Here is a 57,671-nt window from a genome sequence, read left to right as displayed (position 1 = left end):
ACGCCGGCGGCGTCGACCGCTACGCCACCGCGGACTCGGGCATCGTCGGCCTGGGCGGGGTCTATCGGAACCCCGCCGACGTCACGGGACGCTCGGCACCGCTGGTGACCGCCGTGACCGCGACCGCCACCCCGTCGAGCGCGCCCGCCGACGGCGAGACGGTGCGGGTGTTGGCACGGGTGACCGCGATGACCGCGCAGTACGCGCCCGTGCACATGGTGTACCCGCTCACCCTGCGCGGCGTCGGAGGGCACTGGTCGGTCGCCGCGATCGACCGCGCCCCGGTCCTGTCCGACCGGGACGCCCCCACTCCGGTCGTCCCGACCGCCCCCACGCCCACGAGATGACCCACCCACCGAGGAGATCCGCCATGATCACATCCACCCTGGCCGCCGCCGACATCGTCACCGCCATCCCCTCGCTGTGGGAGGCGATCAAGGTCCCCGTCTGCATCCTGATGATCATGGCCGGCACCGGCAGCGCGATCTTCAGCCTGCACCGGGGATTCGGTTCGGCCGCTGGCAAGATGATCGGCGGTATCGCCCTGGCCGCCCTCGCGCTCGGCGCGGTCGGCCTGACCGTGTCGGCGAAGGAGACCCTGGACCGTCACTCCGGCGGGATCCTGGTCGGCCAGTACGGCAACTGAGCACCACCCGCCCGGCACGGATTCGACGATGACGAGCACCGACGACGACACCACGGCGAAGGTCTTCGCCGACGTCCTCGACTTCCCGATCTACCTGTCGCAACTCGACGACCGCACCCGGATGTGGCTGGGGCCCTGGCGCGGCTGGGATCTCGCCACCGCGGTCGTCGGCACCGGGATCACCGTCGCGGGAGTGCACTACGGCTTCGACAGCGGCTACGCCGCCTGGATCGGCGTGTTCGGCCTCGGGCTGACCGGGCTGGCGACGCACCTGGCACGCCGGATGCCGATCAGCCGGCCGTCACCGTGGTTCCGGATGCTGTGGCTGCTCAACTGCGTCGTCGGCACCCGGCGCCGGGCCGCGGTGCACGGCCGCCGGGACCCGTGGCTGTCCCCGCCGACCGCGGTGGTGGACAACCTGGTGTTCACCCGCGGCGGCGTGTACGCGGAGTTCCTGCTGACCGGCCAGCTCTCCGGGATGATCCCCTACGAGGTCAAACGCACCGTCGCCCGCGCGCACCGCCCGCTGGTGCGACAGCTGCCGTCGGGACTGGTGTTCTGGGGCATGTCGGCGCGCATCGACCCGGTGCGGATGCTGCAGCGGATGCTCGCCGGGTTCGGCCACCAGCCCGACTGGGTGCGCGAGGTGCGCGGCTGGGAGGACCACCTGCACCGAATCCCGTTCCACGAGCAGGTCTTCGGAGTCCGCATTCCGGTCGACGCCGGCACCGCCGGCCGCACCGCGACCGGCGCGCTGAGCCGCACCGCCCGCGCCGTGATCGGGCGCGACCACGACGCCCCCGCCACCCTCGAGGCCTACAGGGCGGTCGTCGAGGAGATCCTCGGCCGGATCCCCGAGCAGTTCGCCGCCGCCCCCGCCACCCCTCGGCAGATCCACTGGCTCTACGAGCGGCACTGGACCCGCGGCGCACTCGACCGCCCGTTCCCGCACGGCCCCGGCGGCCCCAGCCGACTCGACGCCGACGACTTCGCCTGCGTACCGGCCGATTTCGACGAGGGCGACCGAACCGGCCGTCGGTCGAGGCACCCCCGGTGGCGACGCCTGCCGCCGACGTTCGCGCCGATCCTGCGGATCGGCACGGCCGCGGGGGACGGCTTCCAGGCGGGCCTGGCGGTGGCGCAGCTGCCGCGTCACGGGCTGGCCTTCCCGCGCGCCGAGATCCTGCTGGCGCCCTACGACGTCGACGTCGACGCCACCGTCGACTGGTATCAGCACGTCGCGGTCCGGCCCCGCGAGAGCGAGCTGCTGCGCGTCGACCGCGCGCAGCGCAACCTCGAGGACCAGGCCCACCACCTGGCGGGCCGCCGGGCCAGCGACACCGACCTGACCCGGCGGTTCGCCGCCGCCGAGGACTACCTGGCCGGCCTGAACGCCAGCCAGCTGGAACGGGCCGTCGAGTCGACCACGGTGATCGCCGTCGGTGCTGCGACCGCGGAGGCGACCACGCGGGCGGTGCGGCAGCTGCGCACCCACTTCGCCGAGGAGCTCGACACCGTGCTGGCGTGCCGCCGCGGCACCCAGATCGCGTTGTGGCAGTTGGGACATCCGGGCAGCGAGGCCCGCGCCCCGCGCAGCCAGTTCACCCAGCCCACCACCACCGAGCAGTGGGCGCGCTTCGCACCGCTGGTGTCCGGCGAGCTCGGCCACCCCACCGGGATCCTGCTGGCCGAGAACCTCGCCACCCGCCGGCGGGCGCCGGTGTTCGTCGACCTGGAGGGCTCCACCGACCGCCGCGGCGCGCCGGGGATGCTGTTCATCGGCGCACCCGGCGGCGGGAAGTCGCAGTCCTGCAAGCGGATCGTCGACGCCCTGCTCAAACGCGGCCACCAGGCCTCGATCATCGACCCCGGCACCATGCGCGAGTGGGAACCGGCACTGGCGCACCACGGCGACCGGGTCGCCGTGGTCGAACCGACCGGCGGCCGCTGGTCGCTCGACGGGCTGCGCCTCTTCCCCCCGGAGAAGGCGGTGGAGCACACCCTCGACCACCTGCTGCCGATGATGGGACTGGAGGCCACCGCCCCCGCGGCGCGTCAGCTGCGCCGGCTGCTGCGCCCCGACGACCGCGTCGCCGACAGCCTCGGCGGGCTGGTGCGGTACTTGAGGAACCTGGGCCGCACCGAGTACGCGGAGTACGCCGAACTCGCCGACGCGCTGACCTACTGGTCGGAGTTCGACTACCTGCGCGCGATGTTCGACGACTCGCTGCCGGTCCCGCCGATCGCCGAGAAGGACGCGGTCGTCTGGCTGACCGCCGACCTGGAGCTGCCCGACACCGGCGAGGTGGAGCAGCTGCACCTGTACCGGCGCCAATCCGCGCGCGCCCGAGCCGGTCTGGCGATCTACGGGATGATCGCCGCGCTGACCCGCTCGACCTACACCGACCCGCGGACGCGCCGCCCCGGCGCGTTCGGCTGGTTCGTCGCCGAGGAGGCCCGCACCTACTTCTCCTCCCCGGTCGGCCGCAAGGACGCCCTGCGCATCGCCACCCAGGGCCGCAAGGAGAAGTACGGACTGCTCGGCGTCTCGCAGCACGCCGAGGAGTTCGACGCCATCGGCGCCCAGAACCTGCCGATGCGCGTCATCACCCCCTTCAAACCCACCGACCGCGGCTACGCGCGAGACTCGTTCCGCCGGTTGGGCATCGACCCCGCCGAGTACCCCGAGGTGCTCGACCTGCGGACCGCCGACGGGCACGGCTACGCCTACTTCCTCGACGACCTGGGTCGCGCCGGACTGGTCGACCTGCTGCCGCCGGTGCAACCGGAGCTGGCGGCGGCCTTCGACACCCGCGCCCTGGACCACCGGCCCGCCGGGGTCGCGCCGTGACCGACGCCGTCGCCGCCTGGCTATACACCCGGCCCCGGACCCGCCGGTGCTGGCGGCTGCTCCGGATGATCTGGGGTGCAGCGGTTCTCGCCGTGGTCACCGCGCCACGGGCGGTCGCCGAGACCACCGCCACCGGCCTGTCCTTCACCGGCCTGCACGACAGCCGCGGAGTGCCCATCGGCGCCATGTTCGTCTCCGTGCTGCCGCTCGACGAGGTGCTCGGCGCGCAGGGCCCGCGGTTCGGCGTCGACCCCGACACCTGGCTGCCGGCCCTCACCTCGGCGATGCAGACCACCCTGACCTACACCCAGCTCGCCGGGTGGTTGGGACTGGAGTGCGCGTTCTTCCTGTGCATGTGCGCGGTGGGCATCTGGCTGATCAAGTTCGCCCTCGGCGCGGTCTGGCTGGGCTGGCTCGCCGCCATCGCCCAGCCGATCGTGGCCAACCTGCAGGCCGTCGTCGGCGGCATGCAACTCCTCGCCGGCGGCGTGCTGATCTCCGTGCTGGTCGGCGGGATCCTGTGCTTCACCGTCGGGTACGGCACCGGCATCGGCGTGATCGCCGGCGGCCTGCTGATCGCGCTGCTGGTCGGGCTGGTGCTGCGCGACCCGGTCGACGAACTCGTCGGCGACGACGGAGTGCTCGGCATCGGCCGCACACTCGGGTTCACCCTGTCGCAGGGCGTGGCGCACAACGGCCCGCTCGCACCCGGCGGCACCGCCGCACAGCTGGACACCCTGACCAGCTGGCTGTGCGACGTACTGGTGCGCAACGTCGTTCAGCTCGTCTCGTTCGGTCAGGTGATCGACGACGTGCCGGGCTGCGCGGCGCGATTCGACGCCGCCGTCCTGTCGGGGGTGACCGCCGCCCCCGCGCAGGCGATGCGGACGTGCGCGCCCGCGGCGTACGCGCACGCCCAGCAGCTGTCCGCGGTCACCGTCGGCCTGTTCGCCGTCGTCATCGCCCTGACCGGGGCGATCCTGCTCGCCGTCGACTACATCGCGTGCGAGGCGTTCCGCATCGGGTTCACCGCCTTCTGGACGGTGCTCATCATCGTGCCGGTCGCCGCGGTGGCGGTGATCCCCGGACCCACCCGCGCGTTCGGGAAGCGCACCGCGGTGCGGATGCTCAAACACGGCGCCGAGATGATCGCCGCCACAGCCGGTCTGGCGGTGCTGGTCATCCTGATGGCGCAGGCCACCCGCGGCACGCTGCCGGGTGCGATCGGGATGACCCACCCGCTGGCCAAGCTGCTGGTGATGCTGCTGATCGCCGTGTTCGGCGCCATCGGGTTCCGGCACCTGATGCGCGCCTTCGGCGACCGCGGCATCCCCGGACCGCTGCGGATGGGGGCGGGCGGGCTGGCCCTCGGGTTCCGCGCCGGGCGCACCCTGGAAGGCGTCGACTACACCCGCCGCCGGCTCGGCGACGTGCGATCGCGGCTGTCGGGCGGAACCCAGCCGGGCGGGAGTCCTCGGCTCGACGACGGGACCGCGGGCCGCGCAGCGCCGGGCCGGCGCGCGCATCCACCCACCGGGAACCGGTCACCCTCGGGGGCGGCCGGGACGCGGCCCGGCGGCCCGACCGCACCGGGTACCGGAAACGTGCCGGGTCGCGGCCGCACACCGAACACCCCGGTCCCGCAGGCGAAGCCGCCCGCCGGGGCCGCCGCAGGCCGGACGACAGCCGGAGCGGACGGCGCCGGCGGCCGGGCGGCCGCCACGTCGGGGGCGGCACGGGCGGGCGCCACCGTCCTCGCGCCGGAGGTGGCCATCCCCGTGGCCGCGGCGGCCGCCGCCGCGGGTCGGACGTCCGGACGGTCCGGGCACCGTGAGAGCGGCGCGGCCCCCGGTCGTGCCGGATCGCCTGCGCCGTCGCCCGCCGCGCCGACGCCCAACCGGCCCGACCCACAACCGAAGCCGCCGGACACCCCCGCCGACGCCGTGACCACACCGGTGCCCCCGGCGCCGAGCAGCGCGCCGGGGCGCACTCCGCCACGACCCACCGACCCGTGATCCGACAACCCGCACCGAGGAGGTTCCGACGATGACGACACCCGCGCTCCCGCGCAGCGCCCGCTGGGCCCCGGTCGAACCGACCGATCTCGACGCCCGACCACGGCTGCAGATCCGCGGCGAGGACACCCCGCGCGGTGCGGTCAACGTCACGGCGGGCACCCCGTACGCGAACCCGTTCGAGGCGATCGACTGCACGCCGGAGCAGCGGGCGGCCGCGCTGGTCCGGTTCGCGGTGTGGCTACCGCATCGGGCCGAGTTGCGTGAGCACTCGCGGGTGCTGGCGGGCCGCGACCTGGCCTGCACGTGCGCGCTCGACGATCCCGGCTGCCACCGCGACGTGTGGCTGGACGTCGCCAACCCGCCCGTCGCGCCGGACGGGCCGGGCCGGGCGATGGGCCTCACGGTGCGCCGTCCGTGGGCCTCGATGCTGCTCACCCCGGCCGCTCACGGCGGCAAGACCGTCGAGAACCGGTCCTGGAGCACCGATTACCGCGGCCCGCTGCTGGTGTTCGCGGGTACCCGCGTCGACGACGTCGGCATCGAGGCGGCGCGCCGCGCCGGGCTGGACGCCGACTGGCACGTGAAGCAGCGCGGCTGGCTGGGCGCGGCCGTGCTCGTCGACGTGCACCCCGCCCGCCACGGCTGCTGTCGACCGTGGGGCCGGCCGCGGACCGGCCGCGGCGTCCCCGTGCACCACTGGGTGTTCGCGGATCCGCACCGGTTGGCGCACCAGACCTTCGGACGCGGCTTCACCGGTCTGCGCCCGGTGTCCTGGTCGGTGCTGGTCGGCCGCACGACGCGCGTGGCCGATGCGAGAGGAGAACACCGCGCGTGACCGCGAAGGACGAAGCCGAACGGCTGCAGGAGATCCGCCGGCTGGCCCGCCAGCGGGCACGGAAGCGACGCGACGTGCTGACCCGGCGCATCGACGTGCTCGACGACGTCACCGCCGGGCACGGGGCGACACTGCCGCCGCGACCGTCTCTCCAGGACGTCGCGGGGTTCCTCGGCGTCGACCGGGGGCCGCTGACGACGCTGGTGCGGCACTACTCCGAGGAACTGCGCCGCGACGGCTGGATTCCGGACGATCCCCGCCGACCCGGTGTCGACCGCTGGACGGAGGCCGCGGTCGTGCGCGCCGCGCTGCTGCTCGACGTCGCGGTGGGCTGCGACTCCGAGGTAGCGGCGTGCATCCGCTACCACCTCGGCGTCGAGCGGCTGCCGCTGATCTACGAGGCCACCGGACGGCGGTTGGCGCAGTGCGCCCGGCTGTGGGAGCGGGCCATGACGACCGTCGGGGACGTGCACGGCGACGAGGGCCGCGACGAGATCTGGCGCACGCTGCAGGAGACGCCGCGCTACGAGTTGCAGGCGCTGGTGGTGACGTTGGCGGCGATGGTGCCCGACGACGCACCGGACCGCGGCCGCTTCCTCGTCGACACCGCGGGCGACCGGGAGCGCGGGCTGGCGCTGCTGGTGCCGCGGCCGTCGAAGTTCCTGCAGCGTCGTCGACGCGCCGGACGCCGGGCGGGCCCCGTCGACCTGCCGGGCGGCCTCGCCGTCACCGCCGAACGATGACCGTCACCACAGCGGCTCGCCCGCCATCGAGTCCACACCGGGAGATCGAGGGGAGAACGGTGAGCGCGAGCACCGGATCGTGGACGACCGCCGCCACCCGCGTGGTCGCGGTGGGCATCACGGCGGGTGTCGGGGCGGCGGGGTTCGCGCTGTCGTTCACCGCGTTACGCGATCTCGCCACCCGCGGGCACGTCCCCGCGGGTCAGGCGTGGCTGTGGCCGCTGATGGTGGACGGCGCGATCGTGCTCGCCACCCTCGGGGTGGTCGTGATGGCCGGCGACCCGCGGTGCCGTGGCGACCGGCGGTTCTTCTGGGCGGTGCTGATCGGGGGAGCGGCGGTCAGCATCGCCTGCAACGCCCTGCACGCCGTCCTGGAACCCGAGGCTCCGCTGGAGGCCTGGCTAAGAGGGTGTCTGGCGGCGGTCGCTCCGACGGCACTGCTGGTGACCACGCACGGGCTGACGTTGCTCAGCCGACTGCACCGCCGCAGCGTGGGACCGTTGCACGCCGTGGCGGGGGAGCGGACGCCACCCGTCCCCGAGTCGATCGACATCGTCGACGATGCGGATACCGAGGTGGCAGCGGGCTCTCGGGCGGCCGACCGCGACCCGGTTCGGGCCGATACGACGCCGTCGGGTCCGCAGGTCGCGCCGGACAGCCGGTGGCACGCCGTCGCCGAACGGGTGCTGCGGCGAATCGCGTTGAAGGGCGCAGACATCGGGGACGTCGCGGAGGTGCTCTACCTGAGCTTCGAGCAGGCGATGGCCGACCGGGAGGTCGGCCGGCGGCTCGGGGTGTCGCACCACACGGTGTCGAAAGTCGTGACCGCGGGCGCCTCGGTGCTGCGGGAGGACGAGGACGCCGTCGCCGTGGCGGCGCCGTGAGCGCGGTGATTTCAGTGCGTCGAGGGCCCCTCGAGGGTCCTTAGAATCGATCGTCGAGGGGGTTTCGCAGATGACGACGCACGTGCGTTCGGTCAGAGTCGGAGGTGACGGTCCGTGGCGGCGGTGACGCGGTTGGATTCCCACGGGCTGATCTCGGCGGGACAGGACCTGGCCGGAACCGGCAGCCACACCTATTCACCGGCCACCGCCAGCGGCCCCGGTGTCGATGAGACCTCCACCGCCGCCGCCGCGCACCTGAACGCCGTCTCCGCAGGCCTCGCGGCCCGGTTGAACCACGGCAGCGCACTGCGCGCGGCCGGCGGCCGGGCCGTGATGGCCACCGCCGCCGCCCTGGTCGGCCTCGACGAGGACAACGCCAGATCCATCGCCACCCTGTCCACCAGCCCCGGATCGATCAGCGGGCTGCTGCCCACCCCCACGATCCCGGCACCCACGATCCCGGAACCGCCTGCGATTGCCGCGGTTCCGAGCCCGCTGCCCGGTGAGGCGCAGTCCCGTGCGCTGTACGGCGGCCCCGGATCGAGCGGCCTGCACGCCTTCGCCGACCAGTGGACCCGCTACGCCGCCCAGTTGGACGAGCTCAGCGGCACCCTGCACGGCGCCGCCGGCGGGATCGACGCGTCGTGGGATCGGGGTGAGCAGAACGCCGGCAACAACGTCCGCCGCCACGGCGACTGGGCCACCCACATGAGCCGGCAGGCTCGCGGCCTGGCCCGGACCGCGCGAACCATCGCCGGCCACTTCGAGACCGCGAAGGCGAACACCCCCAGCCCGCAGGAGTTTCAGCAGGTCCGCACCGATCTGAACAACGCCATCCAGCGGTTCACCGCGAGCGGGGGCCTAAATCCGGTCGCGGCCTCCGACGTGCAGACCCTGACGGCGAAGTGGCAGACCATGCAGACCGAAACCGCCGCCGCCGCAGGCGGTTACGCGGGCAACGTCCAGACCGCCTCCCTCGACACGATCACCGGCGGCGCCGGAGAGGCGCCGCCGATCACCCACGACGGCGACGCCGTCCCATTGGACGCCACGTGGAAGCCCGGCGACCCGCGCCACAAGCCCTACATCAGCCCGGACGGCAAGCCGCCGAAGACGGGCTGGTGGGAGGGGCCGAAGTGGACCGAGATCGGCCCCGGCTCGGGGATCTTCGTACGGTCCGACGAGATACCCGGTGCCATCGTCAAGGATCCCGGCGAGCTGGGGCCGCCGGGGTTCTACGACGGAAGTGGCAACGCGCACGAGTACATCGAGCTGATGCCGGGCTCCGGCGTCTGGGTGTCCGATACCGAGTTCCCGGACGCGCAGTTCAGGTCGCCGGGGGAGTTGGGGCCGTGGAACGGCAGCGAGTACATCCCCGGTTCGGGGATCTGGCTGCCGAGCGACGACCTGACCCGCGAACCGCTGGCGCCGCCGCCGACGGGGCCGCCGCCGACGGGGCCGCCGGCCACCCTGCCGCAATCGGCGATGCTACCCACAGGAGGCGGTGCGAATCCCGCCCACTTCGCCGACGTGCGGAATCTGGCCGCACCGCCGGGCGCCTCGACGACGCAAGCCGCCTCGTTCGGGTCTGAGCGCCTCTCCGCGAGCAGCGATCCGTACTGGGACTGGCTGCACGACTTCCGCGACGGCAGCGAGGTCGAGGTGCCCGTCGATCTCGGCGGCGCCGCCGCGGGACCCGGTGCGGGACCGCGGATCCCGGATTCACTGATCTAAAAGAGGTGATGGCGCCGATGACGTGCGGTGGGCACGCGTCAAAACGCTCGATCGTGTCGGAAGCGGCCGCTCGGGTGATCGCCGCCGGTGGCTCAACGGGTCCGCCCGCCTAGACTGGCCGGTGCTGATGACACTCTCCGATGTTCGGCCGATGCTCGCGACGCTAGGCGCACCTCCCGTCCGCTTCGCGGACTACGCGGTGGAGGCGAACTACGTCGGACAGCGTGGGATGGCCGTCGTGGACGGCGGCCGTGTCACGCTGTTCAGCCGCAACGGCGCCGACGTGTCTTCTCTAGGGGTCAGCAGGATCGTGTGAGGAAAGTCTTAGCATCTGCGGTGGTAGTTGGCTTGATGTGTTGGTCGGACTGCTGCGACACGTGTAGTGCACGGTGCCAAGTGGACAGTCCGCCGGACATGTCGGGCTGCCAAGGGCTGCGTGGCCTTGGCCAATGAGAAAGGGCTGAAGCCCCGCCGGTGTCAGCTCCGATTGAAAGTGAGCTGTTAGTTCCGAAACAGGCTGCTCAGGATTCAAACGGAGCCAACAGCCGGGTCGCCGAAAGCAGACGTCAGCGGGGCGGGCTCTTGACGGTCGCCGCGCCGCAGGGTCTTGACGAGTTGCAAGGGGGTCTATTTAGTTCTTCGTCGCTGCGTCGCCGTGACAAGGCTTGGGTCGCGTCAAGTAGCTTGAGGACCGACTCTAGGAGGATCGGGCGGCGAGGTCGACGGAGCTGGTGTAGAAGCCTGCGTTGGCTCGCCGCTCTCGCCGCTACATGGCCACACTTTGTGGTCGCACGTGCCGTATTAAGCCGTGCTGTCAGCCTTTTGAGATCAAGCCGTGTTGTCAGCTTTTTGAGCCCCGGCCTCGTCTGCGCGTCCGGCGGCTGGCACTTCCAGGCTTAGGCGCACGCTGAACAAATCGCGCACGCCGTCGACGGTGAACTGCGAGAAGATGGCACCTTCTCGCGGCACGACGCCGACCAGGCTGACCTGCTGCAGCCGTTGCATCGCTTCGCGTGTGCCATGTGTTGCGCGCGGTTTACGTCTGTCGCAACGGGGGGCGCCGACGAGCGCCCACGATCGGTTGTTTCGTTCACGACGTCCGATCATTCGCGTCAGGACGTCGGCATGTCACGGCCCCAGGGTGTCGACCAAACGACCGCGGGTAAGCACGCTGGCATGAGTGACACGGCTGTACTCGTCATCGACATGCTCAACTCGTATCGACATGACGACGCGGAGGCGCTGGCCGCCAGCGCGGCCCGCATCGTCGAGCCCCTCGCCGAACTCATCGGGGAGGCGCGCGACCGCGACGACGTCGACCTCGTCTACGTCAACGACAACTACGGCGACTTCACCGCCACCCGTGAGGGCATCGTCCGTCAGGCGCTGAACGGCGCGCATCCCGAGCTCGTCGAACCCCTCGTGCCGGACGGGCGCTGCCTGTTCCTGGAGAAGGTCCGCCATAGCGCCTTCTACGCCACCCCGTTGTCGTATCTGCTCACCCGGCTGGAAACCAAACGGGTGATTCTCACGGGTCAGGTGACCGAGCAGTGCATCCTCTACAGCGCGCTCGATGCCTACGTCCGCCACTTCGACGTGGTGGTCCCGACCGACGGCGTCGCACACATCGACGCCGAACTGGGCAGTGCCGCATTGCGGATGATGGAGCAGAACATGCGGGCCGCATTGATCGGGTCAGGCGACTGCCTTCCGTGACCCGCGAACTGCGCGACACGAGAAGCCATCCGGCAGCGTTTGACCCGAGACAGCGCAGGAGTTGCTGGTCACCGTGATGAGGGCGACATCGCGGTGGGGCGCGGGAGCCGGCGATCGGCGTTCAGAGCACCGGGCCGCCGCCGGCGACGGCCAGTCGCGCCCCGGAGATGTAAGTCGCCGCCCGTGACGGATCTCGATACCCCCTGGCTCGGCCTAGAAGACCGATCCTGCGAGTGGCGATTCTCAAAGGCGCTCGGCGCGGTGGCCGAGCCGGAAACGGCGTGAGCTCGCGGTATCGAGGTCGGTCCGTCCGAGCGTTTCGACGATCGCCTCCTGCGCGCCGCCCGGCCGAGGTGGGTAGCAACGAGTAGTCGTGAGCGAGGCGCCGCCGCGGCAATCGACGTCCAGCCGAAAGTTGCCCGGCACTGACGGTACGAAAGGCATCGACGTCGCGGCCAGATCATCTAATCGCAGCTCGCCCTTTAACTTTCAGAACGGGTAGGGAGGGTACTGGTCAGACGTCAACTGACGTGCCAAGTGCGCTGCGTTGCGCGCCGCGTTGGCTGTCGCGGATGCCGTCGCCTCGGGCACCTCGTCGAGGTCGTTGTAGTCGGTCTTGCCCATCGCCGGGCCGTTCCAGTAGGTGCAGCCCTGAGCGGGGATGGTGTAACCGACGTCGTTGAGGGCCTGGAACGCCTCGGCGACGATGTGGTGCGCGCCGTCCTCGTTTCCCACCACCGCGACGAGGGCAACCTTCCCGAGGAGGATGGGGCGGTTCTCGTCGTCGGTTTCGGCGACCTCGGCGTCGAGGCGCTCCAAGACCCGCTGCCCGACGCTTGAGGTATGCCCCATCCAGGTCGGGGTAGAGAAGATCAGGATGTCGGCGGCCAGGATCCTGTCCCTGATGGCAGGCCATTCATCGCCCTCGCCCATGTCCTTCTCGACACCGGGGCTGATGTCGTGATCCACGCAGCGGACCGTATCGCCGGTCACGCCGTACTTCTGCAGTTCGGACTGAATATGCGCGGCGATCAGCTCACTGCTCGACGGCGCCGGCGACGGTTTGAGGCTACACACCAGCGACAGCGCGGTCAGTTTCTGTTCGGACATGATTGTCGAGCTTTCTGTTCGGACATGATTGTCGAGCTCCTTGTCTTCCTCATGTGAACATGTCTCCGTATCAACGTGCCGAAGCACCGCGACCCGGTCGCAGAACGCCGACGTGTCGGCCTCGGTGGCGGCGTGGTCCTGCTCGCCGTCCGAGCCGGCCCACCGTCTGGTTGTCGAAGGACCAAGCGGTGGAAGCCTCGTTGTTGATGCTGATCTCGACGCTGCCGCGCCACGCGCCGGCCGACCCTCTCGCGCTCGAAGTCTCAGTCGGCTCCGCCGCGGATCAACTGTTGCGAATCTTCGCGATCAGCTTGCTCTTCGTGAGACCGGAATAGCCCGACAAACCCAGTTCCTTGGCGCGCTTCTTCAGTTCCGCCACGGTCCAGTCGTCGTAGGAGCCCGATTTGCCGCCTTTCCGACCGACTGCGGACTTGCCGCGGGCAGCGGCGGCGTTGGAGATGCGCGCCGCCTTCTGCTTGGAGTCGCCCTCCCTGCGGAGATCCTCGTACATCTTCTCGTTCTTCAGCGATGCGTTCGGCATGATCGATCCTCTTTCCGAATCACGGTGAGCAAGCGAAGGTTGAATTGCCCGCGCCCCGACCCCGTAAACCGGCGCTACTTCGTCGGGTCGTGGCCCCAGTTCATCAGCGAGTACCGCCACGGAGTGTCGCTCACGTCGCCCGACGGTCGTTGCGCCAGATGGCGTTTGACGTAGCCGTTGACCTTCCGCATATGGCTCACGTCGTCATCGGACAGATCGTCCTTCTTCGTTCGCAGGATCGTCACGATGCGACGCCCGCTGGCGTGCCCCGCCGACTCGCCGTCACCCGACTTCTGCCCGACGGATTTCGAATCGTCGGTGTCCAGCCAGTCCTCGAGTTGTTTCGGGGTCATGTTGACCGCGTCCTGAAACTCGGCGTATACCGCTTGATCGTCTTCGTCGCTCACAGGGGACTACTGCCCGCGGCACCGCGGACCAAACAGCGTCGGGCAACGCCGGATCAGCGCGGCGTCCGTTCATGGACGGTCATCACCAGACGGTCGCACACCGCACGCGACGGCGGCCCGTTCTCGGCGTCGAGAGACTGAAAGTCGGCGACCAGTTGCACGGCGAGCGCGCGAAGAGTCGTGTTCGTCTGCTGTGAACGCCAACGCAGGATCTCGAAGGCCGCCTCCGGGGCGATGCCATAGATCACCGTCAGCGCACCCTTGGCTTGTTCGATCGCGGCGCGGCGACTGGAGATCTCGGCAACCTTCTCGGTGATGCGTTCCTCCTCGCCGAGAACCATCGGCGACAGATCGACGTAGAAACCGTGCGTCCCGATGAGCGTTCCGGCGTCGTCGCGCAACTCGTCGCCGACGATCACCACGTGGTGGACGCGCCCCCGGGTGTCGACGATGCGGTGCCGGGTGCTCAACGGCGCCCGGTCGCGCCGTATCCGGGCCAACGTCGTCGCCACCGCCTGTTGGTCGTCGCGGTGCTTGTGCGCGAGCACTCGGTCGGTACTCGGGGACATCGCCTCGGGGGGATACCCGTGCATCTCGGCGACTTCGGGCGACCACTCCCACCGGTCGTCATCGAAGAGGAACCGGAACGACCCCACCCTCGGTGCCTGTCCCGATAGCGGAGTCGGACCGGCCGACGCGCCGCCGTCGAGTGAGGCAGTCGCAAACCCCTCGGACATGACAGCAGAAATTCCAAACAATCGGACGCCTGTCATGGGGTTAACCGGCAAGAACACGAATGGTGACCATTCATTTCGCCGACGGCTCGGGACGCGGCGTGGACCGCATCATGAGCGCAAGGGCCCACCAAAAGGCGGCGAACAGCGTCAGCGCGCAAACACCGGCGATCAACGCCGCCGTCCGTCCCGACACCGCATCGAAGACGATCGCGGCAGCGCCGGTGAGCGCGAGTCCGAGCAGAAGCAGGCCCGCATACGCGCAGCGATGGGCCGCCGATACGAGCACCGCGATCCGGTGCCGGCGAAAGAGCATGCGGTGCATCCCGACAAGTGGCACCAGCAGTACGGTCGACGCGATCGACGCCGCCACGGTAGCCAGGTATACGACCCGCATGTCGTCGTCAAGGACGTCGAAACGCTGCTGAAACGGGAGCGTCAGCAGCAGGCCGGTGAGAAGTTGAACGCCGGTCTGCACGACCCGCAGCTCCTGAAGCAGACTCGCCCAGTTGCGATCCAGCCGTTCGGTTCCGGTCTCCCGCCGAGCGCGCCGATCCCAGCCCTAATCTTCGCCGGGATCATCGACGTCCACGGAGTCATCATGTCACCGGCGGAGAAAGGCCACGCTGGGTTTGGCCCGCCGGCCATTAGGAGTGACGACGTGCAGAGTCCCGTGTTCGAACTGCCGGACAATTTCTGCACCGGTCAGTCAGGAGCCGTTCATGGCAATGAAGCCGTCTTCAGCTTGGGAAGTTGAAGCAATACGTTCGAACGCGTCCTTGGGCGTCCGTGGAAGTCGCTGATCTGCGGTGACGCGTGCGCCGGCGTACGTGGTCGTCTGCCTGGATGTGCGGGACTTGTGACACGCTCGTGACACCGAGGTGCGGGTTGCGCCGCCACTAGGCGTGTTGTCCTTTACGCGGGTCCGGCACCTTCGAGCAAGTGGCGCGCCGCCCCGTGGATGGCGGCGGCGAGCAGTTCGAAGCCGGAGAACGCATCGGATTCGTCGATCTCGTTGGCGATGAAGAGCCCGTCGGCGGCGGCCATCGTGAAGGAGCCGAGTTGATGAAGCGAATGGTCATCGAGGCCGGGGAAGAGTCGGGCGAAACTCGCAACAGTGCGTTCGAGTGCTTCCTCGCGGACGGCGAGGAAGCGACGGCGAGCGGTGGGCTCCCGCTCGCGGCGTTCGAGGGTGAGCATCAGTCCGAGTCGTAGAAAGTCCGATGATTCCTCGAGTGCTTTCGCGGTGCTTTGCATCATCGCGCTGAGTTGGTCGTCGACGGAACCTTCCGCCTTGCCCTCGGTCGCCTGGCCGCCCGCCTTGGCCAGCCAGGATTGGAAGCTGTGGTCGATCACTGCGGCGATCAGCGCGTCTTTGTCCTTGAAGTGCCAGTAGATGGAGCTTGCAGGTAGTCCGGAGCGCTCGCTGACGAGATTGATCGACGTTCCTTCGTACCCGCGTTCGGCGGCGATCTCGGTGGCGGCCTGGAGGATCCTCTGCTGCGAGGCCTCACCGTCGACGCGTCGCCGGCGAGACTTGCTCTCCGCCGTCGGCATCGCGACCTCCTCCATTCCGAGTACGGTATCGCGTCCTCACCCCACCAACGGCTTGCGGCCCGTGGTCACTCCGTGAGTGCACGCTGCATGGCGATCTCCACGCGTGCGGCGAACTCCAGCGCGTCCTCGTCTTCGGTCGCCGTCATCGCCGTCAGCACACGGGTCTTCAGCTTGGTGGGCAGCGGAAGGTAGGGAAGGATGCCGACGGCGCCCACGTTCAACCCCCACGGCAACGACACGGTGACGGGTGCTGCCTTGAGTCGCAGTAGTTTGTCCAATCGTGTTGCCCTGGCCAATCTTTCCCCGCTGGACAACACCAGGAGCGACTCACCTGCACCTGCGGTCACAATCGGAACGATCGGAACCTTGTTCTCGATGGCCAGGCGGGCGAACCCGCTGCGGCCACCGAAGATAATCCGATTTCGGTCTTCCCAGGATTTCATCGCATCCACGTCGCCGCCGGGAAACACGACCACGTGGTGCCCCTGGTTGAAGGCTTCCTCGGCGCTAGCCTGGGAGGCGGGCCTCGCTCCGAGGGCCTCGACGAATCGGCCTACCCCCAGGGTCCAGGCCAGCTGGTGAGTCAGGACGGTGATCGGACGATCGAGTTCGAGCTGGTCGAGCGCTGCTCCGACGGCGAACACGTTCAGGTCGAAAATTCCGCCGAAGCCGTGGTTGGCGACGAACAGCACCGGGCCGTCGAAGGCGTGAGCATCGGTGTCCACTTCGAGCCGGTTGTACCGGCGGACGAAGTCGATGCTGAGCCGACGGAAAACCATTGCCGCGGTGCTGAACGCGTCGGGCGGGGCGTTCTCGTCCGGGCGCGTGTCGGCGCCGCGCTCGGCGGCGTCGAGGATCGCATCGGCCAGGGGCTCGACGTCATCCCGGTCGGCCGCCGAAGGGGATTCGGTCACGGCCGGGCTCCCGTCATCGAGGTGGTGAGGTCGAGCGCGATGTCGACGAGCATGTCCTCTTGACCTCCGACCATGCCGCGGCGGCCCGCCTCCTCCAGCAGGCTGCGCGCGTCGACGTCGTAGCGTTCGGCGGTGGCTTCCGCATGTCGGAGGAAACTGGAGTACACCCCGGCGTATCCGAGGGTCAGCGTCTCGCGGTCGACGCGCACGGGGCGGTCCTGCAGCGGGCGTACCAGGTCGTCGGCGGCGTCTTCTAGAGCGTGCAGGTCGCAGTCGTGGCGCCAGCCGAGTTTGGTCGCGGCTGCGATGAACACCTCCAGCGGCGCGTTGCCGGCACCCGCGCCCATGCCGGTGAGTGAGGCGTCGACGCGGTTGGCGCCGTGCTCGACCGCGGCGATGGAGTTAGCTACTCCGAGCGACAGGTTGTGGTGTGCGTGGATGCCGACTTCGGTTGCCGCGTCCAGGGTCTGGTGTAGCGCATCGACTCGCTGTGCGATGTCGCGCATCGTCATCGCGCCACCGGAATCTACGACGTAGACGCACGTCGCGCCGTAGCCCTCCATGAGCTTGGCCTGTTCGGCCAGCGACATCGGGTCTGTCATGTGGCTCATCATCAGGAAGCCCACGGTGTCCATACCGAGCCCGCGGGCTGCCTCGATGTGCTGAGCGGAGATGTCGGCCTCGGTGCAGTGGGTGGCGACCCGAACCACACTCGCGCCGGCGCGGTGTGCGTCGGTGAGGTTGCGCACGCTCCCGATTCCGGGCAGCAGAAGGGTGGCGACCTTCGCGCGATGTACGGCGGTGGCGACGGCCTCGATCCACTCCAGGTCGGTGTGGGCGCCGAAGCCGTAGATGCTGCTGGAGCCGGCCAGGCCGTCACCGTGTGCGACCTCGATGGAGTCCACTCCCGCGGCGTCGAGGGCGGCGGCGATGGTCACCGCCTGCGCGACGGTGTACTGGTGTTTGATGGCGTGCATACCGTCACGCAGGGTGACGTCGCTGATGTACAGGTCCTGACTCATGCTGTCGCTCCGGCGGTTTCGATCGAGTGTGCGGCGATCCGCTCGGCGGTGGCCTTGGCCGCCGAGGTCATGATGTCGAGGTTGCCGGCGTAGCTTGGGAGGTAGTGCGCGGCTCCGGTGACTTCGAGCATGGCCGTCACACGGGTGCCGGTGAACTTGCCGGTTTCGGGGATGTAGAGCGGGTTGCCGACGCTGAACGTCTCGAATTGGACGCGCTGTTTGAGGCGGTAGCCCGGTACGTAGGCGTTGACCCGGTCGACCATCTCGGTGACCGCCCGCTCGATCGCCGAGTGGTCGGGGTCGCCGTCGACCAGGCAGTAGACGGTGTTGCGCATCAGGATGGGCGGGTCGGCGGGGTTGAGGATCATGACCGCTTTTCCGCGCAGGGCGCCGCCGACGGTTTCCAGTGCAGCGGAGGTGGTCTCGGTGAACTCGTCGATGTTGGCGCGGGTGCCGGGCCCCGCCGACTTGGAGGAGATCGACGAGACGATCTCGGCGTAGGACACGATCCCGCACTGCGACACCGCCGACACGATCGGCACCGTCGCCTGTCCGCCGCAGGTCACCATGTTCAGGTTGGGCGCGTCGAGATGCTCGTCGAGATTGACGACCGGCACACAGTACGGCCCGACGGAGGCGGGCGTCAGGTCGAGCATCCGGACCCCGGTGGGTTGGAGCGTTGCCCAGTTGGCGTGGTGCGCACCGGCGGAGGTCGCGTCGAACACCAGCCGGATGTCGCCGAAGTGCGGCAGTCCCATCAGTCCTTCGACACCGTCGGCGGTCGTGGGCACCCCCATTCGGCTGGCGCGCGCCAGCCCGTCGGAGTTCGGGTCGATGCCCACCATCGCGGCGACCCGAAGCGGGCCGTCGCTGCGCAGGATCTTGATCACCAGGTCGGTGCCGATGTTCCCCGAACCGATGATCGCCACCGGGAAAGTCTGTGTGGTCATTGAGGTTTCCTTCTAAGTGAGGGTCAGGGACACGACGCCCAGGCCGCTGATCGTGGTGGTGGCGACGTCGCCGGCGTGGACGAAGGCCGCCGATGTGAAGGAACCGGACATGACGAACTGTCCGGCGGTGAGTTCCACGCCGTACGCGGCGAGGGCGTTGGCCAGCCACGCCACGGCCGCGGCCGGGTCTCCCATGACCGCCGTGCCCCGGCCGGAGTCGATCCGCACTCCGTTGAGGTGGAGATCGGCGACGGTCTGGGGGAGTGCGAGTGCGTCGTCGTACCGCACCCACTCGCCGAGCACCACCGCGCCGGAACTGGCGTTGTCGGCGACGGTGTCGGCCAGGGTCAGCTTCCAGTCGGCGATGCGGCTGTCGACCAGTTCCAGTGCCACGGCAACGGATTCGGTGGCGGCTCTGACGTCGGCGACGCTCACGTCGGGTCCGCGAAGAGTGCGGCCGAGCAGGAACGCGATCTCGGGTTCGACACGCGGCGCGCAGAAGCGGGCCGCCTCGACTGCTCCGTCGGTGATGACCATGTCGTCGAGGATGAAGCCGTAGTCGGGCTCGTCCACTCCGAGCAGGGTCTGCATCGGTTCGGACGTCAGCCCGATCTTGCGGCCCACCACGACGTTGCCGGCCGCCAACCGACGCTGCAGGTTGACCTGTTGGACGGCGTACGCACCCGCGACGTCGAGCATCGGATAGCGCTGAGTGAGCGGTTGAATCGGCTCCCGATCGCGTTCGGCCGCCCACAGATCGGCGGCGGCGGTGACGATGACGTCGCTACCCACAGCGGTCATGACCGGTACTCCTCGTCGACCAGACGGGAGGCGGCGTCGACGATGGCGCGGGCGTGGAGTTGAAACATCCGGACCAGATCCACGGTGTCGCCGCCGATCTCCTTGGCGATGAACAGCCCGTCGGCACCCGCCATCGCGTAGGTGACCAGTTCGTGGACGTGGGCGTCGCTCAACTGCGGGAGCACCTCGCCGATGGCTCGGCTCAGCGCGTCATGGGCCTCGGCGCGCACGCCGGTGAACATCGTCCGCGCCCGTGGCTCCTCGGGTCGACGCTCGAGGGCCAGCATCAGGCCGAGGCGGATGAACACGGGCGAGTTGAGTAGCGCTTTGGCGATCTGCACGGCCATGGCCTCGGCGCGCTCGAGTGGTGTGCCCTTGGCGGGCAGTTCCCAGGCGCTCAACCAGTCGCCGAAGCTACGTTCGATGACCGCGCCCAGCAGGTCGTCCTTGTCCTTGAAGTGCCAGTAGATGGAGCTGGCGGGGAGTCCGCAGTTGGCACTGACGGCGCCGATGCTGGTGCCCTCGTATCCCCGCTCGGCGGCGATCTCCGTCGCCGCGTCGAGGATTCGCTCGCGTGACAGCTCTCCGTCGACGCGGGTGCGCCGTCGCTTGGGCTTCCGATGGTCGCTCATCCGAACTCCTTCGATGTCTTGACTCCGTAGTGATCGCTACAGTAACGTAGCGATCACTACGGAAGCAAGACCCCGAGTGCGGGTCGACAGAATCGAGGGCGGCAGTGACGACGGTGTCGAGCTACGACGTGGCGGTGATCGGATACGGACCGACCGGCGCCACCGCCGCCAACCTCTTGGGGCGGATGGGCATGAAAGTGGTTGTCATCGAGCGTGATTCGGATGTCTACAACCGTGCTCGGGCGATCTCCACCGACGAGGAGGTGCTGCGGGTGTGGCAGTCCGTCGGGCTGGCCGATCGGCTGCAGGCGGACATGCTGCCCGACCGTCCGGTCGCCTTCGTCGACTCCAACGGGGTGCCGTTCATCGAGACCACCATCACCGGCCGCGGCTGTGGACACCCGCCGCAGCAGTTCATCTACCAACCGGCCATCGATCTCGTCCTGCGCGAGGGGGTGAGCCGATATCCGAACGTCGAGGTCCTGCTGGAACGCGAATGCCTGCGAGCGCTCAACAAGGGCGACCACGTGGAACTGCTCGTCGGCGATCTCACCACCGACACCATCACCCGCATCCAAGCCTCCTACGTCATCGCCGCGGACGGCGGCTCCTCACCCACACGTGGGCTGCTGGGCGTGGGGTATTCGGGCCGCACCTACGGCGAACGCTGGGTCGTCATCGACACCAAGGTGCTCCAGGAGTGGGACGGTCACGACCGGCTGCGGTTCCACTGCGATCCCGACCGCCCGACCGTGGACTGCCCGACGCCGCTGGGCCACCACCGTTGGGAGTACCCGGCCCGCGCCGGTGAGGACGAGAGGCAACTCGTCACCGATGAGGCGGTCTGGAAGGTGCTCAACGACCAGGGCATCACCTCCGAGCACGTCGAGATCCTGCGCGCAGTGGTCTACAGCCACCACGTCCGCGTCGCGGACCGCTGGCGGATCGGCCGGGTGTTCCTGGCGGGCGACGCCGCGCACGCCATGCCGCCGTGGATCGGCCAGGGCATGTCGGCCGGAGTCCGCGACGTCGCCAACCTGTGCTGGAAGCTCACCGCCGTGCTCGAAGGCCGGGCGCCCGACTCGCTGCTCGATTCGTACGAGGTGGAACGCAAGCCCCACGTCACCGAGGTCACGCGACGCGCCGTCTTCGTCGGCCGAGTGATCACCGAACGCCGCGGTGCCGTCGTCGCGCTCCGTAACCACGTCGTGCGGGCAGTCACCAGACTTCCCGGCGCCCTGGCCGGGGGACAGAAGCTGTGGTGGATCCCCGACGCCCACAACGACGCGGGCTTCTTCTCCTCGACCGGATCGCGCGCCGTGGGGTGGCAGATTCCTCAACCCCGGGTCATCGACCCCCGGGGCACCGCCGTCCGCCTCGACGACGTGCTCGACGGACGGTGGACGCTGCTGCACACCGGGGCGCAACCCTCAGGATCCCACGCGTGGACAGCCTTGGGAGTAGCCACGATCCGGCTCGCCGGCGCGCACGACGCCGACCTCGCAGACGGCGTGCGGGACAGCGAGTCCACGCTGATCGACTGGATGTCGAGAATGAAAGCCACCGCACTGATCGTGCGACCCGACGGCTTCGTCTACGCCGCCACGCGATCCGGGCAGTCGCTGCCCGCGCCGCCAGCCGGGCTGAGCACGACGCCCGCGCCCACGCATCCCACCCCGAGCCGAAACGGAGTCACCGCATGACCACCACTCTGACCGAGAACACCGTCACCATCGGCGGCAAGCAGATCTTCTACACCGAAACCGGAACCGGCCCAGCCGTTCTACTCCTGCACGGCGGCGGACCCGGCGCCTCCGGAATCTCCAACTACTCCCGCAACATCGACGCCCTCGCCGAGCACTTCAGGGTCATCGTGCCCGACCTACCCGGCTACGGCCGCTCCACCAAGGGCGTCGACGGATCCGACCCGTTCGGCTACCTCGCCAACGGCATCCGCGGACTGATGAACCATCTCGACGTCGACGCGGCCCATCTGGTCGGGAACTCCTACGGCGGAGCGTGCGCGCTGCGACTGGCGCTCGACACCCCCGAACGAGTCCGCAAGATGGTGCTGATGGGACCCGGCGGAATCGGAACCACCCGCGCCCTGCCGACCGCCGGCCTGCAGAGCCTGCTGTCCTACTACGGCGGCGGCGGCCCCTCGCGGGACAAGCTGGAGACGTTCATCCGCCAATACCTCGTCTACGACGGAGCGTCCGTCCCCGCCGAGGTCATCGACACCCGGTACGCGTCGAGCATCGACCCCGACGTCGTCGCCAACCCACCGCTGCGCAGGCCGTCGGGCCCGTTCGCGCTGCGAACACTGTCGCGGATGGACTTCACCCGCGACAATCGGCTCGCACACCTTCAGACCCCGACGCTGGTCGTCTGGGGCAGCGCCGACAAGGTCAACCGCCCCAGTGGCGGACAGGTGCTCGCCGACACGATGCCCAACTGCGACCTGCTGCTGGCCGCCAACGCCGGCCACTGGGTGCAGTGGGAACGCGCCGACTTCTTCAACGACGTCACTCGAGCCTTCCTCAGCGCATGAACGTCTTCGGCAAAGCCCACCTCGGCTACCTGGTGATCGACACCGAGAAGTTCGCCGACTGGCGACGCTTCGGCGAAGACGCCATCGGCATGCACTGCGACGAACTGTCCGCTGAGCACATGCGGTTCCGACTCGACGACCACGAGTGCCGCTTCCTACTGCGACGCGGCGACGCCGAAGACGTGAGCGCGATCGGCTGGCACCTCGACGACCACGCCACGTTCGACGAGATCATCCGCCGGGTGACCACCGCCGGCGTGCCCATTGCCGAGGGCACCGACGAGGAGGCCGCTCTCCGCGGGGTGCAACGTCTGGTGCGGTTCCCGGGCCCGAAGGGCTTGACGCAGGAGGTCTTCACCACCGCCAACACCGTGCCCTCCCCGCCGCGCATCCGGCACGGCGGGTTCGTCACCGGTGCCGCCGGCATGGGACACGTCGCCGTCACATCCACCAAACCCGAACAGCTGCACGGCTATTACGACACCGTCTTCGATGCGCGTCTATCGGACTACATCGACGAGACGATCAGCGGCGTCAAGCTCAAGATCCGGTTTCTACGGGTCAACGAGCGACACCACTCCGTCGCCATCGCCGCGGTCCGCGGGCTACCCGTCAATCCGATTCGCACCCGCGTGCAGCACCTCAACATCCAGGCCGTCGAACTCGACGATATGGTGGACTCCTACCAGCGCGTCAACGCCCTCGGTTTCGGCATGGCCCTCACGATCGGGCAGCACACCAACGACCGCGAGCTGTCGTACTACGCCGTGACCCCGTCGGGCTTCGAATGGGAGGTCGGCTGGAACCCCATCGTCGTCGACGAAACGACCTGGGAAACCACCACCCATCAAGGCATCAGCATCTGGGGGCACACTCCGGTCGGACAGACCGTCATCGACAAACTGGCTCAATTCAAAACCGGCGTCGAGTCCCTCCTGCATCGTGAAGACACCGTTCCCGCGCTGGCCGGCACCGGCATCCGCAACTGACGACGAGGAAGTCCCGTGCGCATCGACACCCACCACCACATGATCCCCCCCGAGTACCGGAAAGCGTTGCAGAGAGCGGGGATCGACGACGCCGGTGGACGCGCTCTGCCGGAGTGGAGCCCGGAGGCGTCCCTGCACACTATGGCCGAGCTGGACGTCAACACCGCGATCCTGTCCGTGTCCACGCCGGGCACCACGTTCCTGCCAGCCGCCGCCGACGCGGCGGCGCTCGCCCGAGACCTCAACGAATACGCCACGGATCTCGTCTCCGCTCACCCCGATCGGTTCGGTTTCTTCGCGACGGTACCGATGCCCCACACCGAGCAGGCGGTTGCCGAGTCCGTACGAGCTCTGGACGAGTTGAAGGCCGACGGCATCGTGCTGCTGGCCAACAACGCGGGCACCTACCTCGGCGAGGACGGGCAGGACGACCTGTTCGCCGCATTGAACGCGAGATCGGCCGTGGTCTTCATCCACCCCGCTGATCTCCCCGGACCCGTTGTACCGGGGGTGCTTCCGTTCGCCACCGACTTCCTCCTCGACACGACGCGGGCGGCGTATCTCCTCGTGCGCAACGGGATTCGCCGCAAGTACCCGAACATCAAGTTCATCCTCAGCCACGCGGGCGGTTTCGTGCCCTACGCCAGCCACCGCATGGCCGTCGCCATCATGGGCGACACCGGTCGCAGCCCCGCCGACAGCCTCGACGACTTCTCGAGCTTCTACTTCGACACCGCGTTGTCGTCGAGTGCCGCCGCCCTACCCACACTGCTGACGTTCGCCCATACCGGTCACGTCACATTCGGCTCCGACTGGCCCTTCGCGCCGATCGCCGCATCAAAACTGTTCGCAGCCGGGCTGGAAACCTACGGCGGGCTGGACACACAGACCCGAACCGCCATCGAACGCACCAACGCCCTGGCCCTGTTCCCACGACTCGGCACAGCGAACGCGGCGCCGCGCCCTTCGCCGCTCGACCGAATCAAGCACCTCACCAGCCGCGCCGTCATGCGGGGTATCGTCAGAGCGATCTCCACGACGTAGCCACTGCCGCGCTCCTCTTCTTTCACGCGCAGCTGTCGTCGACCGGACCGCCAGCCAGGTCGGTCACACTCGTGCGAACTCGAATATTCCGGGGACGTCCCACTTTCCGGTGTCGACGCGCAGCAGCTCCGGACCGTGGCCCGTCGATCGCACTTCGAAGGGTGTTCCGCGTCGCGTGAGATCGTCGGCTTTGCCTTCGACGTCGTTCACGCCGATCCGAATTGCCCATGACCCCGGTCCCCAGGTGTCGAGTGAATCCCGTATCTCACCGTGTGCAATCGGCTCCAGAACCTGAAGCTCGGCGCTACGCGGATGGCGGAATCGGTAGATCACCTGGCGCGCCGCAAGGGATTCGTCGAGCACCGGCCCTATCGCGGGCATGAGGCCGAAGTTTTGTTCGAGGGCTTGCACGGTCGCCCAGAGATCTTCGGTGATCCAGCTGCGCCGCAGCACCCGGATCATTCCTCCGGGAGGGAGATCGGGATCCGGTCGCGGTTCCCACAACTTATCGCCCTTACCCAGCGCTGAAGTCTCGATGAATTCAAAGAACAGCCCGCCGTCAACCGAAGGTTCGTATGCCCCCGGATCGTCCTCCGTCCACCCGATCCAGAGCCGCGTGAAGATCCCCGGCATCTCGTAGAACGAGCATCCCGTGTCGCGCAAGCGCAGGGCGAGGCGCCGGATGTCTGATGTTGCGATCTCATTGGCGTGCGTCTTCCACGGTCGATCACCCTGAGCGGCAAGCAGTTTCGGTAGGAAGGGTAGCGTGGTCAGCGGGTCTCGCTCTGCGTCGAGGGAAGCCACAGCCATCGCCTCAATCCGTGTGGGAGACACCAGTAGCGACGGATGAACCCTTGCGAACAAGTAGGTGAACCCGCTGCCTGGTTCATTGTTTCCCCATGCGGCGTGTGGTTCGGGGAAGCCGAGCGCGTCGACGAACACCTTTTCAGCGACCGCGACGTCGTCGACGAAAACCTCGGCATTGCAGAGTAGGTCGTACATCTGACATCTCCTTCATAGTCCAGGGAGCTGAGTGATCAGTGATCGATCCGAATCAGTCGCTTGCCCAGACCGGCACCGGCGAGCATGTCGAGGAAGGCCCGCGGTGCGTTTTCGAATCCGTCGATGATGGCTTCGTCGAATCTGATCGATTCTGTTGCGATGCCCTCATGAATTGCCCGGCGAGCCTCCGGTAAGAGGCGTCGGTGCTCGCTGACCGTGAAGGGGATGATTGAGATCTGCTTGTAAAGCAAAGTGAGGAAATTATGCAGTGTGGCTGGCAGCGAAGTGTTGTAATGGGCCGCCAGTCCGCACATCATGATCCGGCCGTGTTGAACCATCGACGGTAGAGCCGCGTCAATACTAGGGGCGCCGACGTTCTCGAAGACGACGTCGATGCCGTCGCCGGCCACATCGGCGATCTGCCCTGCGAGGTCGGTTTCGCGGTGGTCGACACAGGCATCGAAGCCCAGGACGTCGACTGCGTGCGTTCGCTTCTGCGCGCCTCCCGCCATCCCGATCACCCGGCAGCCGCGGTGGATCGCCAGCTGACCCGCGATGCTCCCCACTGTGCCCGTCGCAGCCGATACGAACACGGTGTGTCCCGGCTGCAGGTCGGCGAGATGAAGCCCGATCCAGGCCGTCCATCCGGATGCGCCGAGCGCGCCGAGGACGAGGCTCGGCGGCGTGATGTCGGTGGGGACGGGCCGCACAGATTCTGCGTTGAAGACCTGACATTCCTGCCACCGACCGAGCCCGGTGATCAGATCGCCGGCCTTCAGGGCGTCGGTACGGGAATCAACGACCTGCGCGAGTACCCGCCCGTGGATGGTTCCGTCGACCCACCCCGGTGTTTCACCGAGCCAGGTCTTCATCGACTGCGTCAGATACGGGTCCAGGGATAACTTCGAGGTCCTGGCCAGGACGTATCCGTCGGTGAGTTGCGGGAGCTCGGCGTCGACGAGTTCGAAGTCGTCAACCGTGAGTAGCTCGGTGCGGCGCCGCATCCGCCATTGCCGCGTCTTCATCGATCACGCACTCTTGCTCTCCCGCGCCGAGATGCGGTCGACGACTTGCTTGGCAGCGGCGGCAGGGTCGCCGCCGGCCAGCGCCCACCCGCGGGCGCGGACGTAGTAGGCCGTCGCGGCGGACTCGACGGCCGCCCCCAGTCCGCCCTGGACATCTGATCGTCGTGGAAGACCGCCCGTTGAGCGAGTGCCTTTGCCGCCGTGAACACCGCGACGGCCGTCGGGTCGTGCTGGGCCTTGGGACTGCACCCGCCAACGCCGCGACCAGACCGGGGGTGTTGAGGCGGCGGTGCTGGCGTCCTCAGGTCACGGCGGTGCCGTGCCCGGCCAGTGCGGCGCGGCCGGCGGCGTAAGCGTCGAGCGGATCGGACTTGCCCTGGCGGCGACGCGCGCCGCGGTCAGGGCGGCTGACCTCGGCGACCTCCACGCCGGCGTCCTGCAGGACCCAGGGTCACGCCGGCGCCGTAGCTCGAGGTCCCTCCACGCCGGCGATCGTGATGGCGCCGAAGCAGCGCGCCCAGGTCAGCAATTCCTGTTATCCGGTCGGCGTGGTCGTGAACTCGCTGTCGGACAACGGGTTTCCGGTGTCGGTGATGACGGCGAGGTGGACGGTGTCCAAGTGGGTGTCGCCGCCGATGACGACGGGCTGTGGTGCTGTCGCGATGGTGGTGTCCGTTTCTGCTGGTAACCGCTGACAGATGGCGACACCCGGCGGGGCGTGCAGACAACGCATTGATGAGGAACGGCCAGGCTCGGCGATTAAGTCATGTCCGCCCCGCCGGGCCCGTAGAGCACCAGCCGGCCACCGATATGACAGATCAAGTCATAGACACCCATTGGTACCTGCGTCAGTGACACAGGGAGTCACCATCGGCGGCCGACTGGCGAGACCATCGTCAGTCCGGCACTCAGGCTCTAACACCATCGGGTGAGACACTCTCGTGACACTGAGGGTGCTGTCGCCCATCGCCTGCAGAGAGGCCTCGTCGCACGGGGCGTGAGCGACCTTGGGGATCGATCGCGTGAGCCGAAAAGCCAGCCATCCTCGAAGCAGGGGCCTGAAATTCTGATGGGCTTTGGCGAGAAGCGTGCCTCCCGCACGTGGGCGGGTCGCGGCGAGGTCGACTTCGATCTATGGTGCGACCATGATGAGCACCGGCGGGCAAAAGGCTGGCGACAACACGCGCACGACTGCGTGCCGGTGTGCCCTACAACAGGGTGAGCTTGTTTTTCCGGGACCTGAAGGGCAGCTGATGACTCGAAGCGCACGAACGGCCGAGTCGGTCAGCCTGAAGTCTGCGTGACGATGTCCGTAATCGCGCGGAGGCTGCGGACCGTGATGGGCGAGCGACGAGACCAGGGAGCCGCTAACCGGCTGTGCCGGGCCTGCGTGGAGGTCTCAGGTGTCGACGCGGCGTCGATATCATTGATGCTCAATGGCACCGCCATCGGAACACTCGGCACCAGTGCGGTAGCGGCCCGGACGTACGACGAGGTGCTGTTCGTCTGCGGCGAAGGGCCCTGCCTGGACGCCGTCAGGAACGGTTCCCCGACGGTCGTCCCCGATCTCGCCGATCCGACGGAGACTCGCTGGCCCGCATACGCCGCGGAAATGTTGCACCGCGACATCCAGGCGGTGTGTGCCGTGCCGATCGCGCTGGCGGGCGAATACGTCGGTGCCGTGGCGCTCTTCCGCAGTACGGCGGGAACCTGGGCTGCTGAGCAGATCGCGACCGCCGCGATCGCCGCGGGATTGGCCGAAATGCCGTTGCTCGGGCTGATCGAGCGTGCCGCTGCAGTCGACGACCCGGAGCCCGAGGCGGAGGCGTCGAACGAGCTGGACACCGTGATTCGCGCTGAGATCGGTCAGGCCACCGGCGTGTTGATGGTCCGATACGGTCTCGACGCGTCGTCCGCTCTGGTGCGGCTGCGTGCCCGTGCATACTCGACCGGTTGCAACGTCGTCGACCTTGCACTCGACGTCATCGAAGGCCGCATCCGGTTGAACGCCGACTAGAGCCGATCAGTGTCGTCGCGAGCGGCGTGCAGCCGACACCACTGACCTCCTGCGGGAGGTATTGCCGCTGGCTACGAGGCGCCGCTCGCGGCTCTTGTCAGCGAACCTACGGAGGAAGGTCGCCGGTGGCGGCCACGAATTCGGCGACGACGACCACTTTGCGATTAGTCCGCTGAGACGTGGCGCGCAGTCGTTCGAACGCGTCGTCGGCGGTGATTCGGTACCGCGTCATCAGCACGCCCTTCGCCTGACCGATGAGATCGCGATTGGCCAGCGCCCGCCGCAGCTGCTCGGTGCGCTGCGCCTCCAACAACACCACGGCGGCGTGAGTCGCGTATAGGTCGGCGATCCGTCTCGCCGTGTCGTCGAAGGCACCGCGCGATCCGGCGTACAAGCTCAGCGATCCCAGACGTCGATCATCGACCCACAGCGGGACACACAACATGGCGAGCACTCCCAACTCGACTGCCGCGGCTGCGAACTCCGGCCAGCGCGGGTCATCGGTCAAGTCCTCCACGTCGATGCGCCGCTGATTGCGCGACGCGTCGATGCACGGGCCGACACCGGTACGCCACTGCAGTTCGTCCAGCGGGGGAGGTGCCCCACCGATCGTCGCCTGCGGCTCGAGACCCCTGCGGGTCAGGAGGTTGACCCCGGCGTGATCAACGCCGCGGACCGTCGAGGTGACCGACGCGAGTATCGCGGTGAGAGTGCCCTGGAAATCCGCCTCCTCGACGTGCAGAGCGCGGCACAGTACGTGCAGAGCGTTGAACTCCGACTCGCCGAGAGCGCCGAGTCCTTCCAGGCCGGCGAGCGAATCGCGTCGATCGGATGTCATGGCTTCCTCGTCATGGAGCACGCGACGATTGTCGCAGCCGGGCGATGATCCCAGGCCGGCCAGACGATAAGGCGGTCGTATCGCATCGAGCGAATTGTCAGGATTCGCGGCTGCGTCGACGTGCATCGCGAGCCGCCGAACGGCAGCCGGCTGGTGGTTGGCTCGTCGCAGAATCGAACCGGTCGCCCGTCAGATGCCCGCCCTCGTTCTCAGGTCCCAATGCGATTCGGTCTCGTCGGTGATGTAGATCATCAGGAACGGATCGGTGGCTCGAAGCAGCAGCGGAGTCGAGATCGCGGTGTGCATGGCGAACCCCTCGGCGTGACGCCATGTGACGACGTCTCCGCGCCCGGCTGCTCGCAGAACCGAGATGCATTGCTGTGGGGTCGCGTCAGGGTGCTCGGCCAGTAGCGTTTGCGCGGAGAGCCCGAGCATGGCATCGCCTAGGTATCCGAAAAGTGAGACGGCCGCGGGGTTGGAGTACGCGACCACCCCGTCGAGGCCGAGGCCCAGCACCGCGCCGGGCATCCGGTCCAGCAATACGCGCGCGGGAAGCTGGTCCAGCAGCCCGGCGAGGTCGGTGGGCTGGGTGCGCCGTCGTCGGTCGTCTGCCATCGCTTCAGCGGCCTTCGTGCTCGTCAGGATGGAAAGGCTTCAAAGGCGGATGCTTTCTGAACCGGCCACCAAGACCATAGCCCCGTACCGATCGAGCCGGTTCGACAACACGACCTTCGAGACGGGCCCGACGTCCTTGGCGCGGTGAATCGGTCCACGACCGCCCGACGGAGTTGCGCACGAGGCCGGGGTCGCGGTGGGGCTGTCAACTCACTGCTCACGGTCCAGCAAACCGCGCACCGCGGCGCACACCAGCAACCGGTCGTAGGTGATCACGAAGTGGAATCGTTGGTCGGCGTCCGCGTGGCGCACCGCGTCGCCAGACGGAACGACGGCCTCATCGACGACACGGCGGTGACAGTCTGCGAGCCGCTGACGACCCAGTGATGGCGAGCAGGGCTGCCGGACGATTCATCGCGGTGCGCCCGCCGGCGAAACACCGGTGATCGCGGAATGGCCGGCGTACGGGCGGGAAATGAACGCCGCACCACCTGCTGGCGGCACACTGGAGTGTAGGTTGTGCGCTCGCGTCATTCGCTGTAGGACGTCCTTCCCGGAGTCAGCAGTCCTGCGATCACGTGTCCACCACCAGGGGTCACCCCACGACGTGCAGCGGGTTACTCGAACGCGAGGCTCATGAGGTAGTGGTCGACGGGGGTGGTCGCGGAGAGGCGAGTTCCGAGGATCTCCGGCAGCTCGTCGACGAGCTTCTCGGCGACGGTGAAGAGCTTGACGTTGAGTTCTTGAGAGCGCCACCTCAGCACTGCGAAGGCGGCGTCGGCGTTGATCCGGTAGACGGCCATGAGCATGCCCTTGGCCAGGTCGATGATTTCGCGGTGGGCGAGGATGACGTCCAGTTCCTCGCTGAGCGACTGTTGGAGGTCGCCGTCGAAGCTGTCGGTGATGTCGATGTAGAAACCGCGGGTGGCCACGACGCGGTCATCGTCATCGGTCACGGCGTCGCCGACGACCACGACTCTGCGTGTCAGCCCGGTGGTGGTGATGATGCGGTGCCTACTGCTGAACGGCGCGGCGGTCTGTGACAGCAGCGCCCTGACTTGGGCCAGGTCGTCCGGATGCTTGTGTTTGAGAACGAGGTCCGTGGTGGGGGTGACCTCACCGGGTTCATAGCCGTGAATGCGGGCCACGGTGTCCGACCACATCCAGGTGTCGGTGTCGTAGCGGTATTCGAAGCGCCCGACTCGTTGCGGCGGACCGCCCAGGATGGCCTTGTCCAATGGGCTCGCGCGCTGGCCGTCGACGCCCGTTTCGGCGGCATCGGCGGCCGCCTGATCAGCGAGGCCGACTTCCCGTTCGGAGGGTCCGTTGACCGACACACGAGGAATTTTATCCACGGCACGTGAACCTGGTGAGGTGATCGTCGATGTGTTCGGGCTGAGCCGACCGGCTGACGAATACAGCCCCTGGGAGTGATCTTTCAACGTGCGACCGGTTCACGGCGAGGATCCCTCGGACGCGGGACAACACTCCGACAATGGACCCACACGACAACGTCAATGGCACTGTTCGGAACCGCACACAGCAGTTCATGGTTTTGTGCGGACTTCTCGACGTCGATTGTTCGCGAACGTTGACGTCGCGTTCTATGCGACCGATCGGTTGTTCGTGAATGTTGGAGTCATTGGGTCGTTACGCCGGGTCACGGCGGTTGGTGCCGGCTGCTTCGATGATGCCGGTTCCAGCGGTCGTACCGCCGGCGCGGTTGATTGCTTCTTTCATTTCCGCCAGGCCGCTCCGGATGACTGTGTCTGCAGCTACTTTCTCTGTCACGGTGCGGAGGTCACCGGGTGTGGGCGATGGGAGTTGAACTCCGAGTCCGAGGGATTCGAGGCGGGCGGCGTTGACCGATTGCTCGCGGACCTGAGGTACGGCGATGGTGGGGACCTTGTAGTACAGAGCTTCCATCGTTGATCCCATTCCCGCGTGGGTGATGAACGCGGTTGCGTGGCGCAGCACGTCGAGTTGGGGCACCGTTTGGTGGGCCTCGATGTTGTGTGGCAGCGTTCCGATGTCTGCAGGGTCGATATGGGTGCCGAGACTGAGAACGACGTGAAATCTGCTGTCCGCGAATGCCTCTGCGCAGGAGGCGAAGAATTCGGGTCGATTGTTGAAGGCAGTGCCCAACGACACCAACAGCACCTGGGCGTCATCGTGTGGTGGCGTCCAGGACGCGCTGCGGCGGGCGCGCCTCGGCATCGAGGGACCGATGAAGTGGACGTCTTCGGCGAAGCTGTTGCCGGCGATCTGAAACTCCCGTGGAATGAACACCAGCGACGGCGGTGCCGGCGCGTTATCGCGGCTCGGGCCGACGGGAACCGCTAGACCGTAGGCGCTAAACCAGTCGGCCAGTTCGGCGAAGTAGTGCTGCATGGCGGGGTGATGCGGCGTGAATCCGTCGATCAAGTTTGAGGGTGGGAACCCCTCGTTGGTGGCCAGGTTCGCGATCAACGAGACCGTTGACGCCGCGAACTGCTCGGCGAGGAATCCGCCGAGCGGAACACTGTCGATGCATACGACGTCGGGGGGATCGTCGGACAGCGCGTCGAGCAGGCCGGGAGCCAGCGTGCGCGCGGCAGCCAGGAACCCGCGCAGGTCAGCGCTGAGAGCGTCAACGCTAAATCCTGATGCGGCCAGTGTGGTGGTGTCGGGTTCCCATCCAAGATCGATGAACAATGCACCGGCTCGCACGATCTCCGCTTCCAGCGATGCGGCGCTGATGTAGGTGACACGGTGGTCGCGGTCGACGAGTTCCTCGACTAGGGGCAACGTCGGATAGACGTGGCCCGGAGCCGGTGGCGTCGTGAAAAGAACATGCATCAGATGGCCGCCGTTTCCGCTAGATTTAGCTAGATATATCTAGTCACCTTACAGAGTGAAGGATCGCGCGATGCCTGTCGCCACCGCCACCCGTATCGATCTGGCCAGCATGGTCGCCCTCGTCGTCCGGCTCGCAGGGCCGATCAATCAACTGATGGCCCGTGAACTCGGATTGCCCCTCAACGACTTGGCGGCGTTGCAACATCTCGTGGGACTACCGCCCGCGGGACCGGCCGAGCTGGGCCGGCGTTTGGGAATGTCGTCGGCCTCAGCCACGGTGCTGGCCGACCGACTCGAACGTGCCGGTTATGTCCGGCGTCATCGCGACCCTCACGATCGACGCCGAGTCATCCTTGAGGTCACCGACACGGCCGCCATGCGCGCCCAAACCGCCATCGGCCCACTCGTCGAGGCGCTCAACTCAATCAGCGACCGGCACGACGTGGCTGGTCAGCAGCAGATCAACACATACCTGGCCGCCGTGATCGACGCGATGGCCGAGCTCACCGGCGCTGATGACTCGGAACTCACGAGTTGAGCTGTACGCGGCGATACGCCGCGATGCCCGCGCAGGCCTGTCCGGTCGAGAGATCCAACGCAAACACGGCGTCGGATGGCGCACTGTGCAATCCGCCCTCACATCGGCCTGGCCCCAACAGCGCGCTGCTTATCCCACCAGAGCCTCCAAACTCGACGGGTTCAAACCCGCGATCGACGACATTCTGCGGTCCGATCTCAACGCGCCGCGCAAGCAACGCCACACCGTGACCCGCATCGTCGACCGCCTGCGCACTGAGTTCGGTATGGATGACGTGTCCTACCCCGTGGTGCGGGCGTACGTGGCCACACGGCGACCCGAGATCAGCATTGAATGCGGCCGTGGCGCGCCCGGGGTGTTCGTTCCGCAAACCCATTTGCCCGGCCGCGAAGCCGAAGTCGACTTTGGTGAGATCGGCGTGCGGTTACGTGGCCAACTCACCACCTGCCACCTGTTCTCCCTACGGATGTCGTACTCGGGCAAAGCTGTTCATCGTGCCTCTGCAACCGGAGGCCAGGAGGCGTTCTTCGAAGGCCACGTGCATGCGTTCCAGATCCTCGGCGGAGTGCCCGCCGGCAAGATCCGCTACGACAACCTCAAAGCCGCTGTGGCACAGGTAATCGGGTTCTCGCGCCAGCGCGTCGAAACAGACCGCTGGGTGGCGTTTCGCTCGCACTTCGACATCGACGCCTTCTACTGCCAGCCAGGAATCACCGGCGCTCACGAGAAGGGCGGTGTGGAAGGCGACATCGGTCGGTTCCGCCGCAATCACCTCGTGCCGGTACCGGAAGTCGAGTCACTGCACGAACTCAACGAACTCATCGACAGCTACGACCAGGCCGACGATCGGCGTCGCATCGGCCACCGCGCCCACACCGTGGCCGAGTCCTTCAACGCCGAGCGTCAACTCCTCAAACCGCTCCCCGTAGAAACGTTCGAGACAGGACTCTGGGTGACACCGCGCGTGGACCGCTACTCCCAGATCACCGTCCGCACCAACCGATACTCCGTACCCTCACGGCTCATCGGCCGCCAAACCCGCGTACTCCTCAACGCATCAGACCTCACCGTCTACGACGGCAGAACACTCGTCGCCAGCCACGAGCGACTGCTCACCAAAGGCGGCTCCCGCCTCGACCTCGACCATTACCTGGAAGCATTCGTCCGCAAGCCCGGCGCCCTGCCCGGAGCGACAGCCCTAGAGCAGGCCCGCCGCGCAGGCACCTTCACCGCAGCCCACGACGCGTGGTGGGCTGCAGCCTGCAAAGCCCATGGCGACACCGACGGCACTCGCGCACTCATCGAAGTGCTTCTCCTGCACCGACATACCGACCACCGCCACGTCATCGCCGGCATCAACGCCGCCCTGCAAGCCGGAGCACTCACCGCTGACGCCGTTGCCCTTGAGGCCCGCAAAGCCGCTGAGACTGGCACCGACATCACCACCGCCAACCCGCCACCGACCGACACTCCAGCCGTGTCGTCACTGACACAGCGCCGCTTAACCCACCTACCGATCGACACGCGGCCCCCGCCCTCAGTCACCGCCTATGACCAGCTTCTCCGACGGAGCACGCAGTAGACGCCAACCGAAAGGACCCCGCCGATGAACGCTCCCACCCGTCGCGGACTCACCGAACAAGCCGCCGATGCCGCGATCGACCAGGCCTGCCGCATGCTGCGACTTCCCACCATCCGAACCCACTTCCCCGAAACCGCTGACACCGCCGCCCGCCAACAGCAGTCCTACCGCGCCTTCCTCGCCGAACTACTCCTGGCCGAATGTGACGACCGTGCCCGCCGACGCTCCGAACGCCGCATCCGCGCCGCGGCCTTCCCACGCGAAAAGTCCCTTCGCACTTTCGACTACACCGCAAACCCGAACGTCGACCCCGCCGTCATCAACACCCTGGCCACCGCAGACTGGGTACGCAAAGGCCAACCCCTCTGCCTCATCGGCGACTCCGGAACAGGAAAAAGCCACCTGCTCATCGCCCTGGGAGCCGAAGCCGCCATGGCAGGATTCCGGGTGAAATACACCCTCGCCGCCAAACTGGTCAACGAACTCGTTGAAGCCGCCGACGAAATGACGCTCACCAAAACGATCGCCCGCTACGGGCGAGTCGATCTGCTCTGCATCGACGAACTCGGCTACATGGCCCTCGACAAGCGCGGCGCCGAACTGCTCTTCCAAGTTCTCACCGAACGCGAAGAAAAAGCATCCGTGGGCATCGCCAGCAACGAAGCCTTCAGCGGATGGACCAAGACCTTCACCGACCCACGACTCTGCGCAGCCATCGTCGACAGGCTCACCTTCGGCGGCAACATCATCGAAACCGGCACCGACTCCTACCGCCTCGCCCACACACTCCGCAGCCGCGACACCACCGACAAGTGACGTCAACATTCACGAACACACCACACCCGATCCCGCCGAACCTGACGTCAACATTCACGAACAAATGACGTCCTCATCCACGACCAACGCCAAGTTCAGGTCAGATCGGCCCACCGGTGCGTCGAGGATGTCGAACGCACCGGTAACGATCAGCAGGTTTGGCCGCCGAGGACGTCCTATCCACCGAGATCTGCGCTGGGACCGACGGCGGTGTCCGCTGGGGCGCCATCGGGGACACGCGCCGACCCCGTAAACCGGGCACCTGACATCCGCCTCGGCGAGACGACGGTGACATGGGGCCGTCACGCACCGGCGCTACTTCGTCGGGTCGTGGCCCCAGTTCATCAGCGAGTACCGCCACGGAGTGTCGCTCACGTCGCCTGACGGTCGTTGCGCCAGATGGCGTTTGACGTAGCCGTTGACCTTCCGCATATGGCTCACGTCGTCATCGGACAGATCGTCCTTCTTCGTTCGCAGGATCGTCACGATGCGACGCCCGCTGGCGTGCCCCGCCGACTCGCCGTCACCCGACTTCTGCCCGACGGATTTCGAATCGTCGGTGTCCAGCCAGTCCTCGAGTTGTTTCGGGGTCATGTTGACCGCGTCCTGAAACTCGGCGTATACCGCTTGATCGTCTTCGTCGCTCACAGGGGACTACTGCCCGCGGCACCGCGGACCAAACAGCGTCGGGCAACGCCGGATCAGCGCGGCGTCCGCTCATGGACGGTCATCACCAGACGGTCGCACACCGCACGCGACGGCGGCCCGTTCTCGGCGTCGAGCGACTGAAAGTCCGCGACCAGTTGCACGGCGAGCGCGCGAAGAGTCGTGGTCGTCTGCTGTGAACGCCACCGCAGGATCTTGAAAGCCGCCTCCGGGGCGATGCCGTAGATCACCGTCAGCGCACCCTCGGCTTGTTCGATGCCGGCTCGGCGACTGGACATCACGGCGACATTCTCGGTGATGCGTTCCTTCTCGCGCAGGACCATCGCCAACAGATCGACGTGGAAACGTGCGTCCCGAAGAGCGTTGCGGCGTCGTCGCGCAACTCGTCGCCGACGATCACCATGTGCTGGACGCCCCGGGGTCGGCGCCGAGGTCATGTCGACGTAGCTGGAAATGCCGTGATGGAGCGGCGCGTCGGCCAGATCGTCCAGACCCGCAAGAGCTGGGGCGGCACCGCGCCCACGCACTGCCCGGACGGCCTCGAGCTCGGCCGCGGGCGAGCGTCCGCCGCGCGCCTCCCGGGCGGCGTCGTCTGTTCTGGCGGCCACACGATTCCGCGGTGCAACGAGTGCGTCGCGACCATCAGCCACCCCGGACGCTGGTCGTCGCGCCGAATCCTGCACAGTCCGCGGGTGTGCACAAGATGTGATCCGGGGGTTCTGGTCTAGCCGGCGGTTACAAGCGCAATGCAGCTGACAGCACAGAGCAATTCGAACTCCGCGCATGTGCAGCGGGCGTACGGATGGTCGTGCTCGTCGGTTGGGTGGTCGTATCGGCTGCAGTCCGTGCACCCGTGACACGCGTTGAATATCGAATGCTCAGCGTAGCGATGCCCACACTGGCAAAGCGCGTTATCACGGTCCTCGACCGCCGAGTTCTGAAGGTCGTCGGCAGCTCGAGCTAATTGCATGTGGAATGATCCTACGGACGTTCAGCTCGATCGGCTAGCGAAGAACAGGGAAATCACCCGATTTGCTCTATGACGTTCGCAACACCCTGAGCAGAGCGAAAGCCAGATCGTCAAATAACTGACGTTGGCCCCGCCAGGGATGTACGCAGGTCGCCCTTGGTGGCTCATAGGCCGAACCACCAAAGTCTTGAACGAATCGGAGTCCGGACTGCGAATCATTCCGTTGCCTCAGGTACCCGTGACAGCTGCGGCTATGCGGTGTCACGGGGTGTCAAAAGTTGTTGGACTCTTCGTTCAGGAGGCGGGCGGTGGCGTCCACTACGCGCCGATGTGCATTCGACAGGATTCCGTCTATATGCATGCGACGCTCGAACCGGTTGGACCGGGCAAGTTCGGGCAAATCCTTCGAGATCTGCTCGGCGATCAGTGTCAGCTTGATGGTGCGGTCCTGAGACACCGTGCGGAGTATTGCGAACGCCTGGTCGGCGCTGATGTCGCAGACGAACATCAGCATGCCCAAAGTCTGCTCCAACGGGGGCGCGACGTTCGGCGATCTCCTCGACGGCGGTTGTTGCGCGTTGCGCGAAGGTGCCGTCATCGCCAGCGTGCCCGGCAATCACTGGTGGGGGCCTGGGGTTGTTGGGGCACGTCGGGGTGGCGTAGACGCGTCTCGCTGCCGACGTCTGAGAGCGGTGATCATCCTGCACACTGATTCGGCGTAGGCCGCGCTGAAGATGGGTCGGATTACCGCCTGTTCGACGCCACCACAATAGTTCCCGAGACGGCAGCCGCGGACCGTCATGCCGGGAATGAATCCGGCGGAACGCCGGAGATGCCGGCGATGGTGATTGTAAATTGTCTTCAGGCGACCGCCGCGTCACCCTCCGCCGCGCTTGCTCAGGGTCTCGACCGACTCCAATCCCCCTTGATAGTGGAGTCGGCGGGGCCCGCCCAGAATCTCACCAAACCAGTCACCCTGGTCCGAGTCTCACCCTCTCCACCTCCCCGACGGTCGCGCGACCACGGTCACCTGAGCAGGGTCGATGAGTGGCCGGGCCCCGCAGTCCGTCGTGCTAGGTGATCGACGCCGAGCCTCCGCGGCGGCGCACGTTCACCTAGCGACCCGTTTAAGCTCCGTGGCTATGAACGACGATGTGAACAGGCTCCTCGAGCTCGATTTCCGCAAGGCCGGCGGCAGCTATCGCGTGATCTGCAGACTGTTGTCGCGCAGAGGGTGGACGGCCACCTGAGCGACGATGAGTACGAGGCGAAGCTCTTGAGCGTCGTGGTGCTCGGATTGGCTGCCCTCGAGGAACGCGTCGCCCAGATCGAAACACGCTATGTGAGACCCGCTTAGCGACTGTCGCGAAACCTTCGGTCGCGGAGGTCGGTGCGGGCGGCCGCTGGCCAGTCCGAGCCGCGACTCGAACTGCGCGAGGTTCAGTAGCGTCGAGCGGGCGATCAGCGCGTACCTTGCGGTTGCCGATCTGTTTGGTGAAGATGCGTCTCAGGCGGACGAGTACGGCCAGGGCGCGCCGATGATGAGCAGGACTCCGACGGAGCTCACCGTGCTCGACGAGGTAGTGATTCGCGTTCAGGGTTTCACGGTGCCGCCGCGGCGGCTCGCACAACGGACACGAACCACAGCTCGCCGTCAATCGTGACCGGGTGGCGCACATGCGGACTCGCCACCTGCGGAAAGCTGCGATCACCTCGTCGCCCACCGAGGCGGCCGCGGGATACGCCAGCAGCATCTTGATTACCCGCGCCTGCCACCGGTTCACCCTCGGCTGCCGAGTCGTTTTCAGCTGCGGATTCCGTTTTCTGGATGTGATGTGGAGGACTGCTGCCGTCCGCGAGCGCAGCGCGTGGTGGGTCGACGCCACGACAAGTATCAGGAACAGCCCCGGTGGGTAGGGCGCGTCTAGATCAGAGGTCTGAGTGAAGGCGCCTCTGCCGAGTACTTAAAGAACTTCGTCCACGTGGAGCGCGCGGCGGTCGCGGGGTTGGGCTACACCAACGAACATCGCCTAGAGCTTGAACTCGACCGGGCGATGAAGCGGCGCGCGGGGCCACCACACCTCGACGAGGAGATCGTGTCCCGCCCTCGCAGATGCTTCTCGCGTCCCGCGCCGCATCCTGAGAACGACAACCGGAACGGATATCAAGCCGTGGTAGGGCAACTGGACTTCTCAGCGTCCCGAGGTCGAGACTCGGGGCGGCGATGATGAAAGACGGTGATCGCTGGCCGATGCCAGTTCTGTGTGCGGGTCAAATCGGTCGCGAGTTCCGTTTCGCCCGCGGTTGAGCTCGCACCGGAGCTTATGTAGGACGTCTAACGCTCTAGTCCGGGTGTAGGAACAGGCAGCCGGGTTTCGATGACCCGCCAGATGTCGGCGTCGAGTCGGCTGCTCGCGGCGTGTCGTAGCCGGAGAACGTCGCGTTCGTTCAGGGCAGTCGTGATGGACGACGGCAGAGGCGCGCGATCACATCGCGCTGCGTGATCGATGACGGGGTCGACATCGGGCCGGGCGGCGCTGCGTGCGGGTGTCGCTTCGTCAACGGTGAGCGTGACCGACCAGGGCAGGTCCTGCTGCAGGAGCTTGAAGATGCGTCTGGATGGTGCGGAAGGCCGTCCGCAGTCGTCGCCATCGAGGAGAATCAGTCGAGCGTGATGTTCCGCCACATGGTCCGCGAGGTCCACGAGGATGGCCGGATCCGCCTGCGCGGCGTATTCGACGACGATGGTTGTGCTGGAGTCGATTTGGCGCTCGCGTCGACAGACCTGACCGTGGACGTGGGCGAGTGAGAGCCCGGAGTTCCAATCGTCGCAGTCGATAGGCCGTGTCAGGTGCTTGTCGGTGGGGGAGCACCATAGGATGGTGCGATCTTGCGCCGACGCCGCGGCCTGGAGGACGGCTAGCGCTCGACGTGTGGTGTTGAGGTCGCCGGCGTGGACGGCGGTGACGGTGAAGCCGCTTCGCGCGAGGTTGGTGATGCCGCGGGCGGTGAGGTCTGGGAGGTGGCTGACGGCGTCGGGGTCGATGTGGATGGCGCGTTCGATGCGGTAGTCGCCGGCGGCGCGGAGCATGGCGAGTTCGGTGTGCAGCTGGTCAATGTGGTCGAGAACGTAGTCGGTTGTGCGGGCGTCGGCTTCGGCGAAGGCTTTTGCGGTGGCGGCTTCTGCGCGATCCAAGTCGGTGCGGAGGCGGTCTCGGTGAGCGCGGGCCGCGGCCACTGCGGCGGCGTCGTCGGCGATGGCCTGTTTGCGGGCGGCCTCCACCGTCCCGTCGGTGACGATCCGGTCGGCGCCACCTGCGGCCTCGGCGCGCTCGGCCATCACCCCGGTGAGCTCGCGGTGGAAACGTTCTGCAGGTGAAACATCGGGGATCGCGAAAGTGGCGAGCTTGACGGCGGCGCGGGCGGATTCGACGTCGAGTCGGTCGATGTCTGCGTCGGCTTCGGCTTCGGCTTCGGCTAGCGCGAGTTGGTCCCGGGTGTAGCGCGCGTAGTCGAGGGCGTGTTGGTAGTCGGTGTCGGCGTCGGCCCAGCGGGCGAGGACGTCCTGGACGGCGATCGCGTACGGGCGGTCGGCCGCCGCGCGTTCGCGGAGCTCCGCCATGAGTTCGGCGGCGGCGCGAACGGCGGGGCCGTCGTTGCGGCGGACGCGGTCCTGGAGGTGGCGGAGGTGTTCGGTGGCGCGGTGTTTGGCTTCGCGTAACGCCCTGACGTCCGCCACGACCTCGTTGAGGGGGCGGGGTGCCGGGCGTTCGGTGAGGAGGTCGTCGAAGGTGAGCGCGAAATCGTCTGTGTCGTAGTCGAAGAGGTCGGGCGGGAGGTCTTCTAGGTCGGTGGGTGGGATGAGGTGGCCGCCGTGACCGAGGCCGAGCATCTCGAGCAGGACGTCGTCGGGTGGGACTGTCGGCGCGTGGCTGGGGTCGGGCACCTGGTGAATGAGTGCCTCCTCCTCGTCGGTGTCTACGGGGATGTCGGCGTCGCTGTAGGCGGGGATGTCGATGTGGTCGTAGGGGTTCGGGGTGGCGAACAGGTCGATGGAGTAGGTGAGCAGTCGGGCGTACTCATCCCGGCGCAGCGTGTCGTCGTGGTCGCGGAGGTGTTCGTGCGCCAACTGCAGGAGCTCGATCGGTGTCCAGCGTTCGGGGTCGGCGGTGTCGATGGCGGCGACCAGGCCGCCGAACGCCGGGTCGGCGACGATGGTTCCGGCTGTCGCGGAGCCGAACACGCGGTGCAGGTCCGGTAGCCAGTCGGGGCGCAGGTACTCGGCGCGGGTCTCGAGGGCGGCGGGGTGCAGGCGTCCGGCCAGGCGCCACCACAGCGCGGCGCCGGGCATCTGGTCGGGCAGTGGCCCGTCGGCGGCGGCGTCGGCGACGAGCCGTCGGACGTCGACGTCGGTGCGAGCGACCTCGGTCAGGCGGTTTGCGAGTTGCGGCCAGTAGGGGTCGCGCCGGATGCGGGGGTCGAGGCGGTCGAGGTAATGGAAGCGACGATGGTCGGGTGCGGTGTGGCCGATCTCGCGGGCGGCCATGTCTTCGAGGAGGTTCTGGGCGCGGCGGTCGCGGGTGGCGTACTGCTCGGGCCCGGTGAGTCGGGTGTCCGGGTCGGGCACGTCATGGGCGGCGCGGAACACCGCGATCTCCGCCCGCACTCCCGCATTCGCGTCAAGGAGGGGGCGGGCCCAGCGGGGCGCGGTGGTGGCATCCCATCCGGCGGCGGTGTACCGGATCCGGTCGGCGAGGGTGGTCACGAGGTCGCGGCGCGCGTGCAGGTAGTCGGCCCAGTCGGTGCTGTCGATCAGAGCTTCGGGAAGGGGCGGCAGCCACCGAAGGGGACCGGCGTCGCGAGTGTCGGCACCGGGCTCCAGGCGGTAGTCCAGGACGGCTGCCGGGTCAGCCGCGTTGGTCAGGTCGCCCTGTGCGGCAGCGGCTTCGAGCCGCTTGATCGGGTCGTGGCCGGCGATGGCGAGCAGCGCAAGGTGCAGCCGCAGGGTGGACCAGCCGCCCGCGGCAGTCAGGTTCGGCTGGACCTGTTTGGCGGCGGCGTCGATCGCCGCCATCGCGGCAGCGCCGAGGTGGTGTTCGGCCAGGGCGCCGATGGCGTGGACGTACATCCGGCTGGCGTGCCCGATCCGCTGGAACGGGTCCTCGGTGCGGCGTTGTTCGGTGGTGGCCGAGACCGCGGCGCCGTCGCGGGCGAGGACGCGTTGCAGGACGTCGAGGGCGGTGTCGGGGTGGGTGGCTTTCGGGGTGAGGACGTTGTGGGCGTCGGTCTCCGCGGTCGCCAGGTACACGTGGCTTCCGTCGGTGGCACGTGTCATGGCGGTGTAGAGCTGTTGGCGGGTCAGGCGATCCGACCCGACGACGTGGCAGGTGCCGGTGGTGGTTTTGTTGCCGATGGTCATCCCCTGCGAAGCGTCGATCGTCGAGGCGTAGCCGAGGGTGACGTGGGCGCGGACGTACCAGGCCGGCAGGACGGCTTTCTGGCCGGTGTCGAGGCGTGCGACCGTGAGTGCGCCGTCGCGGGTGACGTTGTCGACGCGCCAGCGGTAGCCGTTGCGCACGAAGTCGGTACCGCCGAGGCGTAGGGTGCGCCTGTTGCGGCGGGTCGCCACGATATCGCCAACGGACGCACGCAGGCCGTCAGCCAGCTGAGCTTCGCGGACGTCCGCGGCCCGAACGGGGCTGCCGCTCTCCGTGATTCGGGTGAGTCGGTCGAGGCGAGCGCGTTCGTTGAGTTGGGTGACGATGTCGTTGGTGGGGGCGAGCATCGCACTGTCGAAACCGCGGTTCCGATCGTCGGACCACGCTTGGTAGACCTGATCGATGACGGTGTCGTCGGACCCGACGTGGATGCGGTGGTAATCGGCGTAGAACGCCAACCCGGCCGGATCCCCGTCTCGCAGCGCGAGACCGGCGTGCGCTTCGGCGCGCGACCGGAACCGAATCACCTCTGAGAGGGTGAGTGCGCCGTGGGTGGCGTCGATATCGCGCAGGACCCCACCCGCGGACATCGATGCCAATTGTTGGTCGTCACCGATGAGACGCACGCTCGCGCCGCGGGCGAGGGCGGTGGTGATGACGGCGTCGAGTTGGCGGGTGCCGGCTTTCCCGGCTTCGTCGAGGATGATCAGCGTGTTCTCGTCGATGGCGTCGAACCACTGTCGCGCCGGATCGTTGTGAGCATCGGGGTGTTGGTGGAGCCAGATGAACTTGTCGACGGTGTCGCACTCGGCGCCGATGTCCTCGCGCAGCAGTTGGGCCTGGTTCGCGCCGGGGGACAGGCCCAGGACGGTGCCGCCGGACTCCTCCCACGCCCGCGCCAGCGCGGCCATCGCGGTCGTCTTCCCCGACCCGGCGGGTGCGAGAGCGAGTTGCACCCGCGCACCGGAGCAGGCCATCTCCCGCACCACCGCACGCTGGCCTGGGTTGAGTTCACGACCACGGGTGGTCTTCAACCCGAGCAGCGCCAGATCGACGGTCTCGTCGTCGATGCGGCGGCCGTCGCGTTGTCCGGCGGCGCGCAGGATGCGCTTCTCGGCGGCCAGAACATCGACGCTGGTGAACAGGGCGGTGCCGTGGGTGGTGTAGACACTCGCGCCGTCACGACGCCGCAGCACGTCGGGTTCCCCAAGGTCGGAATCGACGATACGGGCGTGTGCGCGACTCAACGGCTCGGCCAGAGCGGCCGCCGTAATGGACTCCGCGAGATGCGAATCCGACGCCATGCCGGTATTACGGATACGGCGTTGGGCTTCGGCGTACACGTGGACGCGCTGCCAACTCGACCGCGATGCGGAGACGGTGTCGACGACCAGGCGAGCCTGTTGCGCGACCCACTCCGGTGTGACCACCACCGTCTGCAGGGGCAGTTGTGCGTGGATGCCGACGAGCACCGTCGACAGGGCGTGTTGGGAGCCGAGATGCTCGATCGCCTGGGTGCGCCACTGCTGACGCTGCTCGGCCAACGAACGCGGTTCGTGCTTCGCCACTCGCGTTTCAAGGGTGGCCTGCTGATGCAGGGCGATCGCCTCGATGGTGGTGGGTTCGCGACCGTGATCGAACTGAAAGCGTTTCGCCAGATCGGTGTAGCGGTCGCGGATGAGGGCGCGTCGGGTGGAGAACATCTCGCACAGATCGGTCGGTATACCGACGATCTCCCGCACCGGACGCTTCCCCCGCTCGGTCGCGGGACGTTCCTCGAACACCACCCCGGCGAGTTCGGTGGCGTACGCCTCCAGGCGGGTGTTGTAGAACTCCGACGCCGCGACAGTGGTCTTGAACAGCGGTCGTCCGTCCACTGCCAGCCACCTGGGGACGCCGTCGGCTCCGATCGCGCGGACCTTGTTGGAGACGGCGATGTGGGTGTGCAGATCGGGGTCACCGGCGCGACTGTCGCGGTGCACAAAGCGGGCAGCGATGAACCCTTCGGTGTCGAGTTGAGCCACTCCCTGGGCGCCGATGCGGGTGAAGGCGGCGTGGTCCTGCAGGAACTCGAGGGTGTCGGCGACGGCCCGGTCATGGCACTGCTCCAACGTCTTCGACAGCTCGAGTGGGGCGAGTGCCCAGAGCACGGAGAAGCTCTTCACGGGGCTGAACGTGAGGTCGTACCCGGCGGTGGAGGTGGTCTGGTCACGGGACTGGGTGGCGATGAACCCGGTCAGTTCCCGCTCATCCGACGGTAGACGGCCGTATTCGGCGGCGAACATGTCGCGCGCGATGTCGGTCCTCAATCGAGCGCGCAGCGCTTCGTCGATGGGCGCGTTCCACGGGCGGCTCGTACTGAGGTTGTGGTCGCGGAACGCAACCGCCAGGCGGCGCTGCAGTTCGGTGGAGGCGTCGTTGATGAGGAACGGCCGCCCTAGGTTCACCGCCGCGGTGGCCGCGGCTTTGCCAGCACCGCGCAGTATCAGATGTTCGGCGATCCGGCCGGCGTTCGGGTGCAGTCCGAGTCCGAAGAGGGCGCGCATCTGGTCTTCGGTGACCTGCGATCCGGGGTCGATGCGCCACAGCTCGGCCTCGGTGTCGGTGCTGAACTCGCGGCCGACGGGGTCGCCGAACGCGGACAGCCCTCGGCCGGTCCACTCGCCGGGTGTTTCGCCCTTGTCGGTGTAGTAGTCGGCCAGCGTTGTGCGGCCGCGCTTTTCGGCGTCGTGCGCGGCGGTCTGCCGGACCAGATACAGGTATCCGTCTCCGGCGGTGAGCTTGTGGGTGCTCATCATGACCGCGTCACACGCCGACGATAAGACGATCACCCCACGGCTCCGGCGATCGTAAACAGCACCCCTCCTGAACGGGAGTTATGCGGACGTGACCTGAGTGCAAGAGGTGTGTGGTGTGTGGGAGGGGCCGGTAGGCCCTGACGGCTGGTGACCAATCGGGTGCGGGACTTGGGCGAACGGGGGTGGGGGACGGGTGACGCTGGGACGAGCGGGATCCGGACGACGTGAGGACGGGGAACGGGAGTGGCTCGGGAGGGCAAGATCGAACGGGAACCGGGGTGGTGCGGCGCGCCGGGCCGCCGGCGCGGGAGGCCCGGCATTCACGATCGCCGGACGCGTGGGGTGATCGGTTTAGCATCGCCGCCATGGAGAGGACGACGAGCCGTAAGCAGGCGCGGGCCCGACTGTTGGAGCGCCAGCGCGACGCCGCCGCGGCGCGGGAAGCGCGGGAGCGGGCCAACATCGGCGATCTGACCGAGTTCACCGTGCAGGCCGCGAGGGTCGCGGAGGTCGACGCGTGGCTGGCGGCCAAGACGACGGCGCTGAACGCGGAGGCGGAGCGGCGCCGCGACTCGCACCGGCTCGCGGCGGGTCGGGCCTTGCAGCGGATGCGGTTGCGGGGCGAGACGGTGCCGGCCATCGCCGACGCCGCCGGGGTGTCCATCGGTCGCGTGCGCGAGTTCCTCAAGACGGCCGCGCAGTCCACCTCGGCCGAGCAGGCCGCCGGCGCCGCGGCGGAACAGGGGGTGCCACCGCCGCCCAGTGGGGCGGAGCCGGTCACCGACGGGCGTTCGGCCGCCGTGACCCCCGGTCGACGCCCGTGACGGCGTGACCGGGTGATGCGATCACGTGGTGATCGTGTGATCGCGGGCGGCGCGCTGGATCGCGGCCGGCGGCCGGGCGACGCGCGGGCGGCCGGGCCCGCGTGGGACCCGGCCGCCCGCCCGGTTCACCACTCCACGTGGATGGTGGGGTCGGCGCTGTGCTCGGCGGCGTCGAGGAAGACGGCGGCGGCGGTGCGGTGCACCTGGGTGAGCAGGGCGATGGTGGACTTCAGGCCGATCTGGTCGCGGATCTGCCAGGTGACCGGTCCGGTGTAGAGGTCCAGCCAGTGGACGGCGGCGGTGCCGGCCTTGTTCGGCGCGGTCTGGGCCAGGACGGCGTACTGGGGGCGCCGGGTCCATTCCAGGGCGAGTGCGATGCGTGCGGACCCGGATTCGGCACGGGGCGAGGGGATCTCGCGGGGCAGGTTGGCCATGTGGCCGCGGGCGGCGTCGAAGGCCTCGAGCAGTCCCTGGGCGGCGTCGCAGGAGTAGATCGTCATGTGGATCCCGGTGAAGGTCATCGAGATGCGGGCGTCGGTGGTGCGGGCGTGGTGCACGGAGATGTCGGCGCGCTGCAGGCCGCGGATGGCGGCGGTGGTGTGGGTGATGAGGGCGGCGGGAACGAAGTCCGTGAATTCGGTACGCATGATGTTTTCCGTTCGGGTAGGTGATGTGCACCGGAGTTGGCGCGGGGGTCGGGGGACCGGCGGGGTGGCGCCGTCAACCCCGCAGAGCCCGGCACCGGCTGGAGGCGGATTTCCGGCCCCGCGAGCGCAGCGAGCTCCGATAGGGCCGGAAATGCCGTCGGAGCCGCACGGGCGCAGCGCAGGCGCGCGGAGCCTGCGGAGCGCGCCGCAGCGGAGAACGGGCGAGCCGTGCCGGGCGTGGGTTGACGGTGACGGGCCCCCGTCGGTCACACTGGGCGACCCGCTAACGGCTAGTAGGTGAGTGGCTCCCATGGACGCCGCAGGCGGCCGGGCCCGCGCCCCCAGGGCGCGGGCAGAGGTGACGGCACGGGATCGACTGGCGGCAGGAGGGATCCGGCCCGCCCGCGGCGTTCGGGGCGGACCGGATCCGGTTCGGTCAGAACAGCCGGCCGGCGCGCATCGGGTCGCGGTGGCACGGGCAGCCGCAGCGCCACGTGAATCCGGGCAGCGACAACTTGAGGGTGACGCCGCCCTCCTGCGGTCCGCCGAGGCGGTGCGGGCAGGCGTCGTGTCGGCCGCGGTCGCAGGACCCGGTGGCCGCGTCGACGGGCATGTCGATCACGACCGGGACTCCGCGGCGTTCGTCGGGGAAGGTGATCCAGCGTCGGCCGTCCTGAACGCGGACCTTCGCGCCGCGCTTGAGTTGTCGCACCGGCGTTACGGCGGATCCGCACCAGCGCTCCCAGTCCTCGTCGTACCGGGCAGTCGCCGGATCGTGGTCGTCGTCGGGGTGGTTCATCGGGTGCTCCGTCGTCTCGTCATCGGGATGCGCCGGTCGGCGCGGGCCCGGTCGGACCGGCGGGGTGGCGCCGTCAACCCCCCGCGGTGACACCGGGACTGGACGCCGGTGCGGGTTGACGGAGACGGGGACCCGTCGGTCACACTGGGCGACCCGCCGAGGGAAGTGGTTGAGTGGCTCCGCGGAGGCCACCCGACCGCCCTCGGTGCAAGACCGTTCGGGGGTCGGCCCGGCGATTTTTCAGTGCACCGACCGCCGAACGGCGCGCTATAGACTTTCGAGCACGCGGGCGGACACGTCCGAGACGAACCGAGGGACGAGGACCGCCGTGGCCGCCGTAGACGACGCCGTCGGGCGGCGTCGCGCCGTCGGGCGAATCGGCAAGCGCGGCACGGGGATCGCGCTGACGTCGCGGAATAGTCGCCGCGGGAATCCGGAGTAGACCGCCGTGTCGCAGTTCGTCGTTCGCGCCGTCGGCGGCCCGCCGGATCTCGTCGCCCGCGCCCCGTTCACCGCGACGACGATCACCTCCCTGCCCGACGTGCTCGGTCACGGCGAGTACTGGTGCGCTTCACTGGAGGAGCCGATCAAGTACCGGCTGCCCGCCGATTTCGACCGTCGTCGCTGCCAGCCCGAGTTCCTCGGCTTCGACAAGCAGGGGCCGTTCCTGTGGACCGGGGTGATCGTGGTGTGGGTGAGTGACCCCAACCGCCGGTTGCACCCAGGCATGCGCGATCTCGAGGTGCAGATCGCCTACGTGGTGGATCAGACGCTCGGGCGGGACCGCTTCCTCGACCCGGCGAAGATCGACGTGGTGGCGATCGGCCGCATCGACGACGTCGACACGGCGCCGCCGCCCGCGCCGGTTCCGCCGCCGCCCGCGCCGGTCCGGGTGCCGCCTGCGCCCGTCGCGGTGGACGACGCACCGCCTCCGGCGGCTGCGGTGGAGTCTCCGCCTCCGCGGGTCGAGACCCTGTCGGACGGCGAGGTCGAGGCCCCGGCGCTGGGGGTGGCGGAGTTCCGTCGCCGACTGGCGCTGCTGATCGCGAAACTGGCGTCGTTGACCGGTATCCACCCCGGCACCGACACGCCGGTGGAGGCGCCGATCGGCGATCTGATCGCCGGCGGTGTCACCGGATTCGATCTGTACGGCCCCGACGGGCCGCGGTACCGCCGCGACTCCGAGGTGGGGTGGCAGACGATCGCGACGGGCACGCTGGAGGAGTTGCTGTACCGCATCGTCGACGACGTCGCCAAGATGCTGGCCTGGCGGTGGTCGGCCGCCACGCCGGTCGCGGCCGACGGGATGCCCGATCACCTGCGCACTCGGGTCGCCACGGCGTACTGGCGTCTGCTCGTCGAAGCCCTCGACCCGGTCTGGGGTGCCCGCACCACCGAGACGATCGACCGGAACGGCGGCATCGGCGCAGCGGCGGAGTCCGCCGTCACCGAGGGTGCGTCGTCCTAAGTCGGCGACGACGCCGAATCGTGAGCCGCGAAGGGCGTCTCAGTCGTCGCTGGCGACGATCAGGGCCAGTTCACGCGCGCCGCGGTCGACGCACACGTACTCGTGGAATCCGTCACAGCCTACGACGTACCCCCAGTCGTGTTCGGCGTTGGCGCGCAGGTCGGGGAGCTCGAAGATCACGGTGGCACGCTGAAACCGTCGGTGAACTTCGCGTTCCGTCACCCGCTCGTGGGCGTCGTCCCACCGCGTGTAACGAACGGCCCAGGTGCGGATCAGCGTCTCTGCGTCGCCGGGATCGGCCGCGGTGAACACGTCGGGGGTGATCGCGCTCAGCTGGTAGGGGCCGTGGATGTCACCATGTCCCGATCGCCAGTGCCGGCGTAGCTGTCGCGGTAGCGAACGTGAGCGATCATCGCCGTCAGTGCCGAGCGGTCGTCGAGGTCGTCGGACAGGGCGAACAGCTTGACGCTCACCCACTGCCGGGTTGCCGACGGGTTGATGAACACCTCGCCCGAGAAGGTCAGCCGGTCGCCGAATGCGTTTACGGTTCCCATCGTCGACCTCGTCTCGTCGTAGCTGGTGCGTTCGGCCGGCGGTCGAGCCCGTGATCGGAATACCGTAGAAGGTCGTGCCGCCGATTCAAGCCGCGGGTGACGGCGGCGCCGGTGCGGTCGTGGCGTGTCCCCGTGACCGCCGCGGGGCACGGGTCGAGGCGCTGGGAAGGTCGGCGAAGTCGGAGACGTTGCGGGAGTGGTTCGCCCGGATCTCCGCGCCACCGGATGAAATCGGGGGCTCGGCCGGGTTCGTGACTCGGGCCCCGTCCCAGCCCTCGTTGAGGTCGAGCAGCTGGCAGTACAGCGCCGCCCCCGCAGAAGTGTTCCAGGGCCCCGTAGACGATCAGCGAGTCGCGAAAATCGCGCATCAGCCCCCCGCGCCGCGCCCACCGATCCATTCAACCTTGCGGCGGAGGGTGTTCAGCGCACCTGTTTCGCCGAGCCTTAGTTTCAACCGATCCGCTCACGTGCTGCGGCCTGAGTGCGGTCATCTGTTCCGGCCCCGGTAGGTGAAGGTTTCCACACTGGCTTCGGCCCCCACCCGATCGTGGTTGGTGGTTGCTGCTGGGCGAGTCTGCCGTTGACGAATGGGCACTCAACCCGTGCTACCGCAGCGGTTCGGTTTTGGCACTGATCGGAATCGGACTGTTCGCGCGACTCACGAAGATGGACGCCGCCAATGGTGGAGGATGCCCGAACCGCTCCGCGCCAGCGGGCTGTCCGCAGTGCGGCTGCATCGCGGCGGATCGGTGCAGTCCATAGCCAGCTCGCTGCACTGCTCGGGCTCACGCCGGTGAGGGGTGTTCGTCGGATGGCGGCGAAGTCGGCGCCCGCACACCGCGGTTTGCCCGGCTGACGGCTCCCACTCACTCCGGCACCGGCAGCAGGTGGCCGTCGCCGCGTCGGTGGAGCAGTTCACGCACCTGCTCGGGTGTGCAGTCCAGGGCGAGAGCCAGGTCGGCGACCGGCCTATCGCCCGTTCGGCCGAGAAGGACACGCAGACGGGCACTGTCGCTCGTATCGGCGGCCAACGGCACCGCGTGGACGCCACCGGTCACGACGTCGAACACCAGGACCAGGGTGTCGCCGAGAGCGACGCCGAGGTCGGTGGCCAGTGCGCGCAGCGAACCGAAGCGGCCGCCGTTGAGGGCGGACTCCCGCCAGGACAGGGTGACGTCGTGGGTCGGGCCGTCGAACTGCCGGCGCCCGCCGGGATGGACACCCAGCGCGGTGGCCAGGGCGGGGCTGACGACCGTTCCGGAGCCGCGTAGCAGGTCTCGGGTGACGGGCAGCGCGACGCGGATCTCGTTGGCCCCGTTGCGGAAGACGCCGCGCACGGTGTTGAGCGGGGCGACAGCGGGCCAGCCGTCGGCGGCCGTGCGTCGGCGCACCGCGCCGTTTTCGATGACGAATCCGGGCGCACTGAGGTATCCGCGGACGGACGTCCGCTTGACGTCGGGGAGGGCCGCGGCGATGTCGGCGACGATCGCGTCGGTGGGCACCGGAGCGCGGTGCGCGTCGATGCAGGTGGCGATCTCGTCGAACAGGCCGGTGTACTCGACGCCGCCCCACACCCGCAGCGCCCATCTGGTCCTGGTGACGCGGATGAACCGGTCGTCGCGGCGCAGGGCGTCGCGGATGGTCTGCTCGTCGATCTCCTCGCCGATGCCGGCGGTGATCTCCTCCACGGCGACCGGCTCACCGACCAGACGCAGTGCGGCGGTGATCTTCTCGACCGCGGTCGGGCCCTGACCCACCCAGTGTTCGCCGTAGGACTGCAGTCCCGGATGCGTTCGGATGAGGTCCTCGGCGGTGCGGGCGGGGACGCCGATGGCGGCGAGCCCGTCCACCAGGACGCCGGTCGTCGGGGCGCCGAAACGGGTGAGTCGATCGAGGATCGCACGGGCGTCGGCGAGACCGCCTGCACCGGTTGGGATTTCGAGCCAGTCGTCTGCCTCCGCGTACGGACCGGCCACGTGCAGCAGCAGCTGCCCGGCATCCGAGTCGATGCGCAGGCCGAGGTCGCCGAACATCCGGCCGACGGTGTGCGCGCGTGTGACCGGCCCGAGTCGCCAGCGCAGATACGCCGCGGCGTGGACGATCTCGGCGTGCTCGGGTTGCTCGAGGAGCTCGGTGAGGCGGCGGCGGGCGCGGGGCTGGTTGTGGACGACGTTGTTGCGGGATACGCCGAGGCGGGCCGCGGTCTCGGCGATGGTCGACGGGCGCAGCGCCCACCCGCGAGCCGACAAGAGCTCGCGGTCGTAGTCGTCCAGCCGGTTCAGCAGACGCCGCACTGCCTCGTTCGCGGGCGTGCCGTCGTCAGGGCCGGGTGATGCCGATCCGGCGTCGCCTGCGGCCTCGCGGGCGGCGGCCAGCAGCGCGTCGACGGTGATCCTCCCGGCTTTCGGGTGTCCGGTCAGCGTGCCGACGGTCTGGTCGGCGAGGTCGCCCCAGAGTCGGAACTCCTCGCCGAAGACGGTGCGGGCCCGGCGAGGCAGCCGGCCGTAGGGGATGGGCCGGTCGGCGATGAGGTCGAAGCCGTCGACGACGTCGCGGACCGGCGGATCGGCGGCGGTCATCATCGTGATTCTGGCAGGGCACCCGACAGCTGAAGGTTACGGCGGCTGTCGGCTATGCACGAGAGACCGTCGATCCACGAGAACCGCAGTCGGCATCACCGGGGACCGGTTCGGCGGTGGGTGGGTCCTCCTACCGTCGCGCCGCATGACGGACGAACTCGGAACCCGTTTCGACCTGTGGTGCGGTGCCCGCCGGTGACCTGCCGGGTCTGCGGGGAGCCGACACCGCGGGGTGTGCCCCTCTGTCGGCACTGTCGGGGTCACGCCGGGACCGCGGGGACCGCGGACCTCGTGGTCCCGCTGGTGTACGCGGTGGCCGGGGAGGAGTCCGGTCGGCTGGTGCGCGACTACAAGGACCACCCGTTGCGGGCCGTGCGCGAGCGGGCGGCGGGGCTGCTGGGCGCGGTCGTCGCCGCGAACCTGGCGCGGCACTCGGCGTGTATCGAGGCCGCGGTCGGGTCGCCGGTGGCGGTCCGAACGACGCTGCCGTCGTTGACGTTCCGCGCCGGGGTCCATCCGTTCTCGCGTCTGCTTCGGGACGTCGGCGTGCCGGTGAACGAGGTGCTGCGCACCGGCGCGGCGGCGACGTGCCATCGGGTGGTGAGCCCGGACAAGTTCGCCGTGGTGGATCCCGCGGTGGTGGCCGGGCGGCACGTCCTGGTGTTCGACGACGTGTGGACGACGGGGTCGAACGCCCAGTCGGCGGCCCTGGCAGTCCGGCGGGCCGGCGCGGCGGCGGTCAGCGTGCTGGTGGCGGCGCGCCGCCTCAATCCGAGGTATCCGCCGACCGGGCGGTTCCTGCGCGACCGCGACCGCGCCGGGTTCGATCCGGAGGTGTGCCCGGTGATCGGTGGGCGGTGCGCGTGAGCGCGGATCCGTTGCGACTCAGTGGATCTGGCGGGCGATCGCGTCGACGAGGGCGGTGTCGAGGCAGCCGGTGGCGGCGTAGCCGCCGGTGGTCAGCGCGGCGACGATGTTCGGGTCGTCGACGATGACGGTGGTGCCCTTGAAACCCTTCCCGGTGAACTCGGCGGGCAGGCCGTTGTATCCGCTGCCGGCGGCGCTGTCGGTGCGCACCACGAGGCGGACGTCGACGTCGGCGCTGTTGAGGGCGGCGGGGTCGGGGACCGGGCGGGTGTCGCCGGTGTCGTCGGCGGTGCGTTTGAGCGCGTCGGCGTAGCGGAACCCGATGGCCTCCAGGTAGTCGGCGGTGTTGGAGCCGCTCAGGGCGGCGGTGATGCCGGTGTCGGTGACGTCGACCGCCTGGACGGTCTTGCCGTCGAACGCCGGATGGTCCGCGCGCAGCGCCTCCGTGCGGGCGGCGGCGTCCTCGACGAGGCCGCGGGCGCGCTCGGTGTCGCCGAGGACGCGCCCGATCCAGTCGAGCCGGTCCTGCCACGACCACTGCCCGGTGTCGGGCGGTCGGGTGATGGTGGGCGCGACCGCGGACAGGGCGGTGTAGGTGGCGTCGTCGATGTCTCCGGTCGCGATGACGACGTCGGGGTGCGCGGCGGTCACGGCGGTGACGTCGATCGCGCCGGTCACGGTGGGGTTGCCCTGAACGAGGCCGCGTTCCCAGTCGGGCAGTCTTCCGCCGGGGGCGGTGAGGACGACCGGTTGCACGCCGAGGGACAGCACGGCGTCGGCGTCGCCGGGGCCGAGCGCGGCGACGGCGGTGGGCTTCGCGTCGAGCCGGGTGCTGCCGTGGGTGTGCACGAAGGTCTGCGCCTGATACTGCGGTGCGTTCGGGCCGTCGTCGCGGGTCAGGGCGATGACGGTGCCGGTGACGGCGAGGGCGATGACCGCGGCCAGGGTGATCAGGATCGCCAGCCGGCGACGCTTCGGCCGGTGCGCGGGTGGCGGGCCCGCGGGACCGGTGGTGAAGGGCCGCGGCGGCGGGGTCGACGGAGGAGGCGGGGTGGGCGGTGTCGTGGCGGACCACGGCCGGGTCGCCGGTGGCGGCGTGCGGGGCGGACCGGGAGGGGGTGCGCCCGGACGTGCGTGCAGCGCGTCGGCGGCGGCGCGGGCGAGGTCACGGGCGGTGGGGTAGCGGGCGGCGGGGTCCTTGGCCAGCGCGGTGTCGAACACGTCGTTGAGCGCGCGGGGCAGCGCGGGCATCCGGTCGGTGATCAGGGGGATCGGCGCGGTGAGATGCGCGGCGGCCATCCCGGCCATGTTCCCGGCCCAGCCGTAGGGGGTGGTGCCGGTGAGCATCTTGTACAGCGAGCAGCCCAGCGAGTACACGTCGGCGCGGCCGTCGACAGCGCCCCCGGAGAAGATCTCGGGGGCGGCGTAGGCCACGGTGGCCACGAAGGTCCCGGTGACGGTGAGTCCGGCGGCCTCGTCGAGGGCGCGGGCGATGCCGAAGTCGGCGAGCAGGACCCGCTCGGGTTCGCCCGGTCCGCCGGGGGCGAGCAGGAAGTTGGCCGGTTTGACGTCGCGGTGCAGCAGCAGCCGCTGGTGGGCGTAGTCCAGGGCGCGCGCCACCTCGGCGGTCACGGCGACGGCGCGCGGCGGCGTCATCCGCCCGGCCTTGACCTCGGCGTCGGCGTCGCTGCCGGCGACGTACTGCATGGCGATCCAGAGCTGCCCGTCGTCGGTCCGCCCGCGGGTGTACACCGTGACGACGTTGGGGTGGTCTAGGCCGGCGGCGAGGTCGGCCTCGCGGGTGAACCGGGCGCGGAACTCGGCGTCGCCGGAGAACTCCATCGGCAGGATCTTCAGCGCGTCGTACCGCGGCAGGGACGGGTTGCGGGCCAGGTAGACGGTGCCCATGCCGCCGGAGCCGAGCATCCGTTCGATGCGGTAGCCGGAGACCACCGCGCCGGGGTCGAGCGGCACGCTCAGCCCGCCGGTCGGGGTGCGGGTGCGGGCATCGGAGTCCTATCGGTGCGGTCGTCGGTCCCGGCGAGGCTACCGCGACGGCTCACTTGCCGACGAGGATGCGGTACTGGGCGGCCGTCTGCTGGTGCACGTCGGCTTCGGTGTTGGAGAAGGCGGTGTAGGTGTAGCGGTCGGCGGTCGCCACGCACTTGTAGCGCCACGCCACCCGCCGCCAGCTGATCGACACGTCGGGGGGTTGGGCACCCTTGGTGCGCACGAAGCACTTCGCCGCGGGCAGGCCGGGCACCGCGGCGGCCGGTTCCACGTCGGTGGTGGCCGCCATCTCGGCGGCCATCGCCTCGGCCAGCCGCCGGGCGCCGTCGACGTTGTGGGTGCGGAACACGGTGGTGAGCCGCTGACTGACGACCTCGAGTCCGGCCTCGTCGAAGTGGGCCCTGGCGGTGATGGGGTCGGCTTCGAAGTGCAGCCAGCCGGCCGGCTCCCACTCCCCGATGATGAAGGGGGCGGAGTTGTCGGGGGCGCCGAGGGTGCGGGAGAACAGGTCCCCGGTGAAGTCCATCGGCAGGTCGGCGCGTTTCGCGGGTTCGGTGGGCGCGAATCCGGCGATCGTCTTGCTCTGCGCGGTGATCAGGCCGCCGGCCAGGACCTCCGCGGAGACGTTGGAGTCGGCGCCGGCGTAGCTGGACCCGAAGAGCACCAGCGGCCCACTGGTCGCCACCGTCTGCACGAACGCGGATCGATCGGAGTTGTCGTAGCGCATGGCGCGGACGTCGGGGAGGTACATCAACGCGACGGGTCTGCCGGGGGGCCCACCCTGTGGGGGCAGGTTGACCGCGGCCATCTCGTCGGCCGCCGCGGTGGCCGCGGCGGCGTCGGGGAACTCCAGGACGACGTTGTTGATGGCGCGCCCGGTGCCGCTGCGCGTCAGCCGGTAGCTGCTGAAACCCGAGAAGAAGCCGTGCTTCGCGGCGGCGTCGACCAGCGGATCCGAGATGATCTGCGATCTGCGCAGCTGGTCGAGAGCGGAGATCGGCCCGGTCCAGTTGAACTCCACGGGGCCCCGCTCGATGAGCTCGTCGAAGACCTGCCACGGTCCGGTGGCGTAGGGCCCGAGCCGGTGCGCCTCCATGAGGGCCTGCGACACGACGTCGTCACCGGCGGTGCCGATCGGCGGGCTCGGGGTGGTCGCGTACGGGCCGGTGTTCATCCGGGCGATGACGGCGCCGTCGGGTTGGACCTCGTCGGCGGCGATCACCGGCCGGCCCTCGGTCGTGGTGGAGCACGCGGCGAGCACCACCACGGTGAACGCGGCCATCGTCGTGCGCAGCAACCGCGCTGAGTCCGCCATCCGCACCCCCGTCTCACTCGTCCGGTGCCATTCCAACACGGCGGGAGCGGGTGCGTGGACGGGAGTCTGTCCAGCGCGCGCCGACGGGGGTGGCCGCCGCACGGGGCGCGGTGGCGGGTGGGCCTCGGCTTCAACGTATCGATGGCAGCTGATGGCGTCCCCGGCGATCTGCGCTGATCGCCGACGAGCGTCGGTTCAGGCGCGATCATGTACACCATGGATCGATTCGCTCGCGGTGACTTGAGCTTCGACGTTCGGGACAGCGGAGCCTCGGATGCGCCTGTTGTCGTTCTGCTGCACGGCCATCCGCAGACGAACCGGGCGTGGGACGAGGTCATCCCTCGTCTCACCAGCACGGGTTATCGGTGCCTGGCGCCGAACCAGCGGGGGGTCTCGCCACGCGCACGACCGATTCGTCGCCGTGATTACCGAACCGCCGAGCTGGTCGAAGACGTCGGCGCGCTCGTCGACGCGAGCGGCGCCGATCGAATCCACCTGGTCGGACACGACTTCGGTGGCCTGGTCGCGTGGAGTTTTGCCGCGAAGCATCCCGAGCGGGTCTGGACCTTGTCGTCGCTTTCCAGTCCTCACCCGGCCGCGCTGCAGGACGCGATGGTGACGAGCAGGCAGGGTCTCGCGTCGTGGTACGCCTACGTGTATCAACTGTCAGCTCCGGTTGAATTGTGAGCAGCCTGTTCCGGGGTGGTTTCTAGGGACGGTCGCAACACTTCTCTAGATTCTGGAGGTTGTGTTGACATCGTCGCGTCGGGTGAAGAAGGGGCCAGG

General features: G+C 68.6%; 52 protein-coding genes and 2 pseudogenes (1 of these 54 running past the window's edge). 22 read left to right on the top strand and 32 right to left on the bottom strand.

All coding sequences use genetic code 11. The annotated features are described in order from the left end of the window. From NM203_RS32195 to NM203_RS32155, 9 genes are all read left to right on the top strand, one after another. Window positions 1–347: the final stretch of a conjugal transfer protein gene (locus NM203_RS32195; protein WP_255065093.1), read on the top strand. Its footprint begins 589 nt before the window's first position; 347 of the gene's 936 nt are visible here — the last part of the coding sequence; its start codon lies beyond the left edge, outside the window; its stop codon occupies window positions 345–347. Between the two features lie 23 nt (window positions 348–370). Further along, window positions 371–646 (top strand): hypothetical protein, encoded by a 276-nt coding sequence (locus tag NM203_RS32190; protein ID WP_255065092.1) that lies wholly within the window; start codon window positions 371–373, stop codon window positions 644–646. Window positions 647–674: 28 nt separating this feature from the next. Then, window positions 675–3,497 (top strand): ATP-binding protein, encoded by a 2,823-nt coding sequence (locus tag NM203_RS32185; protein ID WP_255065090.1) that lies wholly within the window; start codon window positions 675–677, stop codon window positions 3,495–3,497. After that, on the top strand, window positions 3,494–5,512 hold the full coding sequence (locus NM203_RS32180; RefSeq protein ID WP_255065089.1) for a hypothetical protein: 2,019 nt from the start codon (window positions 3,494–3,496) through the stop codon (window positions 5,510–5,512). The genes NM203_RS32185 and NM203_RS32180 overlap by 4 nt, the downstream gene beginning before the upstream one ends. Window positions 5,513–5,543: 31 nt before the next feature. Then, entirely contained in the window at window positions 5,544–6,350 is an 807-nt protein-coding gene (locus NM203_RS32175) for a DUF4326 domain-containing protein (protein WP_255065087.1), read from the top strand. After that, complete coding sequence (locus NM203_RS32170; protein WP_255065086.1) at window positions 6,347–7,093, top strand: hypothetical protein; 747 nt, start codon at window positions 6,347–6,349, stop codon at window positions 7,091–7,093. The genes NM203_RS32175 and NM203_RS32170 overlap by 4 nt, the downstream gene beginning before the upstream one ends. A gap of 59 nt (window positions 7,094–7,152) precedes the next feature. Beyond that, window positions 7,153–7,977 carry a DUF2637 domain-containing protein gene (locus tag NM203_RS32165; RefSeq protein WP_255065085.1) on the top strand — a complete coding sequence of 275 codons (825 nt, stop codon included), beginning with the start codon at window positions 7,153–7,155 and terminating at the stop codon, window positions 7,975–7,977. A 114-nt stretch (window positions 7,978–8,091) separates the two neighbouring features. Continuing rightward, window positions 8,092–9,711, top strand: a complete 1,620-nt coding sequence (locus tag NM203_RS32160) for a PPE domain-containing protein (protein WP_255065084.1) — start codon at window positions 8,092–8,094, stop codon at window positions 9,709–9,711. A gap of 127 nt (window positions 9,712–9,838) precedes the next feature. Then, window positions 9,839–10,027, top strand: a complete 189-nt coding sequence (locus NM203_RS32155; RefSeq protein ID WP_255065083.1) for a DNA ligase-like domain-containing protein — start codon at window positions 9,839–9,841, stop codon at window positions 10,025–10,027. Between the two features lie 512 nt (window positions 10,028–10,539). Here the strand turns inward: NM203_RS32155 and NM203_RS32150 are convergent. After that, window positions 10,540–10,716, bottom strand: a complete 177-nt coding sequence (locus tag NM203_RS32150; RefSeq protein ID WP_308212867.1) for a GntR family transcriptional regulator — start codon at window positions 10,714–10,716, stop codon at window positions 10,540–10,542. Between the two features lie 171 nt (window positions 10,717–10,887). On the opposite strand from NM203_RS32150, the gene NM203_RS32145 reads away from it, so the two are divergent. Continuing rightward, on the top strand, window positions 10,888–11,427 hold the full coding sequence (locus NM203_RS32145) for a cysteine hydrolase family protein (RefSeq protein WP_255065082.1): 540 nt from the start codon (window positions 10,888–10,890) through the stop codon (window positions 11,425–11,427). Window positions 11,428–11,916: 489 nt separating this feature from the next. Here NM203_RS32145 and NM203_RS32140 read toward each other — a convergent pair whose 3' ends face one another. From NM203_RS32140 to NM203_RS32090, 11 genes and pseudogenes are all read right to left on the bottom strand, one after another. Beyond that, complete coding sequence (locus NM203_RS32140; protein WP_255065080.1) at window positions 11,917–12,537, bottom strand: flavodoxin family protein; 621 nt, start codon at window positions 12,535–12,537, stop codon at window positions 11,917–11,919. Between the two features lie 283 nt (window positions 12,538–12,820). Further along, window positions 12,821–13,078, bottom strand: coding sequence for a DUF7218 family protein (locus tag NM203_RS32135; protein WP_255065079.1), 258 nt, complete (start codon window positions 13,076–13,078; stop codon window positions 12,821–12,823). 74 nt (window positions 13,079–13,152) lie between these two features. After that, window positions 13,153–13,485: a DUF3140 domain-containing protein gene (locus NM203_RS32130; protein WP_255065042.1), complete on the bottom strand. Its 333-nt coding sequence runs from the start codon at window positions 13,483–13,485 to the stop codon at window positions 13,153–13,155. A gap of 53 nt (window positions 13,486–13,538) precedes the next feature. Continuing rightward, on the bottom strand, window positions 13,539–14,222 hold the full coding sequence (locus NM203_RS32125; RefSeq protein ID WP_255065077.1) for a PAS and ANTAR domain-containing protein: 684 nt from the start codon (window positions 14,220–14,222) through the stop codon (window positions 13,539–13,541). A 70-nt stretch (window positions 14,223–14,292) separates the two neighbouring features. Then, window positions 14,293–14,811 (bottom strand): annotated as a pseudogene (locus tag NM203_RS32120) (DUF6328 family protein). Between the two features lie 323 nt (window positions 14,812–15,134). Next, on the bottom strand, window positions 15,135–15,776 hold the full coding sequence (locus NM203_RS32115; RefSeq protein ID WP_408633449.1) for a TetR/AcrR family transcriptional regulator: 642 nt from the start codon (window positions 15,774–15,776) through the stop codon (window positions 15,135–15,137). A 65-nt stretch (window positions 15,777–15,841) separates the two neighbouring features. Continuing rightward, complete coding sequence (locus NM203_RS32110; RefSeq protein WP_255065075.1) at window positions 15,842–16,690, bottom strand: lysophospholipid acyltransferase family protein; 849 nt, start codon at window positions 16,688–16,690, stop codon at window positions 15,842–15,844. Beyond that, window positions 16,687–17,712, bottom strand: a complete 1,026-nt coding sequence (gene dmpG, locus NM203_RS32105; RefSeq protein ID WP_255065074.1) for a 4-hydroxy-2-oxovalerate aldolase — start codon at window positions 17,710–17,712, stop codon at window positions 16,687–16,689. Before dmpG ends, NM203_RS32110 begins: the two co-directional genes overlap by 4 nt. Then, window positions 17,709–18,662 (bottom strand): acetaldehyde dehydrogenase (acetylating), encoded by a 954-nt coding sequence (locus tag NM203_RS32100; RefSeq protein ID WP_255065073.1) that lies wholly within the window; start codon window positions 18,660–18,662, stop codon window positions 17,709–17,711. Before NM203_RS32100 ends, dmpG begins: the two co-directional genes overlap by 4 nt. A gap of 12 nt (window positions 18,663–18,674) precedes the next feature. Continuing rightward, a complete protein-coding gene (locus NM203_RS32095; RefSeq protein WP_255065072.1) occupies window positions 18,675–19,463 on the bottom strand; it encodes a 2-keto-4-pentenoate hydratase in 789 nt (262 codons plus the stop codon). Further along, window positions 19,460–20,095, bottom strand: coding sequence for a TetR/AcrR family transcriptional regulator (locus NM203_RS32090; RefSeq protein ID WP_255065068.1), 636 nt, complete (start codon window positions 20,093–20,095; stop codon window positions 19,460–19,462). Before NM203_RS32090 ends, NM203_RS32095 begins: the two co-directional genes overlap by 4 nt. 104 nt (window positions 20,096–20,199) lie before the next feature. Between NM203_RS32090 and NM203_RS32085 the strand changes: the two genes are divergently transcribed. Genes NM203_RS32085 through NM203_RS32070 form a run of 4 tightly spaced genes read left to right on the top strand, consistent with a single transcriptional unit; the run spans window position 20,200 to window position 24,679 of the window. Continuing rightward, a complete protein-coding gene (locus NM203_RS32085) occupies window positions 20,200–21,798 on the top strand; it encodes a bifunctional 3-(3-hydroxy-phenyl)propionate/3-hydroxycinnamic acid hydroxylase (protein WP_255065067.1) in 1,599 nt (532 codons plus the stop codon). Next, complete coding sequence (locus NM203_RS32080) at window positions 21,795–22,646, top strand: alpha/beta fold hydrolase (protein WP_255065066.1); 852 nt, start codon at window positions 21,795–21,797, stop codon at window positions 22,644–22,646. The genes NM203_RS32085 and NM203_RS32080 overlap by 4 nt, the downstream gene beginning before the upstream one ends. Beyond that, a complete protein-coding gene (locus tag NM203_RS32075) occupies window positions 22,643–23,635 on the top strand; it encodes a VOC family protein (protein ID WP_255065061.1) in 993 nt (330 codons plus the stop codon). Before NM203_RS32080 ends, NM203_RS32075 begins: the two co-directional genes overlap by 4 nt. A gap of 15 nt (window positions 23,636–23,650) precedes the next feature. Further along, entirely contained in the window at window positions 23,651–24,679 is a 1,029-nt protein-coding gene (locus NM203_RS32070) for an amidohydrolase family protein (protein WP_408633448.1), read from the top strand. A 63-nt stretch (window positions 24,680–24,742) separates the two neighbouring features. Here NM203_RS32070 and NM203_RS32065 read toward each other — a convergent pair whose 3' ends face one another. From NM203_RS32065 to NM203_RS32045, 5 genes and pseudogenes are all read right to left on the bottom strand, one after another. Next, window positions 24,743–25,681 (bottom strand): hypothetical protein, encoded by a 939-nt coding sequence (locus tag NM203_RS32065; protein WP_255065059.1) that lies wholly within the window; start codon window positions 25,679–25,681, stop codon window positions 24,743–24,745. Between the two features lie 35 nt (window positions 25,682–25,716). Then, window positions 25,717–26,685, bottom strand: coding sequence for an MDR family NADP-dependent oxidoreductase (locus NM203_RS32060; protein ID WP_255065101.1), 969 nt, complete (start codon window positions 26,683–26,685; stop codon window positions 25,717–25,719). A 24-nt stretch (window positions 26,686–26,709) separates the two neighbouring features. Next, window positions 26,710–26,859, bottom strand: a pseudogene (locus tag NM203_RS32055) (acyl-CoA dehydrogenase); the annotation flags it as partial. A 148-nt stretch (window positions 26,860–27,007) separates the two neighbouring features. Beyond that, window positions 27,008–27,133 carry a hypothetical protein gene (locus NM203_RS32050; RefSeq protein ID WP_255065057.1) on the bottom strand — a complete coding sequence of 42 codons (126 nt, stop codon included), beginning with the start codon at window positions 27,131–27,133 and terminating at the stop codon, window positions 27,008–27,010. A gap of 108 nt (window positions 27,134–27,241) precedes the next feature. Then, the gene (locus NM203_RS32045; protein ID WP_255065055.1) at window positions 27,242–27,439 is read right to left on the bottom strand and encodes a hypothetical protein; all 198 of its coding nucleotides are present in this window, start codon (window positions 27,437–27,439) and stop codon (window positions 27,242–27,244) included. A gap of 573 nt (window positions 27,440–28,012) precedes the next feature. Here NM203_RS32045 and NM203_RS32040 point away from each other — a divergent pair. Then, window positions 28,013–28,723 carry a GAF and ANTAR domain-containing protein gene (locus tag NM203_RS32040; RefSeq protein WP_255065100.1) on the top strand — a complete coding sequence of 237 codons (711 nt, stop codon included), beginning with the start codon at window positions 28,013–28,015 and terminating at the stop codon, window positions 28,721–28,723. A gap of 106 nt (window positions 28,724–28,829) precedes the next feature. Here NM203_RS32040 and NM203_RS32035 read toward each other — a convergent pair whose 3' ends face one another. The 4 genes from NM203_RS32035 to NM203_RS32020 form a co-directional block, all read right to left on the bottom strand. Further along, a complete protein-coding gene (locus NM203_RS32035; RefSeq protein WP_255065053.1) occupies window positions 28,830–29,561 on the bottom strand; it encodes a GAF and ANTAR domain-containing protein in 732 nt (243 codons plus the stop codon). Window positions 29,562–29,750: 189 nt separating this feature from the next. After that, window positions 29,751–30,176 (bottom strand): PAS domain-containing protein, encoded by a 426-nt coding sequence (locus tag NM203_RS32030; RefSeq protein ID WP_255065052.1) that lies wholly within the window; start codon window positions 30,174–30,176, stop codon window positions 29,751–29,753. A 617-nt stretch (window positions 30,177–30,793) separates the two neighbouring features. Then, entirely contained in the window at window positions 30,794–31,513 is a 720-nt protein-coding gene (locus NM203_RS32025) for a PAS and ANTAR domain-containing protein (RefSeq protein ID WP_255065051.1), read from the bottom strand. A gap of 313 nt (window positions 31,514–31,826) precedes the next feature. Then, window positions 31,827–33,014: a macrolide family glycosyltransferase gene (locus tag NM203_RS32020; protein ID WP_255065050.1), complete on the bottom strand. Its 1,188-nt coding sequence runs from the start codon at window positions 33,012–33,014 to the stop codon at window positions 31,827–31,829. A 55-nt stretch (window positions 33,015–33,069) separates the two neighbouring features. Here NM203_RS32020 and NM203_RS32015 point away from each other — a divergent pair, with 55 nt between their 5' ends. Genes NM203_RS32015 through istB form a run of 3 tightly spaced genes read left to right on the top strand, consistent with a single transcriptional unit; the run spans window position 33,070 to window position 35,950 of the window. Continuing rightward, on the top strand, window positions 33,070–33,552 hold the full coding sequence (locus NM203_RS32015; protein WP_255065046.1) for a MarR family winged helix-turn-helix transcriptional regulator: 483 nt from the start codon (window positions 33,070–33,072) through the stop codon (window positions 33,550–33,552). Beyond that, the gene (gene istA / locus NM203_RS32010; RefSeq protein WP_255065045.1) at window positions 33,530–35,134 is read left to right on the top strand and encodes an IS21 family transposase; all 1,605 of its coding nucleotides are present in this window, start codon (window positions 33,530–33,532) and stop codon (window positions 35,132–35,134) included. The genes NM203_RS32015 and istA overlap by 23 nt, the downstream gene beginning before the upstream one ends. A 24-nt stretch (window positions 35,135–35,158) precedes the next feature. Then, the gene (gene istB, locus NM203_RS32005) at window positions 35,159–35,950 is read left to right on the top strand and encodes an IS21-like element helper ATPase IstB (protein WP_255065043.1); all 792 of its coding nucleotides are present in this window, start codon (window positions 35,159–35,161) and stop codon (window positions 35,948–35,950) included. Window positions 35,951–36,265: 315 nt separating this feature from the next. On the opposite strand, the gene NM203_RS32000 is transcribed toward istB, so the two are convergent. From NM203_RS32000 to mobF, 4 genes are all read right to left on the bottom strand, one after another. Continuing rightward, window positions 36,266–36,598, bottom strand: a complete 333-nt coding sequence (locus tag NM203_RS32000) for a DUF3140 domain-containing protein (protein WP_255065042.1) — start codon at window positions 36,596–36,598, stop codon at window positions 36,266–36,268. A 53-nt stretch (window positions 36,599–36,651) separates the two neighbouring features. Further along, window positions 36,652–37,224, bottom strand: a complete 573-nt coding sequence (locus tag NM203_RS33420) for an ANTAR domain-containing protein (RefSeq protein WP_255065041.1) — start codon at window positions 37,222–37,224, stop codon at window positions 36,652–36,654. A 633-nt stretch (window positions 37,225–37,857) separates the two neighbouring features. Beyond that, window positions 37,858–38,184, bottom strand: a complete 327-nt coding sequence (locus tag NM203_RS31990) for an ANTAR domain-containing protein (protein ID WP_255065039.1) — start codon at window positions 38,182–38,184, stop codon at window positions 37,858–37,860. Between the two features lie 1,737 nt (window positions 38,185–39,921). Then, entirely contained in the window at window positions 39,922–45,822 is a 5,901-nt protein-coding gene (gene mobF / locus NM203_RS31985; protein ID WP_255065037.1) for a MobF family relaxase, read from the bottom strand. A gap of 365 nt (window positions 45,823–46,187) precedes the next feature. On the opposite strand from mobF, the gene NM203_RS31980 reads away from it, so the two are divergent. Then, window positions 46,188–46,646 carry a hypothetical protein gene (locus NM203_RS31980; protein ID WP_255065034.1) on the top strand — a complete coding sequence of 153 codons (459 nt, stop codon included), beginning with the start codon at window positions 46,188–46,190 and terminating at the stop codon, window positions 46,644–46,646. Between the two features lie 125 nt (window positions 46,647–46,771). Here NM203_RS31980 and NM203_RS31975 read toward each other — a convergent pair whose 3' ends face one another. Together NM203_RS31975 and NM203_RS31970 are read right to left on the bottom strand one after the other, a co-directional pair. Continuing rightward, window positions 46,772–47,293: a hypothetical protein gene (locus NM203_RS31975; protein ID WP_255065032.1), complete on the bottom strand. Its 522-nt coding sequence runs from the start codon at window positions 47,291–47,293 to the stop codon at window positions 46,772–46,774. A gap of 436 nt (window positions 47,294–47,729) precedes the next feature. After that, window positions 47,730–48,092 carry a hypothetical protein gene (locus tag NM203_RS31970; RefSeq protein WP_255065030.1) on the bottom strand — a complete coding sequence of 121 codons (363 nt, stop codon included), beginning with the start codon at window positions 48,090–48,092 and terminating at the stop codon, window positions 47,730–47,732. Window positions 48,093–48,540: 448 nt separating this feature from the next. On the opposite strand from NM203_RS31970, the gene NM203_RS31965 reads away from it, so the two are divergent. Further along, complete coding sequence (locus NM203_RS31965) at window positions 48,541–49,560, top strand: hypothetical protein (protein ID WP_255065028.1); 1,020 nt, start codon at window positions 48,541–48,543, stop codon at window positions 49,558–49,560. Between the two features lie 39 nt (window positions 49,561–49,599). On the opposite strand, the gene NM203_RS31960 is transcribed toward NM203_RS31965, so the two are convergent. The 3 genes from NM203_RS31960 to NM203_RS31950 all read right to left on the bottom strand — a co-directional run bounded on the left by NM203_RS31960 (window position 49,600) and on the right by NM203_RS31950 (window position 52,693). Further along, on the bottom strand, window positions 49,600–49,872 hold the full coding sequence (locus tag NM203_RS31960; RefSeq protein WP_255065027.1) for a hypothetical protein: 273 nt from the start codon (window positions 49,870–49,872) through the stop codon (window positions 49,600–49,602). Window positions 49,873–49,889: 17 nt separating this feature from the next. Continuing rightward, entirely contained in the window at window positions 49,890–50,114 is a 225-nt protein-coding gene (locus tag NM203_RS31955) for a hypothetical protein (RefSeq protein WP_255065025.1), read from the bottom strand. Window positions 50,115–50,980: 866 nt separating this feature from the next. Beyond that, window positions 50,981–52,693 (bottom strand): RNA polymerase sigma factor, encoded by a 1,713-nt coding sequence (locus tag NM203_RS31950; protein WP_255065023.1) that lies wholly within the window; start codon window positions 52,691–52,693, stop codon window positions 50,981–50,983. A gap of 291 nt (window positions 52,694–52,984) precedes the next feature. Between NM203_RS31950 and NM203_RS31945 the strand changes: the two genes are divergently transcribed. After that, complete coding sequence (locus NM203_RS31945) at window positions 52,985–53,560, top strand: phosphoribosyltransferase (protein WP_255065022.1); 576 nt, start codon at window positions 52,985–52,987, stop codon at window positions 53,558–53,560. Between the two features lie 18 nt (window positions 53,561–53,578). Here the strand turns inward: NM203_RS31945 and NM203_RS31940 are convergent, their stop codons facing one another. Both NM203_RS31940 and NM203_RS31935 read right to left on the bottom strand, forming a co-directional pair. Next, window positions 53,579–55,534, bottom strand: a complete 1,956-nt coding sequence (locus NM203_RS31940) for a serine/threonine-protein kinase (RefSeq protein WP_255065021.1) — start codon at window positions 55,532–55,534, stop codon at window positions 53,579–53,581. An 85-nt stretch (window positions 55,535–55,619) separates the two neighbouring features. Continuing rightward, a complete protein-coding gene (locus tag NM203_RS31935; RefSeq protein ID WP_255065019.1) occupies window positions 55,620–56,885 on the bottom strand; it encodes a DUF7373 family lipoprotein in 1,266 nt (421 codons plus the stop codon). Window positions 56,886–57,101: 216 nt separating this feature from the next. Between NM203_RS31935 and NM203_RS31930 the strand changes: the two genes are divergently transcribed. Next, the gene (locus NM203_RS31930; RefSeq protein WP_408633447.1) at window positions 57,102–57,572 is read left to right on the top strand and encodes an alpha/beta fold hydrolase; all 471 of its coding nucleotides are present in this window, start codon (window positions 57,102–57,104) and stop codon (window positions 57,570–57,572) included. Window positions 57,573–57,671: the final 99 nt, after the last annotated feature.

The sequence above is a fragment of the Mycolicibacterium arenosum genome (assembly GCF_024320865.1).
GTDB classification, from domain to species: Bacteria; Actinomycetota; Actinomycetes; order Mycobacteriales; family Mycobacteriaceae; genus Mycobacterium; species Mycobacterium arenosum.
The sequence above is the reverse complement of the archived record's forward strand: the minus strand, read 5'-3'. Positions and strand labels throughout refer to the sequence as shown.

Coding starts and splice junctions, on each gene's coding strand:
- NM203_RS31955 (WP_255065025.1), bottom strand. CDS start 50,114: ATGGGAACCGTAAACGCATTCGGCGACCGGCTGACCTTCTCGGGCGAG.
- NM203_RS31950 (WP_255065023.1), bottom strand. CDS start 52,693: ATGACCGCCGCCGATCCGCCGGTCCGCGACGTCGTCGACGGCTTCGAC.
- NM203_RS31990 (WP_255065039.1), bottom strand. CDS start 38,184: ATGACGGCACCTTCGCGCAACGCGCAACAACCGCCGTCGAGGAGATCG.
- NM203_RS32090 (WP_255065068.1), bottom strand. CDS start 20,095: ATGAGCGACCATCGGAAGCCCAAGCGACGGCGCACCCGCGTCGACGGA.
- NM203_RS32190 (WP_255065092.1), top strand. CDS start 371: ATGATCACATCCACCCTGGCCGCCGCCGACATCGTCACCGCCATCCCC.
- NM203_RS32060 (WP_255065101.1), bottom strand. CDS start 26,685: ATGCGGCGCCGCACCGAGCTACTCACGGTTGACGACTTCGAACTCGTC.
- NM203_RS31975 (WP_255065032.1), bottom strand. CDS start 47,293: ATGCGTACCGAATTCACGGACTTCGTTCCCGCCGCCCTCATCACCCAC.
- NM203_RS31930 (WP_408633447.1), top strand. CDS start 57,102: ATGGATCGATTCGCTCGCGGTGACTTGAGCTTCGACGTTCGGGACAGC.
- mobF (WP_255065037.1), bottom strand. CDS start 45,822: ATGATGAGCACCCACAAGCTCACCGCCGGAGACGGATACCTGTATCTG.
- NM203_RS32175 (WP_255065087.1), top strand. CDS start 5,544: ATGACGACACCCGCGCTCCCGCGCAGCGCCCGCTGGGCCCCGGTCGAA.
- NM203_RS32035 (WP_255065053.1), bottom strand. CDS start 29,561: ATGACATCCGATCGACGCGATTCGCTCGCCGGCCTGGAAGGACTCGGC.
- NM203_RS32185 (WP_255065090.1), top strand. CDS start 675: ATGACGAGCACCGACGACGACACCACGGCGAAGGTCTTCGCCGACGTC.
- NM203_RS32095 (WP_255065072.1), bottom strand. CDS start 19,463: ATGACCGCTGTGGGTAGCGACGTCATCGTCACCGCCGCCGCCGATCTG.
- NM203_RS31980 (WP_255065034.1), top strand. CDS start 46,188: ATGGAGAGGACGACGAGCCGTAAGCAGGCGCGGGCCCGACTGTTGGAG.
- istA (WP_255065045.1), top strand. CDS start 33,530: ATGACTCGGAACTCACGAGTTGAGCTGTACGCGGCGATACGCCGCGAT.
- NM203_RS31970 (WP_255065030.1), bottom strand. CDS start 48,092: ATGAACCACCCCGACGACGACCACGATCCGGCGACTGCCCGGTACGAC.
- NM203_RS32135 (WP_255065079.1), bottom strand. CDS start 13,078: ATGCCGAACGCATCGCTGAAGAACGAGAAGATGTACGAGGATCTCCGC.
- NM203_RS32045 (WP_255065055.1), bottom strand. CDS start 27,439: ATGCGTTGTCTGCACGCCCCGCCGGGTGTCGCCATCTGTCAGCGGTTA.
- NM203_RS32020 (WP_255065050.1), bottom strand. CDS start 33,014: ATGCATGTTCTTTTCACGACGCCACCGGCTCCGGGCCACGTCTATCCG.
- NM203_RS32115 (WP_408633449.1), bottom strand. CDS start 15,776: ATGCCGACGGCGGAGAGCAAGTCTCGCCGGCGACGCGTCGACGGTGAG.
- dmpG (WP_255065074.1), bottom strand. CDS start 17,712: ATGAGTCAGGACCTGTACATCAGCGACGTCACCCTGCGTGACGGTATG.
- NM203_RS32145 (WP_255065082.1), top strand. CDS start 10,888: ATGAGTGACACGGCTGTACTCGTCATCGACATGCTCAACTCGTATCGA.
- NM203_RS32155 (WP_255065083.1), top strand. CDS start 9,839: ATGACACTCTCCGATGTTCGGCCGATGCTCGCGACGCTAGGCGCACCT.
- NM203_RS32125 (WP_255065077.1), bottom strand. CDS start 14,222: ATGTCCGAGGGGTTTGCGACTGCCTCACTCGACGGCGGCGCGTCGGCC.
- NM203_RS32040 (WP_255065100.1), top strand. CDS start 28,013: ATGTCCGTAATCGCGCGGAGGCTGCGGACCGTGATGGGCGAGCGACGA.
- NM203_RS32075 (WP_255065061.1), top strand. CDS start 22,643: ATGAACGTCTTCGGCAAAGCCCACCTCGGCTACCTGGTGATCGACACC.
- NM203_RS32030 (WP_255065052.1), bottom strand. CDS start 30,176: ATGGCAGACGACCGACGACGGCGCACCCAGCCCACCGACCTCGCCGGG.
- NM203_RS32150 (WP_308212867.1), bottom strand. CDS start 10,716: ATGCAACGGCTGCAGCAGGTCAGCCTGGTCGGCGTCGTGCCGCGAGAA.
- NM203_RS32100 (WP_255065073.1), bottom strand. CDS start 18,662: ATGACCACACAGACTTTCCCGGTGGCGATCATCGGTTCGGGGAACATC.
- NM203_RS32080 (WP_255065066.1), top strand. CDS start 21,795: ATGACCACCACTCTGACCGAGAACACCGTCACCATCGGCGGCAAGCAG.
- NM203_RS32140 (WP_255065080.1), bottom strand. CDS start 12,537: ATGTCCGAACAGAAACTGACCGCGCTGTCGCTGGTGTGTAGCCTCAAA.
- istB (WP_255065043.1), top strand. CDS start 35,159: ATGAACGCTCCCACCCGTCGCGGACTCACCGAACAAGCCGCCGATGCC.
- NM203_RS32065 (WP_255065059.1), bottom strand. CDS start 25,681: ATGTACGACCTACTCTGCAATGCCGAGGTTTTCGTCGACGACGTCGCG.
- NM203_RS31935 (WP_255065019.1), bottom strand. CDS start 56,885: ATGGCGGACTCAGCGCGGTTGCTGCGCACGACGATGGCCGCGTTCACC.